The following is a 57,671-nucleotide window of genomic DNA, read 5'->3' on the forward strand; positions in this document are numbered from 1 at the left end:
TTTACGCGGCCCAGCTGTGCGGGATTCAGGAAGTGTTCCAGATCGGCGGCGCGCAGGCGATTGCCGCGATGGCGTTCGGCACCGGCAGCGTGCCGAAAGTGAATAAAATCTTCGGGCCGGGCAATGCCTATGTGACCGAAGCGAAACGCCAGGTAAGCCAGCAACTCGACGGCGCGGCCATCGACATGCCGGCCGGGCCGTCTGAAGTGCTGGTGATTGCCGACAGCGGCGCGACCCCGGCGTTTGTCGCCTCGGATTTGCTGTCACAGGCGGAGCACGGCCCCGATTCCCAGGTGGTGCTGCTGACGCCGGATCGCGCCCTGGCAGAGGCGGTGGCCAAGGCGGTAGAAGAGCAACTCGCGACGCTCTCCCGCAGTGAGATTGCCCGCCAGGCGCTGGCCGAAAGCCGCTTGATTGTGGCGCGTGATCTGGCGCAGTGCGTGGAAATCAGCAACCGTTACGGGCCGGAGCACCTGATCCTGCAAACCCGCGACCCGGATGCGCTGGTTGACAGCATCACCAGCGCCGGGTCGGTGTTCCTCGGCGACTGGTCGCCGGAGTCCGCGGGCGATTACGCCTCCGGCACCAACCACGTGCTGCCGACCTACGGCTACACCGCGACCCACTCCAGCCTCGGGCTGGCGGATTTCCAGAAACGGATGACGGTGCAGAAACTGACCCCGCAGGGGCTGCTGCAACTCGCGCCAACCATTGAAACACTGGCCCAGGCGGAGCAGCTGACCGCCCACAAAAACGCCGTGACCCTGCGCGTGGCCGCCCTCCGGGAGAAACAACAATGACCGATCGTGACGACATCAGCGCGCTGGCCCGCGCCAATGTGCGGGAACTGACGCCTTACCAGTCCGCCCGCCGCCTCGGCGGCAACGGTGATGTCTGGCTGAATGCCAATGAATACCCACAAGCGCCGCATTTTGAGCTGACCGCCCAGACGTTTAACCGCTACCCGGAGTGCCAGCCGAAACAGGTGATCACCCGTTACGCGGCCTATGCCGGGCTGCGGCCGGAGCAGGTGCTGGTGAGCCGCGGGGCGGATGAGGGCATTGAGCTGCTGATCCGCGCCTTCTGCGAGCCGGGCCGGGATGCCGTGCTCTACTGCCCGCCGACGTACGGCATGTATGGCGTCAGCGCTGAAACCTTTGGCGTTGAGCGCCGCACCGTGCCCGCCAGACGCGACTGGCAGCTTGACCTGCCGGCGATTGCGCAGAGCCTCGACGGCGTCAAACTGGTCTATATCTGTAGCCCGAATAACCCGACCGGCAACCTGATTGACCCGGCCACGCTCCGCGAAGTGCTGGAGATGACGCGCGGCCGGGCGATCGTCGCCATCGACGAAGCCTATATTGAGTTCTGCCCACAGGCCAGCGTGACCGGCTGGCTGGCCGAGTACCCGCACCTGGCCGTGCTGCGCACGCTCTCCAAAGCCTTTGCGCTGGCCGGGCTGCGTTGCGGCTTCACGCTGGCGAATGAGGCGTTGATTACGCTGTTGCTGAAAGTGATCGCCCCGTACCCGCTCTCCACCCCGGTGGCGGACATCGCCGCGCAGGCGCTGAGCGGGCAAGGCATCGCGGCAATGCGCGCCCACGTGGCCGGCATACTGGAGAGCCGCGCCTGGCTGGTGCAGGCACTGCAACAGTGCGACGGCGTGGAACAGGTGTTTGCCAGCGAGAGCAACTATGTGCTGGCCCGCTTCACCGATTCCGCCACGGTATTTAAATCCTTATGGGATCAGGGCATTATCCTGCGTGACCAGAACAAACAGCCGGGACTGGCCGGATGCCTGCGCATCACGGTCGGCACCCCGGACGAGTGCCGCCGGGTGATTGACGCCCTGCGCGCGCTGCCGGCCGCGGCCGCCCCCCTTAACAGCCCCAGCAAGGAGCCGATGTGAGCGAGAAGTTTTTGTTTATTGACCGTGACGGTACGATGATTGCCGAGCCGCCGGAGGATTTCCAGGTTGACCGGCTGGATAAGCTGGCGCTGGAGCCGGATGTGATCCCGGCGCTGCTGGCGCTTCAGGCGGCAGGCTACCGGCTGGTGATGATCACCAACCAGGATGGCCTCGGCACCGACAGCTTCCCGCAGGAAGATTTTGATCCGCCGCATAACCTGATGATGCAGATCCTGACCTCACAGGGCATCCATTTCGATGAGACGCTGATCTGCCCGCACCTGCCGTCAGACCACTGCGCCTGCCGCAAGCCGCGCACCGCGCTGGTGGCCGCCTATCTGGAGAGCGGCGTGATGAACACCGCCAACAGTTATGTGATCGGCGATCGCGAGACGGACATGGTGCTGGCGCAGAACATGGGCATCGTCGGGTTGCGCTACCAGCGCGACGCGCTGAACTGGAAAGCGATTGAGCAACAGCTGACCCAGCGCGACCGCCACGCCCAGGTCAAACGCGTGACGCGTGAAACCGCCATCGAGGTGGATGTCTGGCTGGACCGTGAAGGCGACAGCAAGATCAAAACCGGCGTCGGCTTCTTTGACCATATGCTTGACCAGATCGCCACCCACGGCGGTTTCCGCATGAATATTGACGTCAACGGCGATCTCTACATCGACGATCACCACACGGTGGAAGACACCGCGCTGGCGCTCGGCGAGGCGCTGAACAAAGCCCTGGGTGACAAGCGCGGCATCGGCCGTTTCGGCTTCGTCCTGCCGATGGACGAGTGCAAAGCCAGCTGTGCGCTGGACATCTCCGGCCGCCCGCACCTGGAATTCAAGGCGGAGTTCAGCTACCAACGCGTGGGCGACCTCAGCACCGAGATGGTGGAGCACTTCTTCCGCTCGCTCTCGTATGCAATGGCCTGCACCCTGCACCTGAAAACCAAAGGCAAGAACGATCACCACCGTGTGGAGAGCCTGTTCAAAGCCTTTGGCCGTACCCTGCGCCAGGCAATCAAGGTGGACGGCAACACCCTGCCGAGCTCAAAAGGAGTGCTGTGATGAACGTGGTGATTCTGGATACCGGTTGCGCCAACCTCTCTTCGGTGAATTACGCCATCCAGCGGCTGGGCTACCAGCCTGTGGTGAGCCGTGATGCCGACGTGGTGCTGCGCGCAGACAAGCTGTTCCTGCCCGGCGTGGGCACCGCGCAGGCAGCGATGGATCAGCTCGAACAGCGTGACCTGATCGACCTGATCAAAGCCTGCACCCAGCCGGTGCTCGGCATCTGCCTGGGTATGCAGCTGCTGGCCTCCTCCAGTGAGGAGAACGGCGGCGTGCCGACGCTGGGCATTATTGATACGCCGGTCATCAAAATGGAAGATCGCGGCCTGCCGCTGCCGCACATGGGCTGGAACCAGGTGACGGCCAACGCTGACAGCCACCTGTTCCGCGGCATTGCTGATGATGCCTACTTCTATTTTGTCCACGGATACGCCATGCCCGTATGCACCGATACCATCGCTCAGGCCAATTACGGCGAACCTTTCACCGCCGCCGTCGCCAAAGACAACTTCTTCGGCGTGCAGTTTCACCCCGAGCGCTCCGGTGCCGCGGGCGCGCAACTGCTGAAAAACTTTCTGGAGATGTGAGCAGCATGATTATTCCCGCATTGGATCTGATCGACGGCAGCGTCGTCCGGCTGCATCAGGGCGACTATGGCCAGCAGCGCGACTACGGCAACACCCCGCTGCCGCGTTTGCAGGATTATCAGCAACAAGGGGCGCAGGTGCTGCACCTGGTGGATCTTACCGGCGCGAAAGACCCTGCCGCGCGCCAGATCCCGCTGCTGCGCAGCCTGCTGGCCGGGGTCAGCGTGCCGGTACAGGTCGGCGGCGGTATCCGCACTGAGCAGGATGTTGAGGCGCTGCTGGCCGCCGGCGCAGCCCGCGTGGTGGTGGGCTCCACCGCCGTGAAAGAACAAAAAACCGTGCAGGGCTGGTTTGAGCGCTTCGGCGCGGACGCGCTGGTGCTGGCCCTGGATGTGCGCATTGATGCAGCCGGCACCAAACAGGTGGCCGTGAGCGGCTGGCAGGAGAACTCCGACGCCACGCTGGAACAGCTGGTGGAGGCGTACCTGCCGTTTGGCCTGAAACATGTGCTCTGTACCGATATTTCGCGTGACGGCACGCTGGCCGGCTCCAACGTGGCCCTTTACCGCGACGTCAGCCGCCGTTACCCGCAGGTGGCGTTTCAGGCTTCCGGCGGCATCGGCAACCTGGACGACATCGCGGCCCTGCGCGACAGCGGCGTACAGGGTGTGATTGTGGGGCGTGCCCTGCTGGAAGGTAAATTCAACGTGAAAGAGGCGATCGCATGCTGGCAAAACGGATAATTCCCTGTCTCGATGTAAAAGACGGCCAGGTGGTCAAGGGCGTGCAGTTCCGCAACCATGAGATCATCGGTGACATCGTGCCGCTGGCGCAGCGCTACGCACAGGAAGGCGCGGACGAGCTGGTGTTTTATGACATCACCGCCTCGTCAGACGGCCGGGTAGTGGATAAAAGCTGGGTGGCGCGGGTGGCGGAAGTGATCGACATCCCGTTCTGCGTGGCGGGCGGCATCAAAACCGCCGACGACGCGGCGCAGATCCTGTCGTTCGGCGCGGATAAGATTTCGATCAACTCCCCGGCCCTGGCGGACCCGTCGCTGATCACCCGGCTGGCCGACCGCTTCGGTGTGCAGTGCATTGTGATCGGCATCGATACCTGGTTTGACGCCGACACCGGCCTCTACCACGTCAACCAGTACACCGGTGACGAGAGCCGCACCAAAGTCACCACCTGGCAGACGCTGGACTGGGTGAAAGAGGTGCAGGCACGCGGCGCAGGCGAGATTGTACTGAACATGATGAACCAGGACGGCGTGCGCAACGGCTATGATCTGACCCAGCTGAAGCTGGTGCGGGACGCCTGCCATGTGCCGCTGATCGCCTCCGGCGGCGCCGGGACGATGGAACACTTCCTGGCCGCCTTTAAGGTCGCCGGGGTGGACGGCGCGCTGGCGGCCTCGGTGTTCCATAAACAAATTATCAATATCGGCGAGCTGAAAACCTACCTGGCTGAGAACGGCGTGGAGATCCGACTGTGTTAACTGAACAGCAAAAGGCCCAGCTTGACTGGGCAAAAACCGACAACCTGATGCCGGCCATCATCCAGCACGCCGTGTCCGGCGAGGTGCTGATGCTGGGTTACATGTCCCCGGCGGCGCTGGAAGCCACTGAGCTGAGCGGCAACGTGACCTTTTTCTCCCGCACCAAACAGCGGCTGTGGACCAAAGGCGAAAGCTCCGGCCATTTCCTGAAAGTCGTCAGCATCACTGCGGATTGTGACCACGACACCCTGCTGGTGCTGGCCAACCCAATCGGCCCGACCTGCCACCTCGGCACCTCCAGCTGTTTCAGCCCGGCCGCCAGCGACTGGGGCTTCCTCTACCAGCTTGAGCAGCTGCTGGCTGAGCGCAAAACCGCCGACCCGGCCAGCTCCTACACCGCCAGCCTGTATGCCAGCGGCACCAAACGCATCGCCCAGAAAGTCGGGGAAGAAGGCGTGGAGACGGCCCTGGCTGCCACGGTGCATGACCGCAACGAGCTGACCAATGAGGCGTCTGATCTGGTCTATCACCTGCTGGTGCTGTTGCAGGATCAGGATCTCTCCCTGAGCGACGTGATCGCCAACCTGCGCCAGCGCCACCAGTAACCGCTGACGTTGCGCCATAAAAAAAGCCGCCGGGCTGATACCCGGCGGCTTTTTTCTGGATGGCGGTGACGCCGGGGCGGAGATTAGTCCAGCCACTCGGTGTGGAACACGCCGTCTTTGTCGATGCGCTTGTAGGTGTGCGCGCCGAAGTAGTCACGCTGTGCCTGGATCAGGTTCGCCGGCAGTACCGCAGAACGGTAGCTGTCGTAGTAGCTGATGGCCGCAGAGAAGGTCGGGGTCGGGATGCCGTTCTGCACCGCGTAAGCCACAACGTCACGCAGCGCCTGCTGGTATTCGTCAGCGATGTTTTTGAAGTACGGTGCCAGCAGCAGGTTCGCGATAGCAGCGTTTTCTGCGTAGGCATCGGTGATCTTCTGCAGGAACTGGGCGCGGATGATGCAGCCGGCGCGGAAGATCTTGGCGATTTCGCCGTAGTTCAGATCCCAGTTGTTCTCGTCAGACGCGGCTTTGAGCTGAGAGAAGCCCTGCGCGTAAGAGACGATTTTGCCGAGGTAGAGCGCACGGCGCACTTTCTCGATGAACTCAGCTTTGTCACCTTCAACGGTTTTCACCGCCGGGCCGCTCAGCACTTTAGAGGCCGCAACGCGCTGCTCTTTCAGTGAGGAGAGGTAGCGTGCAAACACGGATTCGGTGATCAGGGTCAGCGGCTCGCCCAGATCCAGGGAGCTTTGGCTGGTCCATTTCCCGGTGCCTTTGTTGGCGGCTTCGTCCAGGATCACATCCACCAGGTAGTTACCCTCTTCATCTTTCTTAGTGAAGATATCTTTGGTGATGTCGATCAGGTAGCTGCTCAGTTCGCCTTCGTTCCACTCGCTGAAGGTTTTCGCCAGCTCGTCGTTGCTCAGGTTCAGGGCATTTTTCAGCAGGGAGTAAGCTTCAGCAATCAGCTGCATGTCGCCGTACTCGATGCCGTTGTGCACCATTTTCACATAGTGGCCGGCGCCGTCAGCACCGATGTAAGCCACGCAGGCTTCGCCTTCAGCACGGGCAGCGATCTGCTCGAGGATCGGGGCAACCAGTTCGTACGCTTCTTTCTGACCGCCAGGCATGATGGACGGGCCTTTCAGCGCGCCCTCTTCACCGCCGGAAACGCCGGTGCCGATGAAGTTGAAGCCTTGCTCAGAGAGTTCGCGGTTACGGCGGATGGTGTCTTTATAGAAGGTGTTGCCGCCATCGATCAGGATGTCACCCTTATCCAGGTGCGGGGTCAGGGAGGCGATGGTTTTGTCGGTTGCTTCGCCGGCCTTCACCATCAGCAGGATGCGACGCGGTTTTTCCAGCGACTCAACAAACTCTTCAACCGTGTAGTGAGGCACCAGGTTTTTGCCTGGGTTCTCCGCGATGACTTCATCGGTCTTATCGCCTGAACGGTTAAAAATGGAAACGGAATAACCACGGCTTTCGATGTTAAGCGCGAGGTTACGGCCCATGACCGCCATACCGACAACGCCGATCTGTTGTTTGGACATTAGCAACTCCTGTCTGAAATATACGATAACCCGATTACTGCATAACCCTCTGTTATCAGGGGATTTAATGCGCCGGATCTCACAGATGAACACCCGCATTGTACATGAGAAAAGGCGCCCGTGTACCTATCACAGCCATTACATTCTTCTTACAACGCCTGGCTGCCGGCACACGCCCTTCCCTGCCGCCTTACGGGTCTGCCGGATTACTTTACCGGTAACATTGAAAAAATACAGGGCAAAATGCGCGGGCAGACGCTTAATTTTAGTGAACAATGCGCAGATGCCCTGTTAAATCCCCGCCGGCTGCGGTTATTTGGCGTTCGGCAATTCTGCCAGGCAGCGCTGATTAAGACTTTTACGCTGCCGGTCACTGAACCAACCCCACTTATTGAAATAGCGGATAGCGGAGGTGATATGGAACAGCAAGAACCGGACATCCCGGTAAGAACGGCGCTGGGACTCATGGATCACCAGCGCATCCGGGCAGTAACGCACCACGTGCTGCGCCTGGCAAACCCGGCGTGAGAGATCCACATCTTCCAGATAAAGGAAAAAGCGGGTATCGAACCCACCGACATCTGACAGCGCACGCCGGCTCAGCAGCATAAAGCAGCCGGAGAGCGACGGCGCAAAAAACGGCCGGCTGTAATCGGCGTTACGCAGCTCGTATTCCGTATTGATATTGCTGGAAAAACGCGAGATAAACCGGCGGATCAGCAATTGGTAGGGCGAGGGCAGCAATTTGCAGCCATGTTGCAGGCTGCCGTCCGGGTAAACCACTTTCGGGATCGACAACCCGGTCTGGTGGCGTACGCTGAAGGCGTAAAGTTTGTCCACTTCGCCCTGTGCAAAGGCGATATCCGGGTTACAGATCAGAATAAATTCTGCCTGTTGGCGATAACGCGTAATCACGGCATTATGGCCCGCCCCAAAACCCCGGTTGATGGGCAGCGTGATGACGTCCAGCTTCTCATGGGTCAGGGTAGAGAGCCAGCCGCAGTGGGCACCGTTATCCACGATGACCACCTTAGCGATGCTCTCCTCATTGAACAGCGAGGTCAGCGTTTCTTGAACATCCTGATACAGGTGCTTATACAGCACCAGAGAAGCAATTATTTTCACCAAAGACACCAAAATTAAAGTCTGTTGAGCAGCACATACGTGAGCGTAGTCAGCATACCTGCCGGTTGCTGATGGTAAAGGCCGGAGGCCGCAAATAACCGCAGGCGCGCCAGCAAGCCACTGTGGCGGATCTGCCTGAACGCCGCCAGCCGCCGGGCGTTGTCAGGGGTGAGATCATCGGCCACGCGCATCAGCACCTGGTAGTTGCGGTCATTCCAGCCGGCTGCCCTTCCCTTATGCGCGGCAATAAAGTTACGCAGACGCCGGAGGGGTGACATTCCATTGCCAATCTGGTTATTGCTGTGCTGGCGGTAGAGCACGGTGGGGGCCGGGTCGAACCGGATAGCGCCGCCGCAGCCGCTGACAATCTGGTAGAGCGACCAGTCATGCACCACCATCGGCGTCCCTTGTGCCTTTTGCAACAGCCGCCGGGCCTGGTGATTAAAGACCATGGTATTGCCGCTGGCAATGTTCTGGAGCAGCGCATTGCCGAACCCCGGCGCTTTACGGTAGTCCGGCGACAGCCCCGTGGGCGTGCCTTCACTGTCCGTAAGCCGGGTCCGGGAGCAATACAGCGCCGGCACCGCCGGGTCGACCGTTTCCAGCCAGGCCACTGCCCGGCTCAGCTTGTCATCCAGCCAGACATCATCCTGATCAGAAAAAGCATAATACTCCGCCTCAATCGCCGGATGACACACCATCGACATGAAATTGTCACAAAAACCCCGCCGCGGGCCGGACAACAACTGCCCGTTCACGCCCGGCTGCCGGAGAAACTGCTCAATTATTGCCGGGGTGGCATCCGTTGACCCATCATCTGATGCCCACAGCGCCCAGTGCGGGTACGTCTGCGCCCGGAAAGAGTCCAGCTGATCAGCCAGATGCCCGGCACCGTTATAGGTACCGAGCAGAATGGCGACCCGCCCTGTTATTTCTGCGTTATTTTTCTTCATGACAACCCGCATTACACCCACATCTTATATAGCCTGAATAAGAACAAAGGGAGGTAAAAAACCTCCCTTTTTTAACCCTGTTTATTCTGTCGGGGTTCGGGGTGGGAATGCTAAGGCAAAGTGATTATTCATCAGTGTAAAGTTGGGGTTAAACGCCGGATCACACGTCATCGCATGCTGATAAGTCTGTTCCATATAGGCAATTTCGCGTTTGAACCGCTCAATTTTTTCCGGCGCAAGGTCATTGCCCCGCGTCGCTGATTCGTGGTGATACAGCTCAGCAAAAGGTGTCCAAAGATTACGGTAGCCCGCATCACGCACGCGGATACAGAAATCGACATCATTGAAGGCTACGGTCAGGTTTTCCTCTTCCAGGCCGCCCACCGCCGTATAAATCTCCTTCCGGATCAACAAACAGGCGGCTGTCACTGCCGAATAGTTCTGAACCAGCCAGGCCCGGCCAAAGTAACCGGGGTTATCACGGGTAATCCCTAAATGCACATGCCCGGCTACCCCGCCCATCCCCAGAATCACGCCGCCATGTTGCAACGTATCATTCGGATACCATAAACGGGCCCCCACAGCGCCGATCTCAGGGCGCACTGCATGGCTGACCATTTCATCCAGCCAGTCAGGCGTAATCACCTCAATATCATTATTGAGCAGGCAGACCAGCTCACCGCGGGCCACATTTACCGCCTCATTATTCAGGGCGGAATAGTTGAAGGGGCGGTCATCGCGCAATACGGTAATGTTGTCATGCTGATCAAGCGCGGCAAAATAGGCCAGCGCATCTGCATCATCACTGCCGTTATCCACCAGGATGATTTCATAGTTCGGATACGTGGTTTTTTCCGTAATGCTGTCAATGCACTGCTGCACCAACTGCTTGCCGTTGCGGGTCGGGATAATGATAGACACCAGCGGCAACACGTCAGGCAGGGCATATTTCACCCGCATCATCGACATGCCCTCTACCGCTTCATCTACCTCCGCCCGGATGTTGCAGCGCTCAAGATGCTCTTTGACCACACGCATGGCGGCCAGGAAAGCATAAGGTTTTTCGCCCCCGCCGGCAGCGGTACTGCCGGGGATAATCCGCCAGTGGTAAAGCACTTTCGGGATATGGTGCACCGCCTGGTGACCGGCAACCTCTATGCAACGCAAAGCCAGATCGTAATCCTGGCTCCCTTCCACCCCCAGCCGGAACCCGCCGATCTCTTTAATCAGGCTGTGCTTATAGACCCCAAGGTGCGAGAACATATTTTGCGACAGGAACAGATCCGGGTTCCAGTCCGGCTTGAAATAAGGGTGGCAGCGCACGCCCTCAGGGTCAATTTTGTCCTCATCGCTGTAGAACATGGCGGCATCAGGGTGCGCCAGCGCCGCTTTCGCGACGTCAAACAAGGCGTTTTCCGGCAGCAGATCATCATGGTCCAGCAGGGCGATATACTCGCCGCTGGCCAGCGCCAGCGCGCTGTTACTGGCTGCGGAGATATGCCCATTCTGTTCGCGCAGGCAGATTTTGATCCGTGGGTCGCGCGCCGCATAGGACTTCAGGACCTGCTGTACCTCAGCGTTTGGCGAGCAATCATCCGCAATGCAGAGTTCCCAGTGCGGGTAGACCTGGCGCATCACAGACTCAATGGCTTCGCTCAGTAAATCGGCCGGCGGGTTATAGGTCGGCATCACGACGCTGATGACCGGGTGGCGTGCGAACGCCGCAATCTCCTGGCGTGCCTGGTCGCGCTTTGCCTCATCGAAGGTGTCGTAAAGCGCCACCCACTCGACATAGTCGGCACGGCGCTGGGCCGGCGTTTCAATCGCCGCCTGATTCAATTTTCCGCGCGCACGGGACAGAATGCCGCTGACGCCTTCACGACGCAGGGTACGGTAGACCAGCTTGGCGAGCGGTTTCCAGCCCCCCATTTCGCGGGCATAGTGCGGCGCATTTTTTGCCAGGCGGCCAACAGAGTGTGCTTTATGCACGGCAAAATGCGCATATTTGCGTTTATCTGCCGGCAAACGGCGGCTGATGGCCCGTAACGGGGCGGTGGCACGCCAGCTCGCTGAGGCATACACGCCGCTCAGATTGTGGTCAAGGTTGACGGCATGTTGGTTGAGATTGGCCAGATGATGATTCAGATCAGCAGCTTGCTGGCTCAGCTCAGCAATTTGCTGATGCAGCGCGTCAACCTCCTCCTGGGAGTAACCTACCGGGTCAGGCATGATGCTCAGGGCATTCAGCCGCTCATCCAGCGTCATATTCTCTTTGGTCAGAATATGCTGCACCTGAACCAGCAAATTGTTTTCCTGCGTCAGGCGGTCAATATACTGCTGGAAGGTCAATGTCTCTTTTTCGGCGGACGCGCGTAACTGGCCAATGTGCTCAGCCAGCTGCGGCAGATTGATCCGGGTCCGCAGTGTGACCGGGCGCAACTGATCCGCAATCGGCGCGGCAACCTTATTCTGGATACGGGCCATAAAGGCAGCATCCTGCTCCAGATAAGCCCGGCCATCCTCTTCGTCACAATCAAAGCCCAGCGCCTGCATCAACGACAGGGTCAGCTGGAAAACATTGCTGTTGCACTCCGGCGGCAGGCTCTCCAGTGACGTGATACGGAACAGGGAGTGGTAGATCCCGCGGTAGGCGACATACCCCAGCGACACAGAGGCGTCCAGTTCCCATTCCAGGTCAAAATAGACAATCTCGCCGGAAGGCGTGCGGATAGCGTTAAAGGGCAAGGCATCCTGATATTCGGCAGGCAGCGCCAGATCTTTGTCATAACGCCCCGTTGGCTGCCCGGCGCGGGTCAGCAGACTGTCCAGCCAGATGGCCGCCCAGTCACAAACCTGCTCGATGCGCCAGCCTGAGCCATTCACCAACTTCAGCAGATCCTGCCACAGTGAGCTGCCGTGGATAAATGCGTTCTCTTCCGGCTGATTACGGCAAACCGGGCTCAGCCCAGCCGTGTGCTCGACCATCGGGCCGGTGATGACTGACAGGTCACCGGTTTTTGTATGCTCAAAGCGGGTCACTTTGTTAAAGGCCGGGATCCGGCCATCGGAATAGTGGTACGCGGCGGTTTGCGGGTGGATCGGTGCTTCTGGCCGGCGGCTGCTGACCATCAGGAAGGAGTTGGCCAAATCCGGTGCCAGGCCGTTTTCCCAGATGCTTTTGGTCGCCTGTTCCAGTGAGAAGAGGTACTCCGGGATCTGCTGCGGGTCCTGGTGTACGGTTTCAATGGCCAAATGGCTCAGCTGGGCAGCACTCTCCTGCCAGCCAGCCGGTGTCACCACCGTAACCGGCAACTTATAGTCCGGCAGCGGCAGGTACTCTTCTACGCTGTTAAAACCGCTGCGGCCCAACAAGGCGATCAGATCCTGGCGGCCAAGCGTGGACACCCCGTTGTCTGCGTAGGCGTTGTTGATCCCCACCATGGGCTTGCCGAGGTGATCTTCATTGGCACCGGCGAAATATTTCAGGCCCAGTTTGTTTTCAATGGCGACGAAGAGGCGGCCTTCCGGGCTAAGGCGTCGTTCGCAATCCTGCAGCAGATGCTGCTGGCCCTGCGTCCCCAGGAAGACGTTGGCATATTCCAGCACACCGATCAGCAAGACCGCATCGAACTCGCCTAAATCCGGCAGTTGGTCACTGGGCGCGGAAATGACGGTGACGTTCGGCAGGTCACGGGTACGCTGGCGGGCAATCTGCCCACGCCGCGGGCTGCCTTCAACAGAAACGACCTCTGCACAGGACTCGCCGAGGAAGCGGGTGATAGCCCCGCAACCACAGCCGATTTCCAGTACCCGTTTCCCGGCAAACCAGGATTTGAACGGCAGCAACAGATTTGAACGGCGTGAAATAAGATGGTACGTGGAGGGCCAGTCCTTCATCTTCTCACTCAGCTCCAGCGAGTAGACGCTCAGGTCGCGGGCCTGCGTTACCGCGTCCAGCACGTAGTTTTCAACCTCATCCCCGTCGTTATAGGCGAACTCTTGCTGAGTATTCAGGCACCAGACACCGGTTTGTTCATTCAGTGAAAAACCGTGTGTGGAGAGGCGGTGTGGTACATCAATCTGTTTCAAATTTAATTCTCGCATTCAAATCAGCCAAACCGGTGAACGTCCCTACCGGTTGCACAGTGAGATGGATTGAATCATAACGGCGGTCATGTGGAATGATTTCACCGGCCGCAGAGCAACTGGCAATGCCTACGGAGACAAAATAATCGCCTTCATACAGCGTGACCGGCATCACCACGGTCACCAGGGCCTCAGCACCGGCCATGCCTTCATTCAGCAGCTCGATATTCTGGATTTCAGAGTTGGTGTTGTAAATGGTCACCCCCTCTTTGGTTTTTACGGCAAAACCGAAAATAGGCCGGACAACCAGGCTGTTGAAGCGGACGCGAAACACAAAGCGGATATCTTTGCGCGGCGTCAGGCTCACCGGATAGGGCTCGTCATCCTGCTGCAGATGGAAGTCCACCAGCTCAGCAGCGCGATCACCCCAGCGGTATTCCGCCGGGTTATAATTTACCCGCTCCTCATACGCGCCATTCACCAGATTTTTCAGGTTTCCGGCAACGGCAGAGGCCGTTTTTCCCTCTTCCCGTGCGGAGCGCGCCGTTTCGCCGATAACGGCTTCTTCAATCAGCGCCTCCGCCTCTTCACGCGCCCCTTTTTCTGCCTGCGGTTTACCGAACAGGATATCCAGGTAGCGGTTAACCACATCACGCGGCTTGCCTTGTACCTGGACGTTGCCGCCATCCAGCAGCAGTGCCGTGTCACAATGGGTGACAATCTGCTCAGTGGCATGGGAGACAAACAGGATAGAGGTGCCCTGCTCTTTCAGCTTTTTCAGGCGGGCAAAGCACTTGGCCTGGAATTTGGCATCACCGACCGCCAGCGCTTCGTCAACAATCAGAATTTCCGGGTCAATCTGCGCCTGAACGGCAAACGCCAGGCGCACCAGCATCCCGCTGGAATAAGCCCGCACCGGGGAGTCGATAAAGTGGCCGATGTCAGCAAACGACAGGATGTCATCCAGTTTGGCATCGGTCTCCTCTTTGCTTAACCCCAGCAGGGAAGCATTCAGGTACACGTTGTCGCGCCCGCTGAAATCCGTGTTAAACCCGGCGCCCAGCTCCAGCAGTGCCGCCACCCGGCCGTTGACCTTAACGTCACCGGACGTCGGTGTCAGGGTACCGGCAATAATCTGCAACAGGGTCGATTTACCGGAACCGTTACGGCCGACAATCCCCATGGTCTGGCCGCGCGGCAGCGCCAAAGAGACATCCCGCAGTGCCCAGAAATCCTGGTGGTAAACCCGCGGCTGGCGGCCAAGACGGCGATCCAGCTGAGGGACAATGAACTGTTTGAGGCGACGGACCGGGCTTTCATAAACCTGATAGCATTTGCTTATATTTTCAATGCGGATCGCAAAATCTTCAGAGGACATCAGCAAACCCTTTTCTCGTCTTTTGGAACCAGGCATAACCCAGCCACATCACACCCAGGGCAACCAGGGCATAGGTGCCCAGGCCGGCAAAATCAGGCATTTTTCCCCAGATCAATACCGCCCTGGCCTGCTCAATAATAAAGGTCAGCGGATTCAGCAGAATGACGGGCTGCAGCTCTTGCGGCAGGGCAGAAATCGGGAAAAACACCGTGGACAGGTACATGGTCACGATCATCAGCAGTGACACGGTCTGGCCGACGTCCCGGAGAAACACCCCGAGTGACGCGACAAACCACGCCAGCCCCAGCGTCAGGAACAGCAAAGGCAAAAATACCAGCGGCGCAAATATCGCCGTCCAGTGCAGGAAGCCATTAAAGATAAAGAAGGCAATCACCAGCACGATAAGGCTTATCAGGCTGTGGAACAGCACCGAGCAGAGGGTCACGATAGGCAGGATTTCCAGCGGAAACACCACCTTTTTGACATAGTTCGCATTTTGGACAATCAGGAACGGCGCGCGGTTAAGCACCTCGGAAAACAGCCCGTGAATAATCAGGCCGACAAACAGGATGACGGCGAAATCGGTTTTGGACTCTGTGGCACCGCCACCGGCCCAGCGGGCCTTAAAGACCACGGAGAACACCAGTGTGTAGACCGCCAGCATAAATATCGGGTTAATAAAGGACCAGAGCAGCCCCATGACCGAACCTTTGTAACGGCCGATAACATCCCGTTTGGCCATCTGAAAAATGAGGTTCCGGTGCCCCCAGGTGGTGGCTGCCAGCGAGAGCAGCGAGGTGGGCTTACGTGAATGTGGATTCATTACCTTTCTCTTACCTTACGTCCTGAACCCTGCCGGCACATGTTGCCTGCCGCGCAAAACGGGCGGCAGGCAGAGGCTTACAGGGGTATGGTGAACCAGCATTACTGAGCCATGCCGTTACGCATAGCGGGTGATATCACGCAGGGCAGCCTGCCAGTCGCTGGGGGCAATCCCGAACGCCGCCTCAATTTTGCGGCAATCCAGCCGGGAGTTGGCCGGGCGTTGCGCAGGCGTGGGGTATTCTGCCGTGGTAATCGGGTTGATGCGTGGTTTTGCGGCAATGATGCCGGCGGCGACCGCCTGATCCAGCAAGGCACCGGCAAAATCAGACCAGCAGGTATAAGGGGCCCCGCTGTAATGGTAAACGCCCCACGGCGCGTCCGGCTTGCCGGCCACCCGGCGCGCGATGGCCAGCAGCGTGTCAGCGATATCGCCCGCATAGGTGGGGCTGCCCAGCTGGTCACTGACCACGGAGAGCTGGTCACGATCCCGTGCCAGGCGAATCATGGTCTTCACAAAATTATTGCCGTGGGCACCAAACACCCAGGCCGTGCGCAAGATAATATGGCGTGGGCAGGCCGCCGCAACCGCCTCTTCCCCGGCCAGTTTGCTGGCACCGTACACACCGGTCGGCCCGGTCTGGTCATCTTCCTGGTACGTGCCGGCTTTATCGCCGGGGAAAACATAATCCGTGGAGATATGCAGTAATGCCGCGCCGGTGGACGCCGCCGCTGCCGCCAGCGCCGCTGGGCCGTCACGGTTAATGGCGTAGGCCAGTGCCTGCTCGCTCTCTGCGCGGTCAACGGCGGTGTAGGCCGCCGCATTAATGATGACATCGGGGCCAAAGCCCGTCACCTGACGGTGAACCGCTGCGCTGTCAGTAATATCGAGCTGTTGGCGGTCTACCGCCAGAATCTCCCAGTCTGCCGGTGCACGGCTTACCAGCTCCTTGCCGACCTGCCCGGCCCCGCCAACAATCAACAGTTTCATAATCGTTTTTATTACCTTGAATAAAGATCGGTCACTCAGCCTTTATAAGGGAAAAGGCCCCGGGGTTTCCCCGGGGCCTCAGTAAAGGCATTGCGTCTGTTCAGAACAATTCAGAGAACGTTTTGCCCAGCTGGTCTTTCGCGGAAAGCCGCGGCTCAGCCACCGGCCATTCGATGCCGACGTCCGGGTCGTTCCAAATCAGGCAGCCTTCGTTGGCCGGATCATAGTAATCCGTGCACTTGTATTCAAAATCGGCAAACTCTGAAATCACGACAAACCCGTGCGCCAGGCCAGGCGGTACCCACAGCTGGTTTTTGTTCTCTTCAGACAGCGTCACGCCCACCCATTGTTTGAACGAGGGGGAATCCGGCCGGATATCGACCACGACATCAAACACTTCGCCCCGTACCACACGCACCAGTTTACCCTGTGGCCTGGCGGTCTGGAAATGGAGGCCGCGCAATACACCCTGCGAGGAGCGCGAGTGGTTGTCCTGAACAAATTCCAGATCAATATCAAGCATTTCCTGATAGCGATCCCGCTGGAATGTTTCTAAAAAGAAGCCGCGCTGATCGCCAAATACCTTTGGCTCGATCAGTTTTACACCTTTTACCCGGGTCTCAATCACATTCATTTCGTCATTCACTCATATACTGACACGCAAACGTGCTGCCGATATCTCATTCCGCTGGGAAAATATCCTATCAAAACACATCAATTATGCGCCTGATTGCGGGTGTTATTTACCCCAAAATGGTAGCACAATGATCGTTATGCCAGAACCTTCTTAAAGGAAATATCTCGGGTTAAACAGGGTGAAGGTTACACGTTCCGCGTTCTACTTCACAACTCCTTTTCACACGCGTTTGGCCTGACCTGTTTAAGGCGCACGTTCGCCCGCGGGCAGCGTTCTTTTCTGCCCCGTACGCTATTCCCTGCATAATTAGCTTCCTATTAGTTTTAGGGTTTATTTTATTGAGGCGTATTATTGACCAATAAAATCCCTTGCCGATCCGGCTATTCTGTTTTTCTTTGCGATTAATCTGAAAAATAAGAAATACGTCAGTTTCACTTATCTTTAAATCCTCGACCATTCCTGTTGAGCATATCTTGCCAACAGGTATAATTCGTCGGTTTTGTATCAGGGTGTTGCATCCGGCAGCGGGTGCCATCGATACGTCTGAGCGACTCACGGCAGTGACGTGAGAGTAAATATTCCAGATATGAGTCTACGTTTATGAAAATTTTGGTTACGGGTGGAGCAGGGTTCATCGGTTCGGCGGTGGTGCGCCACATCATTAACCACACGGACGACAGCGTTCTGGTGGTGGACAGCCTCACCTATGCAGGGAACCTGGAGTCGCTGGCCGCAGTGGCGGACAATGCACGTTATCATTTCGCGCAGGTGGACATCTGCGACCGCCCTGCCCTCGATACGCTGTTTGCCGATTACCAGCCTGACGTTGTGATGCACCTGGCCGCTGAGAGCCATGTTGACCGCTCTATCGACGGCCCGGCCGCTTTTATCGAAACCAACATCATCGGCACCTACTCCCTGCTGGAAGCGGCCCGTCACTACTGGGGCACCCTGGACGGTGAGCGCAAGGCGGCCTTCCGCCTGCACCATATCTCCACCGATGAGGTGTATGGTGACCTGCACGGCACTGATGACCTGTTTACCGAAACCACCCCGTACGCGCCGAGCAGCCCTTACTCTGCCTCGAAAGCCTCCAGCGACCATCTGGTGCGCGCCTGGCAGCGTACCTACGGCCTGCCGACGCTGGTGACCAACTGCTCGAACAACTATGGCCCTTACCACTTCCCGGAAAAACTGATCCCGCTGATCATCCTGAACGCGCTGGCCGGGAAACCGCTGCCGGTATACGGCAACGGCCAGCAGATCCGTGACTGGCTGTACGTCGAAGACCACGCGCGCGCACTGTATAAGGTGGTCACCGAAGGCGAGATTGGTGAAACCTACAACATCGGCGGCCATAACGAGCGCAAAAACATCGACGTGGTGAAAACCATCTGCGGCATCCTGGATGAGCTGATCGCTGAAAAACCTGCGGGCGTCACCCACTTTGCTGACCTGATCACCTATGTTACCGATCGTCCGGGCCACGATATGCGCTACGCCATTGATGCCAGCAAAATTGAGCGCACCCTGGGCTGGACACCGGAAGAGACGTTTGAAAGCGGTATCCTGAAAACCGTGCAGTGGTATCTGAACAATAAAGAGTGGTGGCAGCGCGTGCAAAACGGTGCTTACGCCGGCGAGCGTCTCGGCCTGCAAAAATAATTACCTGGAAGGTGAGTCAATGAAAGGCATCGTTTTAGCGGGCGGCTCCGGCACCCGCCTTTACCCGATTACACGCGGCATCTCGAAGCAACTGCTTCCTATTTATGATAAGCCGATGATTTACTACCCGATCTCCGTGCTGATGCTGGCCGGTATCCGGGAGATTTTGATCATCAGCACGCCGGATGACCTGCCGGCCTTTAAACGCCTGCTGGGTGACGGTGCGCAGTTTGGCCTGTCCCTCTCGTATGCTGAGCAGCCGTCCCCGGATGGCCTGGCCCAGGCGTTTATCATTGGTGAAGAGTTCATCAACGGTGAACGCTGCGCCCTGGTGCTGGGGGATAACATCTACTTCGGCCAGAGCTTCGGCAAGAAGCTGGAATCCGTTGCCGAGCGCACCCACGGCGCCACGGTGTTCGGCTATCAGGTGATGGACCCGGAGCGCTTTGGCGTGGTGGAGTTCGATGACAACTTCAATGCCCTGTCGATCGAAGAGAAGCCGCTGCACCCGAAATCCCACTGGGCGGTGACCGGGCTCTATTTCTACGACGAGCGTGTGGTGGAGATGGCCAAGCAGGTCAAGCCGTCGCACCGCGGCGAGCTGGAAATCACCACCCTGAATGAAATGTACCTGCAACAGGGTGAGCTGAAAGTGGAACTGCTGGGGCGCGGTTTTGCCTGGCTGGATACCGGCACCCATGACAGCCTGGTTGAGGCGTCACAGTTCATTCACACCATTGAAAAGCGTCAGGGCTTCAAAGTCGCGTGCCTGGAAGAGATTGCGTTCCGCAAGGGCTGGCTGAGTGCTGAGCAGGTAGCGGAGCAGGCGCAGATGCTGGCGAAAACCGCTTATGGGCAATACCTGAAAGACCTGATCGCAGAATAATTGCGGCCAGGCAGAACAAAAAAGCACAGCGCAGGCTGTGCTTTTTTTATGGCATGCGTTTACCGCGCGGCTCAGGAAGCCAGGGTCTGTTTCAGCCAGGCGCTGAATGCTGCGCCCTGGGTCGGGTGGCGCATCCCGTACTCGACAAAGGCTTTCAGGTAGCCGAATTTGTCGCCGCAGTCGTGCGAGCGGCCAACAATCGCATAGGCTTCAACCGGGTGCTCTGCCATCAGCATGGCGATGGCGTCGGTGAGCTGGATCTCATTACCGGCACCGTATGGCGTCACCTGCAACAGCGGCCAGATCTCTTTCGACAGCACATAACGGCCCACCACCGCCAGGTTTGACGGCGCGTTGTCAGCGTCCGGCTTCTCAATAATCGCGTGCATCGGCGTGGAAGCGCCGGCCGCCAGTGCCTTGCCGGCACAATCCACGATGCCGTATTTGGACACGTCCTGCTGCGGCACCGGCTCGACCATGATCTGGCTGGTCTGGCTCTCTTCAAAACGCGCCAGCATCGCGGCCAGGTTGTCCTTCTTCAGGTCGCAGGAGACATCATCCATCAGCACGTCCGGCAGCAGCACGGCGAACGGTGCATCGCCAATCAGCGGGCGGGCGCAGAGGATCGCATGGCCCAGCCCCTTGGAGTGCCCCTGGCGCACGTTCATCACCGTGACGCCTTTCGGGCAGATGGACTGCACTTCGTCCAGCAACTGCCGTTTGACGCGCGACTCCAGCATGCTTTCGAGTTCAAACGAGGTGTCGAAGTGGTTCTCAATGGCATTTTTGGAGGAGTGGGTCACCAGAATAATCTCTTTGATGCCGGCGGCCGCGCACTCATTGACGATGTACTGGATCAGGGGCTTATCCACAATCGGCAGCATCTCTTTCGGGATCGCCTTGGTGGCGGGCAACATACGGGTGCCCAGGCCGGCAACCGGGATAACGGCTTTCATCATGATTTCACTTACCTCTTCGCGGGTAACCAGGGGCAGCGGAAGCCCCGCCCGCACCGCCCTGGCCGGGCTGTGTTGCGTGTACGTCCGCTGACATAACAGTGCGAATAATCCGAATTCGCGCCGCCGCAGTATACACGCTGCCCGCTGCCTGACCAGATCCCGCAGCGAATTATGCCTGGCTAACCCCCTGCCCTGTCTGGAAAAAAAGCGCTGCGATCAAAAAAGGCACCCGCAGGTGCCTTTCGTCAACAGCCGGCAATTACGCCTTATAGCCGTTCGGGTTCTTGCTCTGCCAGTTCCAGGTATCACGCATCATGGTGTCGAGGTCACGCGTGACTTCCCAGTCCAGTTCCTGCTTGGCCAGGCGGGCATCGGCCCAGAAGGCCGGCAGGTCGCCGTCGCGGCGCGGCTTGATGCTGTACGGCACTTTACGGCCGGATGCCTTCTCGAATGCCTGCACCATCTCCAGCACCGAGTAACCCACACCGGCACCGAGATTGTAGGCTTTGTAACCCTGCAGGTTCGGCAGGTGATCCATCGCCTTCAGGTGGCCTTCCGCCAGATCCATCACATGGATGTAGTCACGCACGCCGGTGCCGTCTTTGGTCTCGTAGTCGCCGCCGAAAATCCCCAGCGACTCGAGTTTGCCGATCGCCACCTGGGCGATGTAAGGCAGCAGGTTGTTCGGGATGCCGTTCGGGTCTTCGCCAATCAGGCCGGACTCATGGGCACCCACCGGGTTGAAGTAACGCAGGGCGATGACCTTGAACTTCTCATCCGCTTTGGCGTAATCCTTCAGGATCTGCTCCACCATCAGCTTGGAGGTGCCGTACGGGCTGGTGGTGCCGCCGATCGGGGTGGTCTCCACGTAAGGGACCGGCGCATCGGTGCCGTACACGGTGGCAGAGGAGCTGAAAATAAAGTTGTAGACGCCGGCGCGGCGCATCTCTTCCAGCAGCACCACGGTGCCGCTGACGTTATTCTCGTAATACTCCAGCGGCTTGCGGGTCGATTCCCCAACGGCTTTCAGGCCGGCGAAGTGGATCACCGCGTCAATCTGGTGCTCAGCAAAAATGGTTTGCAGGCAGGCACGGTCAAGGATGTCGCCCTGGTAGAAGGCCGGGGCTTTGCCGGCCAGTTGCTCGACCCGGTGCAGGGACTCCGCAGACGCGTTGGAGAGGTTATCCAGCACTACCACGTCGTCACCGCGTGACAACAGGCTGAGCACCGTATGAGAACCGATAAAACCGGCACCGCCGGTAACGAGAATAGACATAGTCACTCCTGATTGGCACATCGGCCAGACTGACAAAAAGATAGATGGGTAACGTGTTGCAATTTCACTCTTTTTTCATCATACCGCACGTCTCCCCAGACGGACAGCCCCCGGCGGGCGTATTGCCTCCGGGGCTGTCACGGGGGCCGGGCGATCAGCTGCCGAACAGCTGTTTCGCGCGGCGCTGGGCAAAGTTATAGACGCGGAAGGCGAACAGGCTGCGGCCGGCCAGCTTGACCTGCGGGGTGCTGTTGCGCTCCAGCAAATCGTTGAACCGGCGGCTGCTCTCCTCCGACAGCACCACGCCATCCTCTTTCAGGATGCGGTAGATGGCGATGATGTTATTCAGGATACGGGTAGAGAGGTTTTTGATCACCGTGCTGTCCTGCGCCTGGGCTTTCAGCGCTTCCAGGCTGCGGATGCTCTCGATATAGCCGATGACGTTCCGCTCGCTGCGGTTGGTCTGCATGATCGAGCCCATGCGCACCCGGCGGCGGAACAGCACCTCGGTGGAAGAGACCACCTGCTGGGCCACAAAGAACAGGCGCGGCGTGAACTCCTCATCCTCGTGGATGATCGGCATAAACCAGAGGTTGTTGTCGACAATCAGCGAGCGGCGGAACACATACAGCCAGGCGTTCGGGTAAAACGCGCTGCGCTCGGACAGGATATTAAACGCGCTGACGCCGCTTTCATACGCCTGGTTGAGCTGACGATCATACTGCGGCAACAGTTTGGCGGCCTCCGGGTCTTCCGGCACCACATCCCAGAACGACGCCGCAGAGAAGCAGTAGATGTCCAGCGCCGGGTAGGCAGCCAGGTGGCGGTAAAAGCTCTCCACCAGCGTCGGCACCGCGACGTCATCGGAGTCGAAATAGTAGATGTAGTCGCCGGTGGCGTGGCGGTTACCTTCATTACGGGCCTCGCCGAGGCCCCGGTTCTCCGTATGAACAATACGCACAAAAGGAATATGCCCGTACAACTGCTCCAGCATATCGCCGGAGCCGTCCGTGGAGCCGTCATCAACGATCACCACCTCAGACGGCATTACCGTCTGGTTCAGGATCGAATCGACCGCGGTCTCCAGGTAATTTTTGACGTTGTATACCGGGATAATGACGGAAAGTGTCGCAGATGATTTGTCTGTGCTCATAGTTTCACTAACTCACAGCCGGGAACCGACTTGGTCCAGGATTCATAGTAACCGGAGTTCTTGCCATAAGAGTTATCCAGCAGCCGGGTATCCATCTTCAGCAGGCAGCACAGGATATGGCCGTGCATACGTGAGGTGGTCACTGACTGATATGACATGAACAGCTCATTGACCCGTGCCACCAGCTTGTCAGTATAGCGATACCACATGCGGGTGGTCGGGAACAGGTTGCCCGGGATCTTGCGGTTCAGGCGTTCAAAGCGGTGCATCATTACCATGAACTCGCGATCGCGGTCGGTACAGATATCGTGCCAGTCAACACAGTGCGCCGGGTCCGGCGTTTCGCCGAGGCCGCTCAGGTTGGTTTCTTCGATGTCACGGCGGATCATCCACATCCGGTCGTGTTTGATGTTCTCTTTACGCTGTTGCGGGAAAACGTTCCACAGGGAGTGGGCCATATCCGGGCAGAGTACCACGTTGTCGCAGAAGTGGGTCTCCAGGATCTTCTTGCTGTTGGTGTCGCGGCAGAAGATGGTCAGGTTTGGGTGCTGCTTAAAGATGCGGCCGGATGCCTCCAGGTTCGCCTGATCTTTGAAGTGCACGGTCTGCGGCAAGATGATCACCCGGTTATGTTTAAACTTGGTGACTACCGCCTCACGAAGGCGCTGGTGCGCCGGGTAGAGGTCACCGAAGTTGCCGCCACCGTGCAGTACGATGGTGACATCCTGCGGAATGCTCTGGGTTTTTTCCACATACTGCATACTGGTCTGGTCCGAGCGGCGAACCAGCACATCATAGTTGTTCTCTTTAAAAAATTGTTCTGCCCCTTTCAAAATCAGCAAGTCGCCCACGTTCAGATGCAGCGGATAGTCCAGATAAATAATTTTACTGCCGCGCGGTACTACTTTTTCGATAACAGACAAGTCATTTTTCAAAGTTTGCATATGATTCATGGTTAGCATTCCGCCCTAAATAATTTCCGTAATTTCTCGTTTTTAATTAATTGCGCTTTCACTTCCAACACCAGAGGTGCCTGGCTGAACAACAACACCAGGGCAAACGCAGTGACACCCAGCACTATCTGAATAAATAACACCGACCCCACAGACAGGTGGGACTGTAACGCAAACCCTGCCGCCCAGCTGACGACAAGGGTAGGAATCGTCATCTTGAACGGCAGCCACAGGCTTTCCACATACTGGCGATAACTTTTGCCCAGTACCGGCCGGATCAGGATGAAATAGCTGAGGTAGGTATTCAGGATCTGCACCAGCAGGAACCCGAGCGCCACCCCGACTGCGCCGCCTGTTTTCGCGCCGATAATCATCGCCGGGATAAACAGGAAGACTTTAAACACGTTGAACTTGAAGCTGATGTCCACACGCGCTTTGGCCATCAGCAGCGAGCCGATGGGGTTACCCACGGAGCGCAGCAGGCCAACAATGCAGAGGATTTGCAGGATCGGGATGATGAAGGCCCACTTCTCACCGAACACAAACAGCACGAAGTTGTTGGACACCACCATCAGCCCCAGCAGTGCCGGGAAGTTAATCACCCCGACCAGCGAGATGAGCTTGTAGAAGTTGTCACGCAGCTTGGTGATGTCATCCTGGATTTTGGAGAAGGCCGGGAACAGCACGCGGGTGACGATCGGGTTCAGGCGCGTCGGCGGCATGACCGCGACGTTATACGCCAGGTTGTACCCGCCGGTGACCACCGGGCCCAGCGTACGCGCCAGGATGGCGGTCGAAACGTTGGTATTGATGAAGTTCACCAGGCTGTCGGCGGTAAGGTACGCACCGAATTTGATGTTCTCCTTCACCGCCGGGAATGAGAACCTGAAGCTTGGGCGGTAGATTTTGCGGCCGTGGTAGGCGAACAGCGCGGTACGCACCACGGCGTTGACCAGGTAACCGATGATCGCCGCCATCGCGAACGGGTAGACATAGGCCACGGCCAGCGTGGTCACGAAGCCGACCAGCACACACAGCGACTCAATCATGCCGATGGTGGAGAACTCCAGCTCTTTCTGCATCAGCGCACGGAACTGCTGCCCATGCGGGATCACCAGGAACGCCAGCGCCAGCACCTTGATCAGCGGCTCCAGCCCCGGCGCGTGCAACAGGTGGGCAATCAGCCCGCTGAACACAAAGGCCAGTGCACTGACGGTGATGCCGATGCAGACGTTCAGCCAGTAGAGCGTGGTGAGCTGCACTTCGGTGATATCTTTTTTCTGGATAATCGAGTTAGAAATGCCGAAATCGGACAGGGTATCCGCCAGCGCGATCACCACCATCGCAATGGTCAGCAGCCCGAACTCCCGGCCGTCAATCATGCGCGCCAGAATCGTCATCTGTAAGAAGCTCAGCCCGATGACGATAAAGGTCGACATGGCGGACCACTTGGCCCCTTTCACTGTTTTTTCGCGTAAGCTCATATTGTTATGTCCACTTGCCAAAAGGTCATGACGTGCTTTTCCTTAACCGGCTGCCAGGCGCGTCTCCCGCCCCCCTGGCGCCTTTTCTTTTACTTGTCCTACCCGCCTGCCTGCGCAGACGGGCCACGGCTTACTGCGTGTGCATTGCTTTTCCCGCTATTGCCCTGCCCTGCGCGGCTTACTTCTCGCCGCGCCAGCCGGTTTTGCCGTCCACATTGATGTAGCGGAACGGCTGGCCGGCCTTGATCTCGCCCAGCACATCGGTGGTGGTCCCCGCCGGGAACGGCACATGCTGCGGGTGCGCCCAGTTGCTCACCTTCTGCGCCCGCACACCGCGGGTAATGAATTCTGCGCTGCCCTGGTAGCCGAAGCCGGCGCAGGAGAGGTCGTAGAATTCGGTGCTGCTGCCCGACGCCAGATTAATGGTGTTAATGTATCCACCGTAGAATCTGGCGCGCGACCCGTTGGCCCCGTTCAGGGTATCGATACGGCAATCGCGGAATACCGTGACGGAAAACGCCGGTTTCGGCTTGCCCAGCCCCTTGATCGTCTTGATATGACAGTTGGAGAAGCTGATGTCGCCCTGATATTCCGCTGTAAAATCAATCAATCCGATATCTACTGAGCTCATGGTCACATTTTTCGCGTTAAAGCGTAATTCGAATTCCTCTGAAATTACGCAGTTGGTGAACTGAAGATCGGAAGAGGCGACCACGCGTTTGGCGCGCAGGTCAGAAATCGTCAGTTTGGTGGCCGGGTCGGAGAAGTACCAGGCGTCACACGCCACCACGTCGAAGGTCGAAAGATGGCCGAAATTGGTGCACAGGATGCCGTTGCGGGCGTTCAGGGTGTTGACTGCGCCATAATCCGCATTCAGGTTGACGGAGAGCTGGTGGCTGGTGACCGGCGTGCCGTCCGGCGCGGTTTTGGTGGTGGCGGCATCCATCACGGCGTGGTTGATGATGGAGTTACCGAGCAGGATAAACGCGTTGCGGTATTTGACATTGGACTGGAGCTTGCTGCCGTCGTCATTGGTCAGGATGTAGGTACGCTCAGCGTGGATGTTGTCAATCACATCGCGCAGCACATCGATGTAGAGCGAATAGTGGTAGGCCTGCTCACTCTGGATGCTGACGATATGCGAGGCGTTATGGGTGTCGCCGTTGCTGCCGAGTTTGATCTGCGGCGTGCTGATATTGCCGCACAGCTCCGCCGACAGGCGCTGGGTGGTGGAGTCCCACACGGAATCCTGGTAGATGCCGATGCCGTTAAAGTTTTCGGCGCGCACGTGGCCGATGTTCAGCCAGCTCCCTTTCATATAGATGCCGTTCAGCTTGCGGCTGCGGCTGCGGGAGTAGACGCTCAGGATGCCTTCCAGGGAGATGCTGCCGCAGCGGCCCTGCCCGGCTTTCTGTTTCGGGTCACCGAGCTGGATCGCCCAGTCACCGCGGAACTTCTCCGTGTCCACGATGAATTTGCCGGTGCTGTCACTGACGATTTTCGACACGTTGCTCAAATCCAGCGTGCCGCTGATAAGCCACGGGCCGTTGGTGAAATCCACCACTTTGCCGCGGCAGGCATTGATGTAGCGGCGCATCGTCTCGGTGACATCCACTTTGCCGCCGGGCACGCAGCCGAAATGGCTCGGCAACAGCTGGTCGGTGATGCGTTTCCAGCGCCGGCCCTCTTTGGTAACGATCACCCGGCCGCCGTCGTCCGGTGTTTCTTTGTCCGCGGCGTCATACCAGAATTCGCCGCCGCCAAGCGCCCCGTTGGCAATGTCTGACCAGCCCGGATGGTAGCTGGCCACGTCAATTTTCTGGCCGATAATGGTCGGCTCAATGTTCCGCAGATCGCGGATGTTGGAACAGCGCCCAATGGACTTCAGGCCGTCACTGGCGCGCATCATGCGGCGCAGATCTTTCCCGGTCATCTCGTTGTCAGGCGGTAAGGTGGTGATGGGGGCCGCCGCAGGGGCAGCCTGGGTTTTTTCGAGCGAGAGCAATGCGACCAGAGGTGTCCCCACCAGCACTTTTGTCAGTGCCGACCGGCGGGAAGTATTAATGGTATTTTTAGTTTTATCGGTCAAATTTTTAAGCAGTCGCATCAGAACCTCATAACAAAAGCGGAAAACAGCGCGCAAAAAAACGCAGACCAGCGGGCCACAATGGGCAGCCGGACCAGCCTGTGATTGATTACCGTCTGTGGGTCAATACCGTCTGTGGGTCAATAAAGGGAAGTGCTAACGATGGACCGGGTCACGGCCCCCTGAAAAGGGAGCCGCGCCCGGTAACCTGATCTAACAGAATCGCAGAGTGCGCGGGGAGCGCCTCAGGCAGTGGCCTGCTTTTTAAATTCCGCCAGCCACTGTTTGAACTCCTCGCCCTGCTTGTCGTGACGCAGGCCGTAGCTGACATAAGCCTGCATGTAGCCCAGCTTTTCACCACAGTTGTAGGCGGTGCCTTTCAGCGCCAGCGCATTGACCGGGCTGTGATCCTTCAGGGCATCAATCGCGTCGGTCAGCTGGATCCGGCCCCAGGCACCCGGCTCGGTTTTTTCCAGGAACGGCCAGATATCCGCAGAGAGCACGTAGCGCCCCACCGCCGCCAGGTTGGAGTCGAGGCCGGACGTGTCGTCCGGCTTCTCCACCATCTTGGTGATACGGCTGGTCTCGCCCGGTTGCAGCGCGGTGTTCTCGCAGCTGATCACGGAGTAGTTCGGCAGCTCCTCGGTACCCAGCGGCTGCACCAGCACCTGGCTTTCACCGGTCTCTTCAAAATGCCGCACCATTTCCGCCAGGTTGTCACGTGAGTAACTCGCCTGGGCGTCGTCAATCAGCACGTCAGGCAGCATCACCACGAACGGCGAGCCGCCCACCAGCGGTTTGGCGCACAACACCGCATGGCCCAGCCCCAGCGGCTGGCCCTGGCGGATATGCATGATGGTGACGCCTTTCGGGCAGATGGACTGCACTTCTTCCAGCAGCGAGCGCTTCACGCGCGCTTCCAGCATCGCTTCCAGTTCGAATGAGGTATCGAAATGGTTCTCGACCGCATTCTTGGAGGAATGGGTCACCAGGATGATGTCCTTGATGCCGGCCGCCACGCACTCATTGATGATGTGCTGGATAATCGGTTTATCGACCACCGGCAGCATCTCTTTCGGAATCGCTTTGGTCGCGGGCAGCATACGCATACCCAACCCCGCCACCGGAATAACCGCTTTCAACGTCGTCATAAAAGTCCTCACAGCTCAATGCAATTGAAGAGAATCAGTAAAATCAGGCGTCAAGCTTCTTCAGCCATTCGGCGAACTTCTGGCCTTCGGTGTCATGGCGCACGCCATAGGTCACGAAGGCTTTCATGTAACCGAGTTTGTCGCCACAGTCGTGGGATTTCCCGCTCATGTGGAACGCCTCTACCGGCTCTTGCTTCATCAGCAGGGCAATGGCGTCGGTCAGCTGGATTTCATCACCGGCACCCGGCGGGGTTTTCTCCAGGATTGGCCAGATGTCTTTGGAGAGCACATAACGGCCAACCACAGCCAGGTTGGACGGTGCCTCTTCCTGTTTCGGCTTCTCAACCACCGCGCTCATCACGGTGCTTTCACCCGGCGCGATCTCGACGCCGTTGCAGTCCGCTACGCCATACTTGGAGACATCTTTCTCCGGCACCGGCTCCACCATGATCTGGCTGTGGCCGGTCTCTTCGAAACGTTTCACCATCGCGGCCAGGTTCTCACGGGTCAGGTCGGCGGTGGAGTCGTCCAGCAGCACGTCCGGCAGCAGCACGATGAACGGTGAGTCACCGACCATCGGCTGGGCGCACAGCACCGCGTGGCCCAGGCCTTTGGCCTGGCCCTGGCGCACCTGCATGATGGTGACGTCCGGCGGGCAGATGGCCTGCACTTCTTTCAGCAGCTGGCGCTTCACGCGGGATTCCAGCACTGCTTCCAGTTCGAACGAGGTGTCGAAGTGGTTTTCGATGGCATTTTTGGAGGAGTGACTGACCAGCACGATCTCCTTGATCCCTGCGGCGACGCACTCATTCACGATATACTGGATCAGAGGTTTATCCACTACCGGCAACATCTCCTTTGGGATCGCCTTCGTTGCAGGCAACATACGTGTCCCCAGCCCTGCTACAGGAATTACCGCTTTCAAATTCGCCATAGGTTTTTCTTCCCTTTCGTGTAGGTAGTAACTTGTTTGGTTATACGTTCAACGATCACTAAGAATAGTCGATTTCTTAGTATGCACCATCGCGCTTCAGCACCACGTTCACGGTCTTGAACAGAATCGCGATATCGTTCCAGAGTGACCAGTTTTTGACATACCACGCATCGAAATAGACACGGGTGTCATAATCCACATCATTACGTCCGCTGACCTGCCACAGGCCGGTCATGCCCGGTTTGGCCATCAGGTAGTAGTCCACCTCACCGGCGTAGCGTTCCAGCTCTTTCTCAATAATCGGGCGCGGGCCAACCAGGCTCATGTCACCGCGGAACACGTTCCACAGCTGCGGCAGCTCATCCAGGCTGGTACGGCGGATGAATTTGCCCACCTTGGTGATGCGCGGGTCGTTCTTCAGTTTGAAGTCCTTGTCCCACTCCGCACGCGCTTCGGCATCGTTCTCCAGCAGGTTCTGCAACACTTCCTGCGAGTTGGTCACCATCGACCGGAACTTCAGGCATTTGAATTTCTTGCCGCCAAGCCCTACGCGCTCATGGCCGTAGATTGACGGGCCGCCGTCTTTCGATACCAGGTACATCAGGATAAACAGCACCGGTGCCAGCAACAGCATAATCACCAGCGAGCCAAAGATGTCGAAGGCGCGCTTGATCATCCGTGAGGTGCGTTTCGCCAGGTTGTTGCTGACCCGCAAAATCATCACTTCGTGGCTGAAGATGAACGACATATCCGTGCCGTACAGCGGCACACCGCGCAGTGTCGGGATCACAGAGACCGAACGGCACTGGTGTTTCGCCAGGTTTTTCAGCCAGTAGTCACGCAGCGCGTGCTCATCAAACTCCACGGCCACAATAAACTGGGTGTCTTCGGTGTTGGTGAGCTCCCAGAGGGTTTTCTCATCCTGAATCACCGGTTTGCCCATCATTTCGGTGTCGCTGCACGGGGTAACCGCGTAGAACGCTACCACATCAAAGCCCAGCACTTCTTCGCTCTGCAACGCCACATAGGCTTCGCGGGCGTTTTTCTGGTTACCGATAATCACGGTCTGTTTACGCCAGTATCCCATCTTGTTCAGCAGGCGTTTCACAATCGAACGCGCCAACGGAACCGTGATCAGAATAGTGACCCAGGTCAGCAGCCAGAAGTAACGGGATAATTCCCATTTTGAGAAGCCCACCATCGCCAGGGCGATAATGGCGAAAATCGCCAGGGTACGCAGTGTCTCTTTCAGCTCAAACCAGAACGGTTTCCGGTAGGTGTAATGGCGCAGGCGAACCCAGAACCAGACCACCGCAATCAAGGAGAGCAACAGATGCGCTAAATAGAAAGAAGTCATCTCATAACGCGGAATATAGAGATAAACATCATCCGTGACATGACGTAATATCGCGATCGCGAAAAACAGCGAGAGGTTAAAGAACAGGAAATCGGATATTGCCAGTGACAGCTTAACAAAAAAGCCACTCAAATTTACATTATAAACGCGCATAATTGACTCTTCTTATATATTCATACTTGCCAAGAAGGTATCAAACGGGCAACGCGTGCCTGGATCGTTGCCCGTTTAAGCCAAGTAAAAATTAATCTCGTAATAGTTTTAATATTTCTTCGGTTTTTTCATTCATCAGCGCGGTATTACGGCGTGATTCCACATTCAGGCGCACGACCGGCTCAGTGTTGGAACTGCGCAGGTTGAAGCGCCACTCTGCGTACTCCAGGCTGATGCCGTCGGTCTGGTCGATGTTCAGTGCGTCCGGGGCGAAACGGTCGTAGACGCGCTGGATCGCCTCTTTCGGGTTGGCGATCACGCTGTTGATCTCGCCGGAGGCCGGGTAGGCTTCCATGCGGTCAGAGACCAGTTCGCCCAGCGATTTTTTCTTCAGGCACAGCAGTTCAGCCACCAGCAGCCACGGGATCATGCCGCTGTCGCAGTAGGCGAAGTCGCGGAAGTAGTGGTGCGCGCTCATTTCGCCGCCATAGATGGCGTCTTCTTTGCGCATACGCTCTTTGATGAACGCGTGGCCGGTTTTGGACATCACCGGCTCGCCGCCGGCGGTGGTGACGATGTCAACGGTGTTCCAGCTCAGGCGCGGGTCATGGATGATTTTCGCGCCCTTTTCTTTCTCCAGGAACGCCTGGGCCAGCAGGCCGACGATGTAGTAGCCCTCAATGAAGCGGCCTTTTTCGTCGAACAGGAAGCAGCGGTCAAAGTCACCGTCAAAGGCGATGCCCATGTCAGCATTGTGTTCCAGCACCGCCGCGGTGGTGTCTGCGCGGCACTCCGGCAGCAGCGGGTTAGGGATGCCGTTCGGGAAGTTGCCGTCCGCTTCGTGGTGCACCTTGATGAACTCGACCGGCACGCCCTGCTCTTTGAAGCGCGCTTCGATGGCGTCAACCACGTGGCCGGCCGCGCCGTTACCGGAGTTGACCACCAGCTTCAGCGGCGTGAAGTTTTTCAGGTTCACGTAGCCCAGCAGGTGTTCGGTGTACTCTTTCAGCAGGGAGAGCTGCTTATAGCTGCCGCGTTTGGCCGGGTCAACCGGCGCGAAATCATTGGCTTCTGCCAGGCGCTGCACGTCACGCAGGCCGGTATCACCGCTGATAGGCTTGGCGTTTTCACGCACCAGCTTCATGCCGTTGTAGTTCATCGGGTTGTGGCTGGCAGTCACTTCGATGCCGCCGTCAATGCCCAGGTGGAAGGTGGCGAAGTAGATCTCTTCCGTGCCGCTCAGGCCGATGTCGATCACGTTGGTGCCGGCGTCCTGCAAGCCTTTGGCCAGGGCCAGTTTCAGCCCCTCGCTGGTCAGACGCACATCCCCGCCGACAACAATGGTCTCCGGCTTCAGATATTCCCCATAGGCACGCCCGATCCGGTAAGCAATATCCTCATTAAGTTCTTCACCTAATTGACCGCGAATATCGTAGGCTTTAAAGCATGACAATGAAGTAGGCATATACATTTCCTTGAGCATAATATCCCACACCGGCGTGCCGGAAACGGCACGCACTGGTGAATAATAATCTGGTGGTAAATAAAGAAGTAAAAAGGGTTAATTACACCCGGCCATAATTATCCTGGAAACGGACAATATCATCCTCTTCCAGATACGCGCCCGAGCGCACTTCAATTAAATCCAGCGAAATTTTGCCGGGGTTTTCCAGCGAGTGGGTTTCACCCAGCGGAATATAAATGGATTCATTTTCCGTCAGGATAAATTGCTCCTCGCCTTTGGTGACTTTGGCCGTCCCCGCCACCACCACCCAGTGCTCAGCACGGTGATGGTGCATCTGCAGGGAGAGTTTCTCGCCCGGTTTCACCGTGATGCGTTTCACCTGGTAACGCGCACCGGCGTCGATGGAGTCATATTTGCCCCACGGACGGTAGACTTCGCGGTGGATGTGGTGCTCCTGGCGGCCGGCGGATTTGATCTTCTCAACGATCTTCTTCACATCCTGCACCTGGTTGACGTCGGCAATCAGCACGGCGTCTTTGGTCTGCACCACCACCAGGTTCTGTACGCCCACGGTGGTCACCAGGCTCGACTCGGCGAACACATAGTTGTCCTGCGAGTTGTGGCTGATGACATCGCCCTGATGCACGTTGCCGAGTTCGTCTTTCTCGCTGATCTCCCACAGGGAAGACCAGGAACCGACGTCGCTCCAGCCGGCGTCCATCGGTACCACGATGGCGTCCTGGGTTTTTTCCATGACCGCATAGTCAATGGACTCGTCCGGGCAGCGCAGGAACGCGTCCACGTCCACCCGCACGAAATCGAGGTCCGGGTCGATGGTGCCGACCGCTTCGGCACAGGCACTGCCGATGTCAGCACGGAATTTGTTCAGTTCTTCCAGGTAACGGCTGGCACGGAACAGGAACATGCCGCTGTTCCAGTAGTAGTGGCCGCTCTCCAGGTAGGCCTGCGCGGTTTCCAGATCCGGCTTCTCGCGGAAATCAGCGACGCGGAACGCCACTTCATCCGGCGCATTGACCGGGTTGTCCAGCGCCACGGCTTCGCCGCGCTTGATGTAACCGTAGCCGGTTTCCGGGCCGGTCGGCACGATGCCGAAGGTCACCAGTTTGCCTTCCTGCGCATACGGGATGGCGTCAGTCACGGCTTTCTGGAACGCGGCGGTGTCTTTGATCACATGGTCTGCGGCCAGCACCAGCATCAGCGGGTCTTCGTCCGCGCCTTCCGCCTGGTCGACCGTCAGGGCCGCCAGGGCGATGGCCGGGGCGGTGTTACGGCCGGCCGGCTCAAGGATAATGTTTTTGGTCAGCTTGCCCATTTCGCGCAGCTGTTCTGCCACGATAAAACGGTGCACTTCGTTGCAGATAACCACCGGGTTCTGGCAGCTCAGCCCATCCAGACGCTTCAGCGTGGATTGCAGCATGGTCTCGTTGCCGTTCAGGTTCAGGAACTGCTTCGGATAAAGGATACGGGATAAGGGCCACAAACGGCTGCCGGAGCCGCCTGCCATAATCACTGGATAGAGTTTCGTTGAGCTCATGAGATTTCCCCTTACACCTAGTAAATGATCTGCTTGGATTCGTTGAACGCCTGCCATTTGGCATCGACGTATTGCTGCATCTCCTGACGGAAACGCGCTTCAGAAAACTTGGTGGCATTCAGCCGGCAGTCCGCGGCGGTAATCGCTTCGCGGTTCTGTTCAAAACGTTCCACGGCGGCCACCAGGCTCGGCACGGTCTGCGCGTCAAAGAACAGGCCTGTCGGCCGTGCGACACCCAGCGGGCGCACGGTTTCCAGCGCCCCGCCCTTGCCGAAGGCGATCACCGGCGTGCCGCAGGCCTGCGCTTCCACCGGGGAGATACCGAAATCTTCCTCAGCGGCAAACACAAACGCCTTGGCGCGGCGCATGTAATCCACCAGCGTGGCGTCATCCTGGAAGCCCAGGATTTCGATGTTGGGCTTGGCCAGGCGTTTCACTTTCTCCATCTCGCTGCCGTCGCCAATCACCACCAGTTTTTTGTCCGGCATGGCGGCGAAGGCTTCGACGATCAGGTCCATACGTTTGTACGGCACCATGCGCGAGGCAGTGAAATAGAACTCTTCTTTGTTCTCATTCAGCGTAAAGCGATCAACGTTCACCGGCGGATAGATCACATCCGCCTTGCGGCCGTATACCTTGTGGATACGGCGGGCAATAAACTGCGAGTTGCCGATGAAATGGTCGACACCCTTGGCAGTGCGGTAATCCCACAGGCGCATCTTGTGCAGCAGGTACTTGGCCAGCGAGCCTTTCATGCCCTTGTCCAGCCCGGCACCGCGCAGGTACTGGTGCTGGAGGTCCCAGGCGTAGCGGATCGGCGAGTGCACATAGCTGATGTGCAGCTGGTCCGGGCCGGTCAGCACCCCTTTTGCCACCGCGTGGGAGCTGGAGAGCACCACGTCATGCGCGGAGACATCCAGTTGCTCAATCGCCAGCGGCATCAGCGGCAGGTAGTTCTGGTATTTTTTCTTCACCCGCGGCAGGTTCTGCGCGAAGGTGGTGGTGGCGCGTTTGTTGCCGATCTTCTGGCGGTCTTTGTCAGACAGGAAATCGATCACGGAGTAAAGGTCTGCATCCGGATAGATTTGCACCAGTTCGCTCAGCACCTTCTCGGCACCGGCGTAGGTCACCAGCCAGTCGGTGACAAAGCCTACGCTATAGTTATTTTCCATTGTGTTCCTCGGCAATGACCTCATTCAGGGCTTTCCTGACTTTCTCGGCGGTTTTTTCCCACGAAAACTTCTTCGCCTGAATGAATCCTTTCGCAATCAGTTTTTCCCGCAATGCCTCATTAAAATAGAGCTGATTCATTGCAGTTGAAATATCATCCACATCCAGTGGGTTCACCAAAATAGCCGCATCGCCTGCCACTTCCGGCAGTGAGGTGGTATTCGAGGTAATCACCGGCGTGCCGCAGGCCATCGCTTCAATGACCGGCAGGCCAAACCCTTCATACAGCGAGGCAAATACCAGGCCGCTTGCGCTCTTATAGAGTGAGGGCAGATCTTCCAGGGCAACAAAATGGGTAAAATGTACCCGGTTCGTCACCTTTAATTTTTCCATTAAGGCGGTCAGTTCTTCATTCGGCTTACCGGTAAATACCAGCTTTACCTCCGGCGGTAAATTCGCCTTACTGAAGGCTTCCAGTGTCCGCAGCTCATTCTTATGGGCTTTGCGGTTACTGACACACAAGAAGTATTTGAAGTCGACATTATAAGGTTTTACATCAACATTAAAACTTTCTGATACGCCATTACCGACGTTAATGACCTTATTAGGATTAATACCACTCCACTCCACAATGCGTCGCTTGGAAAATTCTGAAACCGTCAGGATTTTTTTCGCCTTCCTGCACCCGTTCCGGATAATCACTTGATAAAACAAACGCTTGAACTTACTGGAGTTTTCCGGGCGATCCAGGTGGTTCAGGTCATGCACGGTAAACACATAAGGTATTTTCGAAAACAGCGGCGGGATATATCCTGGGAAAAAGATCACATCACCGCGTTTTGACAAGCTGGCCATTGCCGTTTTTATCGTATCCGCCGGGGAAACCGGTTTGCCGGAAAAATTGGCACTTTCAAACTTATTTATCCGATTAATCTCATCCGCGAAAGTACCAATGCCGCCTGAACCGTCCCATCGGTTGTCGAAAATAATCCTACTCATTAGTCATCTCTCTGCGATAGACACTATAAAACCCGAGGTATAACCACGGATACACCATATATAACTGCGCACCGAGTAAAAACGGCAGAACGAACAGGACAAAAAAGACCATGCCCATTTCATTGAATTTGAAATACCGGATGGTGGCGATTAAAAACAGGATTACCCCTATTGCACCATTCTCAATCATCAGGTTGAAAAATCCGCCCAGGCCGGTTAAATCCCAGCCGGGTACCACCGGGAACGGGCCGCGATATTCGGAATTATTACGTACCAGGGAATAGGCCCCGAGGCCGACACCAATATAGGGGTTATCTGCAATGATATTCGGCCCGATATAGGTCGCTGCAATTCGCCCCATCACCAGTGACGGGTCATTGCCGCGCAGCGTCAGCACCTCGTTGAGGTTGCTCAGGTCATTCACATAGTTTTCCGCCACCTTGTACATCACCGCACCGCCGAGCAGCACGCCCACCAGCATCAGGGTGGAGAAGCGGAACATATTTTTCGGGTTGATGAAGCTGCGCAGGAACGGGTAGCGGAAGGTCAGCGCCAGGAAGCCGAACACGGCCGCCCCGACGATACCGGCCTTGGACTGCGACAGCAGCAGCGCCACGGCAAACAGCGCCAGCACCAGTTTGCGCTTCAGGAACATCAGCTCCAGCAGCAGCAGCGTACTGATGTAGAGGCCATACGGGCCGCCTTCCACATAGAAGCCGCGCATACGATGCGTCGGGCCGTAGGAGACCAGTTTGCTGCCTGCGGCCACGTCCACCATAAACAGCGCAAAGATCCCAAGCAGGATGATGGCGTTATAGTTCAGGAACTTACGCACAATATCCGTGTAGGAGAGGCCATTATTGCGGTAGAAGTTAAACGGCAGGCAGGCCACCACCAGGCAGAGCACCAGCTCCACAAAGCGCACCAGCGAAATCACGTACTTGCTTTTCAGGCCGCCGTAGTTGGAGAAATAGACCTCAGTGGTCGCCCCCTTGAACAGCGACAGCAACATCAGCAGCACGAACACCACCAGGAATACCAGCAGTTTGGTTTCGATACGGCGGATAAAGAACGGGAACAGGGAGATCGCCATCAGCTCCCACACTTTGACCGGCCCCAGCGCCACGTCAGTGAGCTGGCAGGCGATAGCGGTAAAGAAAATAATAATGCTGGAAATCGACAGGCCGCGACTGTTTCCCATGGTCATGGCCCGTGAGCTGCTCATCATCATAGACGTTCTTCTTTTATTGTAGTGTTGACGGAATGACCGGCATTCAGGGTCTGTCGGCTCGCCTGCCCTGCCCCGGTATGGCCTGTGGCCTCCGGCCGGCGGGCAGTGATGCCGTGCTGTGTGCTGAGATAGTCAGAAATTTTCGCGGCCAGCGCGGCCGGTTCATCGGCGGCGTCTTCCGGGCCATAAACCGCTGCGGCGGGCAGGTAATCTTTCATGCCGTCCCGGCGCGAGGCGATAATCGGGATATTGCGCTTCTGCGCTTCCAGCATCACCAGCGGCACCCCCTCAAACTGCGACGGGATCACGATGAAATCTGCCTCGGTGGCGTAAGGCCACACCGGGCTGACCCAGCCGAGGAAGCGGAAGCGCACGTTGTCCGGCAGGGTGGCGGCACGCGCTTTCAGCGCCTCAAGGTCCGGGCCGTCACCGGCCACCACCACCTCAAAGGTCACCGGCAGATCGCCGAGACGGGCTAAGGCCTCGGCCAGCACGTCCTGCCCTTTCTGGCGGAAACTGACGCGCCCCGGCATCAGGATGCGCACGGTGCCGGGTTGCGGGGTAAAGGCATAACCGACGCCGCGGATCTCAGCGGCCGGCGGGGCCGGCACAAAGTTCGGCAGCACGCGCACCTGCGCCTTGGGGTTCCAGCGGCGCAGGTCGTCGGCGAAGCAGGCGGAAATGGTGATGTAACGTTGGCAACGTTTATACACCACCGCCCCCAGCGCATCTTTCACCCCGGCCAGTTTCGCCCCCATTTTGCTGAAGCGATGGGCGTAAGGGATATAAGAGATCACTGAAATCTTCTGGCGTGCCGCCATATTGACGAACACTGACCCCAGTTCGATATCGCCCTGAATCAGCACAATGTCGTCCACCCGCGGGGCCAGATCTTTCAGGAAGCGGGCCGCCCTGGCGCGCAGGCCGACATTGAAGAAGGCGTGCAGGATCTCCAGTTTCTGGTGGCGCACCCCATGTTGCTGGTAGGGGATCTGCGCCTGGTCCAGAATCGCCATCAGCTTCGGGTTATCATCCGGCACGAAGCAGGCAAGCTTCAGCCCTTTGCGCTGAAGTTTTTTAATGTGCTCGACAGCCATCAGTTCATGGCCGCCCACAATGGCGGCAGTGAAAACAATGGCAATGTGACGGTTTTTTAGCGTTGGCATACGGCGTCGCGGCTCTGTGAGTTATCGGAAAAAGTGCAGTAACGGGTTACGCGTGAATCGGGCGCTGGCTGACCACTTTGGCCGGTACGCCTGCCACAATGCTGAAGTCCGGCACGTTTTTGGTCACGACCGCGCCGGAGGCAATCACGCAGCCATTGCCGACCCGGACACCCGGCAGGATCACCGCACCGGCCCCAATCCAGACATCATCCCCGATGGTGACAGAGGTTTTCACGTTGTCCCACAAGGCATCTTTCATGTATTCGGTGGTATTTATTTCATGGTTACTGGCGATCATGCTCACATATTGAGAAATAATACATTTCTTCCCGATAATTATTTCCCCGCCTGATGCACGAATATTGTTATATTCGTTGATAGCCGTATCCTCACCCACCACAATACGGCTGCGGACGCCTTTTTTAGCCATCTCATCGGAACAGGTAATTACACTGCCTTTTCCAATGGAGACACCGGGTTTCAGCGTCAGCACATTATCAGGCCCGACAAATACCGAGGCGGAACTGTCAATACGCACCCGGTTGGCGCGCATTTTTGCCCGGAACCCCAGATGGGATAAATATTTCAGCGCATCCTTCACCATCAGAAGAATGAAATAAATAGCACTCATTGTTATTCCTTGCTCAAGCGCGTGTCGGCTACATCAATATTTTGCGGGCCTGGTATTTAATCACGTTAACCACATTACCCGGGTAACAGACCTGCATCAGGTCCTGCATGGAGAGGCGTTCATCCCGCGCCATTTTGTAATTGAACAGCAGGTTCTTGCGGTGTGCCGGTTTCAGCAGCTTGCGGTGTTTGGTCACGAACTGGTTGTAACCAATCTCCAGCTTGTTGCTCTTGGTGATGCGGCCGAACTCATGCTCCAGGTGCTGGATGTAGGTGGCTTCGCAGATGTTGTACCCTTCCCCGTAGCGCGCCCCGAGGCGGACCCAGGTGTCGTAATCCTGCCAGGCTTTGAAGCTCTCATCGAAGCCGCCAATCGCACGCAGATAATCGGTTTTGGTAAAGACCTGGCTGCCGACGATGTTCTGGTATAACAGGGAGTCCAGCCGGATATGGGTAACTTTATTAAAGCCTACTTTCTGGTGCTTCCCGAAATTAAAGATAATGCCTGAGCTCAGGTACGGGTATTTATGGCGCTCGTAGAATTTAACGAACTTCTCGATACGCTCCGGCAGGAATTCATCATCATCATCCAGGCCGGTAATATAGTGGCCGGTGGCGGCATTAATCCCTAAATTACGGGCAGCGCACGCGCCTTTCGGTGTTTCATTTTTCAGGTAGACAATATTGTCATGCAGCGCCTGATAACGCTCGACCAATTGTTGGGTATCGTCTGATGAGCCGTCATCGCAAATCAGGATTTCCACATTTTTATAGGTCTGGTTAATGACCGACTTAATTGCCCGCTCCAGCAGTGACGAGCGGTTGTGCGTCGGAATATACACGGACACGCGTTTTTCATTCATAGTTTTACTCTCTGCTCTTGGTGCGTCTTAATAGAGACTCATCCGTAAGGTCGCTTATCACCCACCATCAGTGCGCGGTGGCGTATCCATTGCAGTACAGCCCGATGAGGTTGCCGGCCAAAGCCGGCAGAGAGAGGGCAGCCGCAGGGGCTGCCCCAGGTGGTGCATTACTGCTTGGCAGACTTGTACTCGTATTCGTAGTAGCCGTAATCACCGTAGTAATTGCTGGCTTTCTTGATCACGGAGTTGAGGATAACGCCCTTGATCTCGATACCGTTCTGCTCGAAACGGTTGATACTCACTTCGATCTCTTTCAGGGTGTTCACGCCATAACGGGCCACCATCAGCGCCGTACCGGCTTTGCGCCCGACAATCGCCGCGTCCGTCACCGCCAGTACCGGCGGGGTGTCGATCAGCACGATGTCATAGTTGGCGCTGGCCCAGGCCAGGAGCTCGTCAAAGCGCTCATGCATCAGCAGCTCAGACGGGTTCGGCGGCACCTTACCGCGGGTAATGATGTCGAAGTTCGCCACCCCGGCGCTCTTCACCGCATTCTGGATGCTGCTCTGGCCGGACAGGATGTCAGACAAGCCGCTGTTGTTCGGCACGCCGAGCAGGTCATGGGTGTAGCCTTTACGCATGTCACCATCGATGATCAGCACGCGTTTCGCGGTTTGCGCCACGACGACCGCCAGGTTGGTACAGACGAACGTCTTACCAATCGACGGGCTGGCACCGGAGATCATCAGGATGTTGTTTTTCGCTTCCAGCATGGCGAAGTGCAGGCTGGTACGCAGGCTGCGCACCGCTTCCACCGCCAGGTCGGTCGGGTTGCCGATCGCCAGCACACCGGCGGCCTGTTCTTTGCGTTTGGCATTTTTCAGGTTGCCGGCAAAGATTTCACGATCCTTCTTCTGCTGCCATTCGGAGAGCGGGATGCTGGCATACACGTTGATCCCGGCTTCTTCCAGCACTGTCGGGCTTTCGATGCCGCGGTACAGCATGATTTTCACCACAATCCAGAAGATGGAGACAATCAGCCCCAGCATAATGGCGATGATGATGATCAGGATTTTCTGCGGCTTCACCACGCCCGGCTGGGTCAGCGCGTTATCCACGATACGCACGTTGCCCACGGTACTGGCTTTGGTGATGCTCAGCTCCTGCTGTTTGTTCAGCAGTTGCATGTAGACTTCCTGGCCGGCCTGCACGTCACGGGTCAGGCGCAGGATCTCCTGTTGGGTCTCCGGCATGGAGCTGACACGTTTGTTCAGGTTGTTTCTTTCGCTCTCCAGGGTCTGGCGTTTTTCCAGCAGGGTGCGGTACGCCGGGTGAGACTTGGTGTACAGCTTGGAGATCTCGGCTTCACGGAAAGTCAGCTCGTTCAGCTGGCCCTCAAGGCCCACCATCTGGTCCAGCAGCGCTTTGGTCTCCAGGGACATGTCCACAGAGTCGTTCTGCTGGCGGTAGCGGTTCAGCTTGTCTTCTGCGGCGTCCAGCTTGCTGCGGACTTCCGGCAGCTGCACACGCAGGAAGTTCAGGCTTTTTTCCGCTTCGGCCGATTTGCGCTCAACGTTCTGCATCAGGTAGTTGTTGGCGACGCTTGCCAGGGTTTTCTGGGTCAGTTCCGGGTCTGCGCCGGTCAGTGACAGGTTCAGCACGCCGGTATCACGGCCTGCATCCTCAATCACCAGCTGGTTCTGGATCTGTTTGATGGCGGAGATTTCCGGGCGTTTGACGATGTCAAAACGGGTGCCCGGTTCCGCTTTCACATCGCTGACCAGCAGGCTGAACTCACCTTCGGTCGCCAGTTTGCCCACTTCGCCTTTCAGCACTTCACCGTCATCGGTGGAGAGCACGAAGTGTTTGCTGTCAACCATCTCCAGTTCCATCGGCTTGTTCATCCAGACGGTCGGCACATTGAAGCGTGACACGGCGATCTGGGCCGGTTTCTGGCCGGTGATGCGCGCCCAGCCACTGCCGAACACCGGGAAGTGATGCTCCTGCACCTGGGTGTCCAGGTTCAGGTCAGCCACGGTTTTCCCCAGCACCATACGGGACTGGATCAGCTGGATTTCCGCATCGGAACCCGGCTTGGCACCCGGCATGATGCTGTCCAGGTTATCCATGATCGCGTTACCGACCGTGGATTCCACCTGTACCATGGCATCCGCTTTATAAATAGGCGTTGCGAACAGGGTATAAATAATGCCGATAACGGCGAACAGGGAGGTAATCCCGATGATCAACCAGCGGTGATCCAGCAGCGTACCAATTAGCCTGCCCAGGTCGATTTCGTCATTGCCGCCCATGTGGCTTGATTGAACTTTATTTTTCTCAGACATCTTATTCCCTGATTAGCTAGTAAGTGCTTTTGCCCATTGCTGAGCCGCATCATCAAGTAAACGGTATACGGACTCGAACGCTTCACGACTCTTCCGGTACGGGTCTGGTATATCGCGCTGACTGGACCAGTGCCCGAAAAGCATCGTTTTGCCCCGTACCTCGGGGGCCAGGTTCGTTACCGCATCAATATGCTTGCGTTCCATGACCAGAATTAAATCAAATTCTCTGCACAGGGAGGCGGTAAGCTGCCGGGCCGTGTGCCCATCAAGGTGCAATCCGTGTTCTTCGGCCACCAGCCTGGCTTGCTCATCGGCAGGTTTCCCTACCAGCGCAGACAATCCGGCAGACTGAATGACCTTATTGTCGGTATAGCGGCGCAATAACCGTTCCCCGGTCGGGGAACGGCAGATATTGCCCACGCACACCACCAAAACAGAATTAAACATCTGACTTACCAATCCTTAATGTCATGCACCGTATCGGTCATGTAACGGACGCTGTTGATGGTTGGCAGCAGCTGGTTGATCAGGCGGTTCCAACGGACAATCGGTGCGGCAGTCACATACACAATGTCATACGGCTGTAGCTGGAACTCCGTCCCGAGCACCATGCTGGAGGCATCAGAGGTATTCAGCTGGTAGATGTTAGCCAGCTTGCTGCCTTCTGCCCCGCGGGTCGGACGGATAACAAAGATGCCGGTCGCGTTGGCCACGGTCTGGTCAACACCCTGGGCATTCCCCAGCGCTTCGGTCAGCGTCATGCCGCTGCGGTCCATTTTCAGGGTGGACTGTCTGACGACTTCACCCATCACGAACACTTTCAGGTCATCATTACGCGGCACGAACAGGATATCGCCCGGGTAAAGCAGACGGTTCTGGCCGAGGTTGCCGTTTTGCATCAGGGCCTGCAGGGAGATACGCTCCTCGCGGCCGTTGTGCGTCAGCACCACGTTGCGCCAGTCCGCGTCAGCCGTCAGGCCGCCGGCGGCGTTGATGGCGTCCAGGATGGTCAGCGGCACGTTGGTGATCGGCTGCTGGCCGGAGGTGGCCACTTCGCCGGACACATACACTTTCTGTGAACGGAATGACGCGATGCTCACATCAACCTGCGGGCTTTCGATGAATTGCGCCAGGCGGCGGGAAATTTCATCGCGGATCTGGGTCACGGTGCGGCCCACTACTTTTACCCGGCCGATGTACGGGTAGAAGATGGTGCCGTCAGAGTGCACCCAGTTGCCGGTGTCGCTGGCGCTGCGGTACGTCCCCGCCGGGGTGGTCAGTTCCGGGTGGTCCCAGACGATGATGTTAAGCACATCGCCCACCCCAATGCGGTATTGATAGTTGGCCAGCTCAGTTTGCAGGCCGAGATTTTGCTGTGCGACCAGTGGGCGAACCCGCATCTGCTCCACCAGCTTCGGTGTAAGCGGATAGACATTGACTAATTTGTCGATGTCGTAATCGGCGTCATCCTGTTTGACGACCATTTTCCCACTGGTAGAAAGATTCTGACCAGGAATGACGGCACAACCACTGATCAGGGTGATCGATACCAAAAGCGGTATCAGTTTTAATTTTCTTTTAGCCATTGAATTATCATCACTGTCGCTGATTTTCTGAAAAGGACGTATTCCGCCGCCCCTGATAAAGTCACTGCTCAACCCTTCAAAGCCCCAAGCGTGTAGTAGACGCAACTGCCCATCGGCATCGCGTAATATGCGTTGAATCCTTTATGAATAGAGGTGTATTGATAACCGTACTATAACGATCTTTATCAAACATTCATCTTCAGAATGCTCTTAGTTAACCGATTTCATATAAACTGCTTATCAATTTCACACGAATTCACTTCTGCTGTTTACCTGCCGGGAAGTTAACCCCTGCGGCCGGTGAGGCATTCCCTGGGTGATTACCCGGTGAAAGCATCATGGCGGAAGTAAAGAGTATTGACGTTAGGAATGCTCTATATATTTTCTCACGCCGCGTAAATATTGCGGTGCTGAACAATTGACCGTTCCTTTATCCGGACACGCTACCGCCCTTGGCTTACAGCTACCAATGTACTGGGGAGAAAACGTTGTTAACCGGGCGCCTTTATCCCGCTCAGGCGAGCGGCGAAGGCGAGGTCACTGGTTATGTACAAATGATAGCCTTGTCACAAAACCAACAATTTATCGTCATCATTAGTGCAATGGGCGGAACGCGATATATAAATTGTGTCTAAGATTCTTATACTATTGAAGAGGTGTTACAAGCCTGTTGTAGCCCTTGAGTATCCTTTTAGGAATAAGACTACCCCCCCTTTTTTTCCGTCCTTTTCTACAGCGATTTTTCCCGCTTCAATGGGCTGATTATTAACCTTTTTTTGCTGCAAAATGCTTGCTTTCGTTTAATTTTCAACTACGCAAGGCCCGCCATAAAAAAAGCACACATTTCAGATTAATCAGATTGCCTTCTTATTAACTTACCGTGCCAATCAGTAATGGCGCCCCTGGTGCGGCTGAAAAATAAGATTATCCTTAGGTATATTTCCATATTAAGCAGGGGAATTACCCTGATTAAACTCACGTAATTGCTTTTATGCATAAACCTTAACCAGTAGCTTGCTACAAATAGGAATACCTAACCATTTAAGGTTGAATTTTAACGTGGCGGCTTACATTATTCGTTGTGCGGTATATTCCGTGGAAAGATTGAGGTGATAACTGTTTATGGAATGGATCGCTGATCCGACAATTTGGGCCGGGCTGGCCACGCTGGTGGTGCTGGAGATCGTGCTCGGCATCGATAACCTGATATTTATTGCCATCCTGGCGGAAAAAGTCCCGCGCAAGCAGCGCGACCGCGCCCGAATTACCGGCCTTATCCTGGCGCTGGTGATGCGTTTACTGTTACTGGCGTCTATTTCCTGGCTCTCCACCCTCACCCAGCCGATGTTTACCTTGCGTGGCCACCCGTTCAGCGGGCGGGATATGATTATGCTGGTGGGCGGGGTGTTTCTTTTATTTAAAGCCACGGTCGAGCTGAATGAACAACTGGAGGGCAAAGACAGCGAAGGTGGCAATAACCGCAAAGCGGCGCGTTTCTGGCCGGTGGTGGCGCAAATTGTGGTGCTGGACGCCGTCTTCTCGCTGGATTCGGTGATCACCGCCGTCGGCATGGTAGACCACCTGCCGGTGATGATGCTGGCGGTCTGTATTGCGATGAGCCTTATGCTGCTGGCCAGCAAGCCGCTGACCCGGTTCGTCAATGCACACCCGACGATTGTGATCCTCTGCCTCAGCTTCCTGCTGATGATCGGCTTCAGCCTGATTGCCGACGGCTTCGGCTATCACATCCCGAAAGGCTACCTCTACGCCGCCATCGGTTTCTCGGTGCTGATTGAGGCGCTGAACCAGCTGGCGCAGTTCAACCGGCGGCGTTTCCTCTCCTCACACCGCTCGCTGCGTGAGCGCACGGCAGAAACCGTGCTGCGGATGCTGGGCGGCCGCCATGAGGATGCCGAGCTCGACACCCATGCCGTCGGCATGGTGGCCGACCACGGCGGTGAAACGCAGGAGGTGTTCAACGAGCAGGAGCGCCGGATGATTGAACGGGTACTCGGCATGGCGCAGCGCACTGTCAGCAGCATCATGACCTCACGCCATGATGTGGAGTGCCTGGAGCTGAATGACCCGCCGGAACTGCTGGCCGAACAGCTGACCCGCAACCAGCACACCCGGCTGGTGGTCACCGAGGACAGCGCGGCCGATGAGCCGCTCGGCGTGGTGCATATTATTGACCTGCTGCGGCAGACGCTGAGCCAGCCGGAGCTGGACATCCGCGCACTGGTGCGCCAGCCGCTGATCTTCCCGGAACAGCTTTCGCTGTTGATGGCGCTGGAGCAGTTCCGCCAGGCACAGACCCACTTTGCGTTTGTGGTAGATGAATTTGGTTCCGTGGAAGGGGTGGTGACACTCACTGATGTGATGGAAACCATCGCCGGTAACCTGCCGGTGGCAGGGGAAGACAACGATCCGCGTCATGACATCCAGCAGCTTGACGAGCGTACCTGGGTCGCTAACGGCTATATTCCGCTGGAGGATCTGGCGCTCTATATTCCGGTACCGGTGGATGAGAAGCGGGAATACCATACGCTGGCAGGGTTGCTGATGGAGTATGCGCAGGCGATCCCCCAACAGGGGGCCACCCAGCAGATTGGGGATTACCTGTTTGAGGCACTGGAAGTGAACAGCCACCGCATCACCAAAGTGAAAATCGTCGCGCCGCCGCAGCCGGTAGAAGAGGATTACGAAGTGTAATGGCCGGGCGGGGCCGCTGTTCAGGCCCCGCCCGGTAACGTGACAGGCCGCCGGGTTTACGGCAGTTTTGCCATCGCCGGCAGCGGTTTTACCATCCCAGGGTACTGGAACAGCGCCCGCCCTACCCCACGGTTAATCAGCCGCCAGATCCCAAGCGACAGGCATACCGAGAGCGCCACCCCGACAAACGGGAACGCCAGCAGCCATGCGGCGGAGAACGACCAGCTGTCAAAGGCACGGTAGTGCACCAGCGCCCCGACCACACAGACCGCAATAATTTCCGTGACGATTTTATGGATGACATAGACCTGGAGGGTGTTTTTCCCCAGCCAGTTCAGGCTGTTGGGCGTCATCCGGGCGTTCACTTCCCGGCAAATCACCACACACAGCACAATGGCGATGGCGCAATGGAAAATGCTTTTGTTCATGCCGAAGCGGGCATGGAGCAGCGCCAGCGGCAGCGCCACCAGCAACACGGCCAGCACATGGCGGCGATGTTGCAGGAACTCCACCACCTGACGGCCATAGAAACAGCCGACGCAGAAATAGAGGGCATTTTGCGCCACGCTGTTCGGCCCCCAGCCCGGCAGTAACCCGCGCGCCGCGACGTAGTTTGCCGCCACACAGAGCAGGAGAAGCGCCAGCACATTGTTCTTAAACAGCTTGCAGGCCACAAAATAGATCGCCAGCGCGTAGAGATACCAGGTGTTGGCCATCGCCGTCACGCTGTACATCACGAACTGGTTGAGGGAATCCGCGTAGGAGGTGCCCACCATATTCTTCACGCCCCACTGGTCAAACGACAGGTAGTGGTTGATGAAAGAGACCAGCGCCCATTGGATCAGGCACCACAGCAGGTAGACATAGAGCAGGTTAACCACGCGTTTGGTAAACACGTCACGCCAGGTTTTCTGGATCACCGCGCCGGCGGCGAGCAAGCCGGAGATAAAGAAGAATGACGGCATCCGCAGCGGCGTCAGGTGGGCATTGAGCGTCAGCCACCACTGGCCGAGCACGCTCTCTTCGCCAATGACGCTCATGGAAGGAATAAAGCTGGTCAGCATCAGATGGTGTAAGACCACCAGCAAAATACAGGCCCCTTTCAGGGTATTAATCCACTGGATCTCGCGATCGTTCCCACTCATAACGTACCCCCCGGTATCACCGCCGCGCCGGATTGGCCCAATGCCGTGAAAAGATAAAAGCGCCAGATGACAGGCAAAAGAAAACTCAAAAATAATATTGGCGGGGCCGGAAAAATGTCGAGTGAAATAGCGGTGTGGTGCAGTGAGATTATAAATTTTTCACTTTAGAAAGCAGAGTAGTCCGAATCTTTACAGAACGGCGGGCAGCTCACTGTTCTCACCGGCTGCCCGCCGGCGTGCAGGTTAATGCAGAGGAATCAACAGTTCTGTGGCGATGATGATCACGGCCAGCCCGGTCAGCACCGGCACAGAAGTCCGTTTCACCACTTCAAAAGGTGAAATTTTAGCCATGCCGGCCACGGCTACCACCACACCGGATACCGGGGACAATGTCCGGCCCAGATTGGAGGCCTGAAGCATCGGCACCGCCAGATACGCCGGGCGGATGCCCATCTGCGTCGCCAGTTGCGGGATCAGCGCCACAAACGCATAAAACGGCGCATTGCCTGAGCCGGTGGTCATTGCCGCCAGCATGGTGATCACCACCAGCACCAGCATCATCACCAGCGCGCCGCCGCCGAACGCTTGCGCCAGGCCAATCAGTGCGCTGATAAAGCCCACCGTGCCCAGCCCGTGGGCAAACACCCCGGCGGCCACCAGCAGGATAACCACATTGGCAAAGGCGTCCGCCATGCCGCGGTAGGCGGTCTCCAGCCCCCGGAACACCGCTTGCGCCTGCCGGTGGCGGATAAACTCAATCACCGCCGTCAGCGCCATGCACATCACCAGCACGGTAATAATGTGCAGTTCCGGCCCCCAGCGGCCATCAAACAGCAGCACGCCCAGAATCGGCGTAAACGGCAGAATGGCGTAAATGCGCGGCGCATCGGTGGTGATGTCACCCGGCGTCAGCTGCTCCTGCGCCGCCGGTGACCGGCGGTCGAGCCAGCGCTGCCAGAAAAAGTGCGCCACCGCCATGCTGATAATGGCAGCGACTGACACCGGCAGCGTGGTGCTGAAGGCAAACTGCACCAGCGGCATCTGTGCCGCTTTGGCCGCCACCACCACATCACCGGACGTCGGTGACAGGATAATCGCCGCCGGGGAGGCGCAAATGGCCGCCGCGGCACCGCGGCTGATACCGACATTGACCATCAGCGGGAACAGCGTCGCCATCAGCAGCACCCCCAGCCCGGTGGCCGAAGAGACCGCCAGCGACATCAGGCAGGCCATAAAGTAGGCGGCAATCATCAACAGATAGGGCGAGTTGATTTTCTGCAACGGCCGTGAGGCCAGTTTCACCACGATGTCATTGGCCCCGATGTGGGTCATATAGGCGGCAAACCCGCACAGCACCATAATCATCATGCCCAGATCGCCGCCCCGGCTCATCAGCAGGCTTTTGATGTACTCGGCGATGTCCGCAGCCTGCCAGCCGGTGGCGGCGGTGCCTTCCGGCAGCACGGCTTTGCCCATCAGCGCGCTGATGATTAACAGCAGCACGCCGCCGGTCAGCAGCACCCCACTGGCCGAATACCCTTTCATAATATAACGGCCCACGCCCACCGTGACCGCCAGCCCGACTATCAGCTCCAGCATATTATTTCCCCTACCCTGTGTGGCCTGCGCCGGCCCACTGCGGCGTGCAGGCGAAAGAAAGAAAAAAGTAAAAAGAAAGCAGGCGCGACTGTGCCGAAAGTCAGCCGGAAAGGTACTGATTTTCGTCAACCTTTATCAGGGAAGCGGGAAATTAGCGGGAGAAAAGGCCATCGGGCAGAAAGAAGCCCCTGTGGTGACGGCAGGGGCCGTCACCACAGGGGCCGGGAAAGCCGGGGCGCCGCCGCGCCCCGGAGGAGGTCAATGCGGGTTGAGGAGATCAGTTGTGGTTGAGCAGGTCAGTTCTGGTTAAGCAGTTTATTCAGCGGCTTGTTCTCCTGATTGCCGCTGTTTTTTTCTGCCCAGTTTTTCAGCGCGCGCCGGGCTTCCTGTTGCAGCTGCTTACGCAACACCTGATCCACCTGCAACTGGTAATTCAGTTGCTGCCACGGGCCATAGATGCGCAGCGGCACCGCGGTACGGCTCAGGGTGTCAATCAGGCTGCTGTTATCGCCCCGCCAGCCGCCGGTCACCTGGGTGGCCAGCGTCACGTCACACTGCTCATCGGTCAGGCTCAGGGTGCCGCCGCCGTTCAGCGTCAGCATCGGGGAGGTCGCCTGAAGCTGCGTCAGGGTCAGCACGCCGTTTTTCAGCACACCGTGGGAGTGCAGCTGATCGACTTCGGTATAGCGCTCATAGCGCTCCTGCCCTTGAACGCCCCCGTTGTTGCGGGCCACCGCCTGCTGGATCAGTTGCTGCACGTTCAGGCCATGCAGCCGCGCCGGCTGCATCGACATCTCTGCCTGCCCTTGCCAGCGCTGGTTCACATCCTCGGTGGTCAGCCCTTCGCCGGATACCGTGCCGGTCAGGGAGAAGCGGCCGGTCAACGCTTCCGGCAGGCCATACGCCCGCAGCACCGGCCCCAGCTCAACCTGATGCAGTACCGGTGACAGGCTCATGCGCAGCCGGTCGCCGGTGGCGTCCAGGGTGCCCGGCAGGGAAAAGTCCCCCTGCCCCAGTTTGCCGCTCAGCGCGGCCAGCGTCACGTTGCCGCGCTGGTTGTCCGCCTGCACAGCAAACTGGGCCACCTGCAAGCCGCGGTAGGTCAGGTTGGCAGCCTTCAGCGACAGCTGGGCGGTAAAGCCGGTCAGGCCCGCCAGTTCGTTCTGGTGGGCCAGCACATTTTGCGAGATAACCGGCGCAAAGGTGGTGGTCTGGCCCTGCTGCCGGGCTTCGCCGTTGGCCGGTTTCCAGCCGGTCAGGCCGTCCAGGTTCAGCCGGTCAGCCTGCAGGTTGGCGCGGTAGTGCGGCACGTCGCCCAGTTGCGCGGCCAGTTCACCGTGCACCTGGCTGTCATTGGCAGAGAGCACCAGCTGGCTGAGGGTAAGGGACGCGGGGTCTTGCTGCCAGGCCGCCTGCAAGGTGCCCTGGCCTTTAATCCCCCCGGCGGGCAGATCCACCCCCTCCAGCCGGTAATCCAGCTGGTCGATTTTACCGGTCACCGCCTGCGGGAAGCGTGACATGTCCGCCTGCCCGGAGAGGGAGAACGTCAGATCGCGCTGGTCGCGGTTGATGCGGCTGGAGAGGCTGATCGCCGCCTGGCGGTGATCATGCTGGGAGAGCGAGAGGTTGATGTCCCGGACGTTGATCGGATTTTCATTGCCCTGCTGCCAGATGAGCAGGCTGTCCGCCACTTTCAGTTCGTCAATGTCATACTTCCAGTGCACCGGCTCGGCCGGTTCCGGCCGGCCGCCGGGGGCCAGCGGGGCATCAGGCTGCGGGCGGGCGGCGCTTTCCGGCGTCAGGCGGATCACGCCGTTTTTCAGCATCACCTGCTTCACGGCCAGCTGGTGGGAAAGCAGCGGCCAGAGCTTCACATCGAGGCGCATATTGTCTGCACTGACCACCGGGGCCTGCGCGCCGGGGGCGGTCAGCGTCATCGGCCCGGCGATAATGCTCAGCTGCGGCCACACATGCCAGCGCAAATCGCCGCTCAGTGCCAGCTGATAGCCGCTTTTCTGCTCCACCTGCCGCACCATGTAATGACGGAAATCGTTCGGATTAACCAGCAATACCAGGGCGGTCATCCCCGCCACCAGCACCAGCAGCAAAATAGCCAACGTTGTCAGTAATCTTCTCATGCCTTCCTCATTGTGAAGCCGCGCCCCGCTCTGGGATCAATCCTTGTCAATCCGGCTGGCCACGGCGCCCTGCTGGTCGCGGTACTTGGCATCCTCGCGGCGGTTGTAAGGTCTGGCTGCCGGGCCGGAAAGCGGTTCAAAACTCAGTGCGCCAATCATCATGCCGGGGCGCAATGCCAGGGGTAATTTACCCGAATTATAGAACTCTAGTACAATCCGCCCCTGCCAGCCCGGGTCGATCCGGTGTGCGGTCACGTGCACCATCAGCCCCAGGCGCGCCAGCGAGGAGCGGCCATCCAGCCAGCCCACCAGGTCCGCCGGCAGCGTCACTGACTCCAGCGTCACCGCCAGCGCCAGCTCGCCGGGGTGCAGGAAGAACGCCTCCCCTTCCGGCAGCACGATCTCATCACTCATCACGCGATCCAGCGCGGCGCTCACTTCATCCTTCGGGCCGCTCAGGTCAATATAGGGGGCCGTGTGGCCGCGGAACACGCGGAACTGGTTGCCCAGCCGCACATCCACGGTGGCGCCGCTGATGCGCTCTACCGGCGGGCGTGGGGTGATGGCCAGCCGGCCATCGTTCAGCCAGGCTTCAATGTCTCGGTCGCAGAGTCTCATGGGTTACTTCCTTCAGGCGTGGGCACGCTATTCAAAAAACTGGCTGATTTTGGCTTTCAGGATGTCAATGGCGATGCGGTTTTTGCCGCCGCGCGGCACGATGATGTCCGCATACTGTTTGGACGGCTCAATAAATTGCAGGAACATCGGGCGCACGGTTTTCTTATATTGCTGCATCACGGAATCCATCGAACGGCCGCGTTCATTCACGTCACGCTTCATACGGCGCATCAGGCAGATGTCCAGCGGCGTATCCACGAAGATGGAGAAGTTCATCTCCTGACGCAGGCGGATGTCGGTGAGCAGCAGGATGCCCTCAACGATGATCACTTTTTTCGGCTTCAGGTGCACGGTTTCCGGCTTGCGGGTGTATTCCACGTAGCTGTAGAGCGGCAGCTCAATCGGCTTGCCGGCCTTCAGCATCTGCAGGTGCTGGAACAGGAGGTTGTGGTCCATTGCACCTGGGTGGTCGTAGTTAATCTGCACACGTTCTTCCATCGTGAGATGGCTTTGGTCTTTGTAATAACTGTCCTCAGGGATAACGCCGATGTGCTCATCGCCGACCTGCTCACGCAGTTCGCGATAGAGGGTGCTGGCGATAAGGCTTTTACCTGAGGCGGAAGCGCCGGCGATACCGATAATGACGCATTGGTGGGGCTTGTCAGTCATAACTTTTAAAGACCTGATTCATAGTGGGAAAGGGCACGCCCCAGCCGGGGCGGTGATCGCGGCAATTATAGGGAGTTAAGGGATCGGTTGCCAGCACTTAGGCGGCGCGCCTCTTTAGCCTGCGGCAAGGATCGCAGCCCGCGGCTGCAACGGATGGCGGGCAGTTACATTTTTAAGAACATTCATACTACTTATTAATGAGCGCATTACGTTAACATAACCCGATACCGCCGACTCCGGCACGTTCTCTGCACCGGGCAGATCCCTGCCGTGAGAATTTTATCTTTAGGGTGAGCACACCGCATGAACTGGCATTGGTTAACCTATTTCGGCGACAGCATGTTGCTGCTGCCCTGCGCGGCCCTGATCCTGCTGATGTTGCTGGCCAACCCGGAAACCCGCCGCGCCACCTGGCAGTGGATGCTGCTGTTCGGCATTGCGGGCGGGCTGGTTTGCCTCTCCAAGCTGGCGTTTATGGGCTGGGGCATCGGCAGCCGCCGGTTTGATTTCACCGGCTTCAGCGGCCACTCGGCGCTCTCCGCCAGCATCTGGCCGGTGCTGATGTGGATGCTGACCGGCCGGATGCCGCGCCTGGTGCGCATTGGCGCCATCACCACCGGGTATGTGCTGGCGTTCTTTGTCGGCTATTCGCGGCTGGTCATCCACGTGCACTCCCCGGCAGAAGTAGTGGCCGGGCTGGTGCTGGGCTTTACCATCAGCACCACGTTCCTGATGCTGCAAACCTCCGCCACCGTGCCGCGCCTCTCGTATGGGCAGCTGGCGATGGCGCTGGTGGTGCCGCTGTTTTTAATCAACACCGGCAAAGTGGCCCCGACGCAGGGGCTTTTAGAGCGCATCGCGGTGGCGATTTCACCGGCCACCCGCGCCTTTACCCGGGCGGATCTGCACCACCTCAGCATTCTGACGCCGCCCGCCGCCGGGCAAATGACGCTCAAATAAGCGCCTCAGACAGCAAAAAGCCCGCCGGAGCGGGCTTTTTTATGCGCTGAGGTTACAGCGCGCGGAAAGAGATTTCGGTGGGGATCGGCTCACCTTTCCAGTACAGCGCCGCCGCCACCCGCCCGGCAAGCTGGCGGTAGAGCGTGGCGAGCTCGCCCTGCGGGTCGGCAATCACCGTGGGTTCGCCGCGGTCAAGATCCTCACGCAGCGCGATATGCAGCGGCATCTGGCCGAGCAGCTCGCAGTGGTATTTCTCCACCAGTTTCTCTGCGCCGCCGGTGCCGAAAATCGGCTCATGGTGGCCGCAGTTGCTGCAAATATGCATGCTCATGTTCTCAATCACGCCCAGCACCGGCACATTGACCTTTTCAAACATCACAATGCCTTTCATCGCGTCCAGCAGCGCGATGTCCTGCGGCGTGGTCACCACCAGCGCGCCGGTCACCGGCACGTTCTGTGCCAGCGTCAGCTGGATGTCGCCGGTGCCCGGCGGCATGTCGAGCACCAGGTAGTCGAGATCCGGCCAGAGGGTGTCCTGCAACAGCTGCATCAGCGCTTTGCTGGCCATCGGCCCGCGCCACACCATCGCGTTTTCATCATCCACCAGATAGCCGATGGAGTTGGTGGCCAGCCCGTGCGCCATGATCGGCGCCATGTGGGTGCCGTCCGGTGAGGTCGGGCGCTCATGCTGGGTGCCGAGCATCGCCGGCACTGACGGGCCGTAGATGTCTGCGTCCAGCACGCCGACTTTCGCCCCTTCCGCCGCCAGTGCCAGCGCCAGGTTCACCGCGGTGCTTGACTTGCCGACCCCGCCCTTGCCGGAACTCACGGCAATAATGTTGCGTACGCCTTTAATCCCGGCGCGATCGCCGACGCGCTTTAACGTCGCAATATCCTGTTTCAGCGTCCACTCTACCGCCCGTGCGCCGGTGGCCTGCATCAGCGGCGCACTGGCCTGCTCCTGTAGGTCAAGGAACGCGCTCTGCCAGGCGAACGGCATCTGCAACTCGATATGCAGCACGCCATCCAGCACCGTGCAGTGGTGCAGCGCCTTCAGCGCGGCCAGGTTCTGCTGCAATGTCGGGTGGGTAAAGGCGGCCAGTTCGCCGGTCACCAGGGCGCGCAGCGCCGCGGGGGTATTCTGCTCAGGGGATTTAGGGTTCATCCCGGCTCCTTAAACAATAACCAACGGAAAATAGTGCAAGCATATCAGATCCGCGTGCCCGCTGCCGCGCGCCGCTGCAAGAAACCCACCTAGCGGCCTGCGCCGCGATCGGGTAACATCGAAGGCCCTTTTTCCTCATACAGAAAGCAATTTCCCACTATGGCTCAAGTCGCGAAAAAATTATTGGTGACGTGCGCACTTCCGTACGCCAACGGCTCTATCCATCTCGGCCACATGCTCGAGCACATCCAGGCAGATATCTGGGTGCGTTTCCAGCGGATGCGCGGCCACGAGGTCCATTTCATCTGTGCGGACGACGCGCACGGCACCCCGATCATGCTGAAAGCCCAGCAGCTGGGCATCGCCCCGGAGCAGATGATTGCCGAGATGAGCCAGGAGCACCAACAGGATTTCGCCGGCTTTGACATCAGCTATGACAACTACCATTCGACCCATAGCGACGAAAACCGCGAGCTCTCCTCGCTGATCTACACCCGGCTGAAAGAGAACGGTTTCATCAAAAACCGTACCATCTCCCAGCTTTACGACCCGGAAAAAGGCATGTTCCTGCCGGATCGTTTCGTCAAAGGCACCTGCCCGAAATGCAAATCGCCGGACCAGTACGGCGACAACTGCGAAGTCTGCGGCGCGACCTACAGCCCAACGGAACTGATTGACCCGAAATCCGCGGTCTCCGGGGCGACGCCGGAAATGCGCGACTCCGAGCACTTCTTCTTTGACCTGCCTTCCTTCAGCGCCATGCTGCAGGCCTGGACCCGCTCCGGCGCGTTGCAGGAGCAGGTGGCAAACAAGATGCAGGAGTGGTTTGAGTCGGGCCTGCAACAGTGGGACATCTCGCGTGATGCACCCTACTTCGGCTTTGAAATCCCGGATGCGCCGGGCAAATACTTCTACGTCTGGCTGGATGCGCCGATTGGCTACATGGGCTCTTTCAAGAACCTGTGCGACAAGCGCGGCGACCTGGATTTCGACGAGTTCTGGAAAAAAGACTCTGAGGCCGAGCTGTACCACTTCATCGGCAAGGACATTGTCTACTTCCACAGCCTGTTCTGGCCGGCGATGCTGGAAGGCAGCGGTTTCCGCAAGCCGACCAACCTGTTCGTGCACGGTTATGTCACGGTCAACGGCGCGAAGATGTCCAAATCACGCGGCACCTTCATCAAGGCGGACACCTACCTGAAGCACCTGGACGCTGACTGCCTGCGCTACTACTACGCCGCCAAGCTCTCGTCGCGCATTGATGACATCGACCTGAACCTGGAAGATTTCGTCCAGCGCGTCAACGCGGACATCGTCAACAAAGTGGTGAACCTCGCCTCGCGCAATGCCGGGTTCATCAACAAACGCTTTGACGGCAAACTGGCGGACACGCTGGCCGATGAGGCGCTGTATGCCACCTTCACCGCCGCGGCGGAAAGCATCGCCGAGGCTTATGCCGCCCGCGAGTTCAGCAAGGCGATCCGTGAAATCATGGCGCTGGCGGATCTCGCCAACCGCTATGTGGATGAGCAGGCCCCGTGGGTGGTGGCGAAGCAGGAAGGGCGTGACGCTGACCTGCAGGCGATCTGCTCGATGGGCATCAACCTGTTCCGGGTACTGATGACCTACCTGAAACCGGTGCTGCCGGCCCTGAGCATGCGCGCAGAGGCGTTCCTCAACACCCCGCTGACCTGGGAAGGCATCGCGTCCCCGCTGCTCGGCCACCCGGTGATGCCGTTCAAAGCACTGTTTAACCGTATTGATCTCGACAAGGTACAGAACATGGTCGACGCCTCCAAAGAAGACATGGCCGCCGCTGCGGCACCGGTCACCGGCCCGCTGGCCGATGACCCAATCCAGGAAACCATCACCTTTGATGATTTCGCCAAAGTGGATATGCGCATCGCGCTGATTGAGCAGGCGGATGTGGTGGAAGGTTCCGATAAGCTCTTGAAACTGCAACTGGATCTGGGCGGCGAGAAGCGCCAGATCTTCTCCGGCATCCGCTCCGCCTACCCGGACCCGAAAGCGCTGGAAGGCCGCCTGACCATCATGGTGGCGAACCTCGCGCCGCGCAAAATGCGCTTCGGCATCTCCGAAGGCATGGTAATGGCCGCAGGGCCGGGCGGGAAAGAGATTTTCCTGCTCAGCCCGGACAGCGGTGCCCAGCCGGGCATGCAGGTGAAGTAATCCCTGCTCGCTGAACGTTGATAAGCGCGGCCCCGGTGGCCGCGCTTTTTTTATGCCTGCATCCTGCCCCCGCCCTGCCCCGCCTGCCCTGCCTGCCCGCACATCAATAGTTTGTGGGTATGAATCATCAGAAAAAACGGTATTGGTTGCCTGAGGGGGTTTCCCGTTATAAAGCCGGGCAGCGGCCTGTTACCGCCCGGCGATCCCTCGCCTTGTCCCTTGTCTGATAAGGAGTTCCTATGTCCTCTGCTTCTGAG

The 57,671-nt window shown here is 57.9% G+C and carries 47 protein-coding genes (2 of these 47 running past the window's edge); 13 read left to right on the forward strand and 34 right to left on the reverse strand.

The features are described from left to right. The 7 genes in view from hisD to hisIE are tightly spaced (at most 5 nt apart) and all read left to right on the forward strand, a layout consistent with a single transcriptional unit that may run on beyond the window. Positions 1-800, forward strand: the 3' portion of a protein-coding gene (gene hisD / locus JK232_RS01230; RefSeq protein ID WP_212588665.1) for a histidinol dehydrogenase. The gene continues 511 nt to the left of window position 1, outside the view; the window shows 800 of its 1,311 coding nt (coding positions 512-1,311); its start codon lies beyond the left edge, outside the window; it ends in the stop codon at positions 798-800. Next, positions 797-1,909: a histidinol-phosphate transaminase gene (gene hisC / locus JK232_RS01235; protein ID WP_101828587.1), complete on the forward strand. Its 1,113-nt coding sequence runs from the start codon at positions 797-799 to the stop codon at positions 1,907-1,909. The genes hisD and hisC overlap by 4 nt, the downstream gene beginning before the upstream one ends. Further along, positions 1,906-2,973 (forward strand): bifunctional histidinol-phosphatase/imidazoleglycerol-phosphate dehydratase HisB, encoded by a 1,068-nt coding sequence (hisB, locus tag JK232_RS01240; RefSeq protein ID WP_101828586.1) that lies wholly within the window; start codon positions 1,906-1,908, stop codon positions 2,971-2,973. Before hisC ends, hisB begins: the two co-directional genes overlap by 4 nt. Continuing rightward, positions 2,973-3,563 (forward strand): imidazole glycerol phosphate synthase subunit HisH, encoded by a 591-nt coding sequence (hisH, locus tag JK232_RS01245; RefSeq protein ID WP_101828585.1) that lies wholly within the window; start codon positions 2,973-2,975, stop codon positions 3,561-3,563. The genes hisB and hisH overlap by 1 nt, the downstream gene beginning before the upstream one ends. A 5-nt stretch (positions 3,564-3,568) precedes the next feature. Then, positions 3,569-4,306, forward strand: a complete 738-nt coding sequence (hisA, locus tag JK232_RS01250; RefSeq protein ID WP_072928450.1) for a 1-(5-phosphoribosyl)-5-[(5-phosphoribosylamino)methylideneamino]imidazole-4-carboxamide isomerase — start codon at positions 3,569-3,571, stop codon at positions 4,304-4,306. Further along, positions 4,288-5,064 carry an imidazole glycerol phosphate synthase subunit HisF gene (gene hisF / locus JK232_RS01255; protein WP_072928449.1) on the forward strand — a complete coding sequence of 259 codons (777 nt, stop codon included), beginning with the start codon at positions 4,288-4,290 and terminating at the stop codon, positions 5,062-5,064. The genes hisA and hisF overlap by 19 nt, the downstream gene beginning before the upstream one ends. Further along, on the forward strand, positions 5,058-5,669 hold the full coding sequence (gene hisIE / locus JK232_RS01260; RefSeq protein WP_072928448.1) for a bifunctional phosphoribosyl-AMP cyclohydrolase/phosphoribosyl-ATP diphosphatase HisIE: 612 nt from the start codon (positions 5,058-5,060) through the stop codon (positions 5,667-5,669). Before hisF ends, hisIE begins: the two co-directional genes overlap by 7 nt. Positions 5,670-5,752: 83 nt before the next feature. On the opposite strand, the gene gndA is transcribed toward hisIE, so the two are convergent. The 8 genes from gndA to rfbC form a co-directional block, all read right to left on the reverse strand. Beyond that, on the reverse strand, positions 5,753-7,159 hold the full coding sequence (gndA, locus tag JK232_RS01265) for an NADP-dependent phosphogluconate dehydrogenase (protein ID WP_072928447.1): 1,407 nt from the start codon (positions 7,157-7,159) through the stop codon (positions 5,753-5,755). Between the two features lie 312 nt (positions 7,160-7,471). Next, positions 7,472-8,284: a glycosyltransferase family 2 protein gene (locus JK232_RS01270; protein ID WP_072928595.1), complete on the reverse strand. Its 813-nt coding sequence runs from the start codon at positions 8,282-8,284 to the stop codon at positions 7,472-7,474. Positions 8,285-8,298: 14 nt separating this feature from the next. After that, positions 8,299-9,237, reverse strand: coding sequence for a glycosyltransferase family 2 protein (locus JK232_RS01275; RefSeq protein WP_101828584.1), 939 nt, complete (start codon positions 9,235-9,237; stop codon positions 8,299-8,301). An 81-nt stretch (positions 9,238-9,318) separates the two neighbouring features. Beyond that, the gene (locus JK232_RS01280) at positions 9,319-13,326 is read right to left on the reverse strand and encodes a glycosyltransferase (RefSeq protein ID WP_212588666.1); all 4,008 of its coding nucleotides are present in this window, start codon (positions 13,324-13,326) and stop codon (positions 9,319-9,321) included. After that, a complete protein-coding gene (locus JK232_RS01285; RefSeq protein ID WP_212588667.1) occupies positions 13,313-14,701 on the reverse strand; it encodes an ABC transporter ATP-binding protein in 1,389 nt (462 codons plus the stop codon). Before JK232_RS01285 ends, JK232_RS01280 begins: the two co-directional genes overlap by 14 nt. After that, on the reverse strand, positions 14,691-15,524 hold the full coding sequence (locus JK232_RS01290; RefSeq protein ID WP_072928444.1) for an ABC transporter permease: 834 nt from the start codon (positions 15,522-15,524) through the stop codon (positions 14,691-14,693). The genes JK232_RS01285 and JK232_RS01290 overlap by 11 nt, the downstream gene beginning before the upstream one ends. 117 nt (positions 15,525-15,641) lie before the next feature. After that, positions 15,642-16,514, reverse strand: a complete 873-nt coding sequence (gene rfbD / locus JK232_RS01295; protein ID WP_072928443.1) for a dTDP-4-dehydrorhamnose reductase — start codon at positions 16,512-16,514, stop codon at positions 15,642-15,644. A gap of 100 nt (positions 16,515-16,614) precedes the next feature. Further along, positions 16,615-17,148 carry a dTDP-4-dehydrorhamnose 3,5-epimerase gene (gene rfbC, locus JK232_RS01300; RefSeq protein WP_072928593.1) on the reverse strand — a complete coding sequence of 178 codons (534 nt, stop codon included), beginning with the start codon at positions 17,146-17,148 and terminating at the stop codon, positions 16,615-16,617. Between the two features lie 603 nt (positions 17,149-17,751). Between rfbC and rffG the strand changes: the two genes are divergently transcribed. Both rffG and rfbA read left to right on the forward strand, forming a co-directional pair. Then, positions 17,752-18,816 (forward strand): dTDP-glucose 4,6-dehydratase, encoded by a 1,065-nt coding sequence (rffG, locus tag JK232_RS01305; RefSeq protein ID WP_101828582.1) that lies wholly within the window; start codon positions 17,752-17,754, stop codon positions 18,814-18,816. 19 nt (positions 18,817-18,835) lie between these two features. Next, on the forward strand, positions 18,836-19,702 hold the full coding sequence (rfbA, locus tag JK232_RS01310; protein WP_072928441.1) for a glucose-1-phosphate thymidylyltransferase RfbA: 867 nt from the start codon (positions 18,836-18,838) through the stop codon (positions 19,700-19,702). 71 nt (positions 19,703-19,773) lie between these two features. Here rfbA and galU (JK232_RS01315) read toward each other — a convergent pair whose 3' ends face one another. From galU (JK232_RS01315) to JK232_RS01410, 20 genes are all read right to left on the reverse strand, one after another. Beyond that, entirely contained in the window at positions 19,774-20,661 is an 888-nt protein-coding gene (gene galU, locus JK232_RS01315; RefSeq protein ID WP_072928592.1) for a UTP--glucose-1-phosphate uridylyltransferase GalU, read from the reverse strand. Positions 20,662-20,920: 259 nt separating this feature from the next. Further along, a complete protein-coding gene (galE, locus tag JK232_RS01320; RefSeq protein ID WP_072928440.1) occupies positions 20,921-21,937 on the reverse strand; it encodes a UDP-glucose 4-epimerase GalE in 1,017 nt (338 codons plus the stop codon). A 154-nt stretch (positions 21,938-22,091) separates the two neighbouring features. Then, positions 22,092-23,090, reverse strand: coding sequence for a glycosyltransferase (locus tag JK232_RS01325; RefSeq protein ID WP_072928439.1), 999 nt, complete (start codon positions 23,088-23,090; stop codon positions 22,092-22,094). Continuing rightward, the gene (locus tag JK232_RS01330) at positions 23,087-24,034 is read right to left on the reverse strand and encodes a polysaccharide pyruvyl transferase family protein (RefSeq protein ID WP_165698490.1); all 948 of its coding nucleotides are present in this window, start codon (positions 24,032-24,034) and stop codon (positions 23,087-23,089) included. The genes JK232_RS01325 and JK232_RS01330 overlap by 4 nt, the downstream gene beginning before the upstream one ends. Positions 24,035-24,045: 11 nt before the next feature. Beyond that, entirely contained in the window at positions 24,046-25,527 is a 1,482-nt protein-coding gene (locus JK232_RS01335) for an MOP flippase family protein (RefSeq protein ID WP_072928437.1), read from the reverse strand. Positions 25,528-25,705: 178 nt separating this feature from the next. Beyond that, positions 25,706-27,634: a hypothetical protein gene (locus JK232_RS01340; RefSeq protein WP_072928436.1), complete on the reverse strand. Its 1,929-nt coding sequence runs from the start codon at positions 27,632-27,634 to the stop codon at positions 25,706-25,708. 224 nt (positions 27,635-27,858) lie between these two features. Further along, entirely contained in the window at positions 27,859-28,764 is a 906-nt protein-coding gene (galU, locus tag JK232_RS01345) for a UTP--glucose-1-phosphate uridylyltransferase GalU (RefSeq protein ID WP_212588668.1), read from the reverse strand. A gap of 43 nt (positions 28,765-28,807) precedes the next feature. Continuing rightward, complete coding sequence (galU, locus tag JK232_RS01350; protein WP_072928434.1) at positions 28,808-29,698, reverse strand: UTP--glucose-1-phosphate uridylyltransferase GalU; 891 nt, start codon at positions 29,696-29,698, stop codon at positions 28,808-28,810. 76 nt (positions 29,699-29,774) lie between these two features. Next, positions 29,775-31,208 carry an undecaprenyl-phosphate galactose phosphotransferase WbaP gene (gene wbaP / locus JK232_RS01355; protein ID WP_072928433.1) on the reverse strand — a complete coding sequence of 478 codons (1,434 nt, stop codon included), beginning with the start codon at positions 31,206-31,208 and terminating at the stop codon, positions 29,775-29,777. A 91-nt stretch (positions 31,209-31,299) separates the two neighbouring features. Then, positions 31,300-32,673, reverse strand: a complete 1,374-nt coding sequence (gene cpsG, locus JK232_RS01360; RefSeq protein WP_101828580.1) for a phosphomannomutase CpsG — start codon at positions 32,671-32,673, stop codon at positions 31,300-31,302. A gap of 100 nt (positions 32,674-32,773) precedes the next feature. Then, complete coding sequence (cpsB, locus tag JK232_RS01365; protein ID WP_072928432.1) at positions 32,774-34,228, reverse strand: mannose-1-phosphate guanyltransferase; 1,455 nt, start codon at positions 34,226-34,228, stop codon at positions 32,774-32,776. Positions 34,229-34,245: 17 nt separating this feature from the next. After that, a complete protein-coding gene (locus JK232_RS01370) occupies positions 34,246-35,400 on the reverse strand; it encodes a glycosyltransferase family 4 protein (protein ID WP_212588669.1) in 1,155 nt (384 codons plus the stop codon). Next, a complete protein-coding gene (locus JK232_RS01375) occupies positions 35,390-36,397 on the reverse strand; it encodes a glycosyltransferase family 4 protein (protein WP_072928430.1) in 1,008 nt (335 codons plus the stop codon). The genes JK232_RS01370 and JK232_RS01375 overlap by 11 nt, the downstream gene beginning before the upstream one ends. Next, positions 36,390-37,628, reverse strand: coding sequence for an O-antigen ligase family protein (locus JK232_RS01380; RefSeq protein ID WP_241506153.1), 1,239 nt, complete (start codon positions 37,626-37,628; stop codon positions 36,390-36,392). Before JK232_RS01380 ends, JK232_RS01375 begins: the two co-directional genes overlap by 8 nt. Next, on the reverse strand, positions 37,625-38,794 hold the full coding sequence (locus tag JK232_RS01385) for a glycosyltransferase family 4 protein (RefSeq protein ID WP_072928429.1): 1,170 nt from the start codon (positions 38,792-38,794) through the stop codon (positions 37,625-37,627). Before JK232_RS01385 ends, JK232_RS01380 begins: the two co-directional genes overlap by 4 nt. A 46-nt stretch (positions 38,795-38,840) precedes the next feature. Then, positions 38,841-39,425 (reverse strand): acyltransferase, encoded by a 585-nt coding sequence (locus JK232_RS22905; protein ID WP_072928428.1) that lies wholly within the window; start codon positions 39,423-39,425, stop codon positions 38,841-38,843. A gap of 28 nt (positions 39,426-39,453) precedes the next feature. Beyond that, positions 39,454-40,287 carry a glycosyltransferase gene (locus JK232_RS01395; RefSeq protein WP_072928427.1) on the reverse strand — a complete coding sequence of 278 codons (834 nt, stop codon included), beginning with the start codon at positions 40,285-40,287 and terminating at the stop codon, positions 39,454-39,456. Positions 40,288-40,454: 167 nt separating this feature from the next. After that, positions 40,455-42,632 (reverse strand): tyrosine-protein kinase Wzc, encoded by a 2,178-nt coding sequence (wzc, locus tag JK232_RS01400; protein WP_072928426.1) that lies wholly within the window; start codon positions 42,630-42,632, stop codon positions 40,455-40,457. A 12-nt stretch (positions 42,633-42,644) separates the two neighbouring features. Beyond that, positions 42,645-43,079 carry an arsenate reductase/protein-tyrosine-phosphatase family protein gene (locus JK232_RS01405; protein ID WP_072928425.1) on the reverse strand — a complete coding sequence of 145 codons (435 nt, stop codon included), beginning with the start codon at positions 43,077-43,079 and terminating at the stop codon, positions 42,645-42,647. A gap of 5 nt (positions 43,080-43,084) precedes the next feature. After that, positions 43,085-44,218: a polysaccharide export protein gene (locus JK232_RS01410; RefSeq protein ID WP_072928424.1), complete on the reverse strand. Its 1,134-nt coding sequence runs from the start codon at positions 44,216-44,218 to the stop codon at positions 43,085-43,087. A gap of 1,122 nt (positions 44,219-45,340) precedes the next feature. On the opposite strand from JK232_RS01410, the gene JK232_RS01415 reads away from it, so the two are divergent. Beyond that, entirely contained in the window at positions 45,341-46,930 is a 1,590-nt protein-coding gene (locus JK232_RS01415) for a TerC family protein (RefSeq protein WP_212588670.1), read from the forward strand. A gap of 56 nt (positions 46,931-46,986) precedes the next feature. Here JK232_RS01415 and JK232_RS01420 read toward each other — a convergent pair whose 3' ends face one another. From JK232_RS01420 to udk, 5 genes are all read right to left on the reverse strand, one after another. Beyond that, complete coding sequence (locus tag JK232_RS01420; RefSeq protein ID WP_072928422.1) at positions 46,987-48,075, reverse strand: acyltransferase family protein; 1,089 nt, start codon at positions 48,073-48,075, stop codon at positions 46,987-46,989. 243 nt (positions 48,076-48,318) lie between these two features. Beyond that, on the reverse strand, positions 48,319-49,674 hold the full coding sequence (gene dcuC, locus JK232_RS01425) for an anaerobic C4-dicarboxylate transporter DcuC (RefSeq protein ID WP_101828579.1): 1,356 nt from the start codon (positions 49,672-49,674) through the stop codon (positions 48,319-48,321). A 296-nt stretch (positions 49,675-49,970) separates the two neighbouring features. Beyond that, on the reverse strand, positions 49,971-51,812 hold the full coding sequence (gene asmA, locus JK232_RS01430) for an outer membrane assembly protein AsmA (RefSeq protein WP_212588671.1): 1,842 nt from the start codon (positions 51,810-51,812) through the stop codon (positions 49,971-49,973). Between the two features lie 36 nt (positions 51,813-51,848). Further along, entirely contained in the window at positions 51,849-52,430 is a 582-nt protein-coding gene (gene dcd / locus JK232_RS01435) for a dCTP deaminase (protein ID WP_072928419.1), read from the reverse strand. A 27-nt stretch (positions 52,431-52,457) separates the two neighbouring features. After that, positions 52,458-53,099: a uridine kinase gene (gene udk / locus JK232_RS01440; protein WP_072928418.1), complete on the reverse strand. Its 642-nt coding sequence runs from the start codon at positions 53,097-53,099 to the stop codon at positions 52,458-52,460. A gap of 303 nt (positions 53,100-53,402) precedes the next feature. Between udk and JK232_RS01445 the strand changes: the two genes are divergently transcribed. Next, positions 53,403-54,059: a phosphatase PAP2 family protein gene (locus JK232_RS01445; RefSeq protein WP_072928417.1), complete on the forward strand. Its 657-nt coding sequence runs from the start codon at positions 53,403-53,405 to the stop codon at positions 54,057-54,059. Positions 54,060-54,111: 52 nt separating this feature from the next. Here the strand turns inward: JK232_RS01445 and apbC are convergent, their stop codons facing one another. After that, positions 54,112-55,224, reverse strand: coding sequence for an iron-sulfur cluster carrier protein ApbC (gene apbC / locus JK232_RS01450; RefSeq protein WP_072928416.1), 1,113 nt, complete (start codon positions 55,222-55,224; stop codon positions 54,112-54,114). A gap of 159 nt (positions 55,225-55,383) precedes the next feature. Between apbC and metG the strand changes: the two genes are divergently transcribed. Continuing rightward, complete coding sequence (gene metG, locus JK232_RS01455) at positions 55,384-57,414, forward strand: methionine--tRNA ligase (RefSeq protein WP_072928415.1); 2,031 nt, start codon at positions 55,384-55,386, stop codon at positions 57,412-57,414. Between the two features lie 239 nt (positions 57,415-57,653). Beyond that, positions 57,654-57,671, forward strand: partial view of a xanthosine phosphorylase gene (xapA, locus tag JK232_RS01460; RefSeq protein ID WP_072928414.1) — the beginning only. Its footprint extends 831 nt past the window's final position; only the first 18 of its 849 coding nucleotides appear in the window; its start codon is at positions 57,654-57,656; the stop codon falls past the right edge of the window.

The sequence above is a fragment of the Nissabacter archeti genome (assembly GCF_018257325.1).
GTDB lineage: Bacteria > Pseudomonadota > Gammaproteobacteria > Enterobacterales > Enterobacteriaceae > Chimaeribacter > Chimaeribacter arupi.

Coding starts and splice junctions, on each gene's coding strand:
- JK232_RS01395 (WP_072928427.1), bottom strand. CDS start 40,287: ATGAATGAAAAACGCGTGTCCGTGTATATTCCGACGCACAACCGCTCG.
- galE (WP_072928440.1), bottom strand. CDS start 21,937: ATGTCTATTCTCGTTACCGGCGGTGCCGGTTTTATCGGTTCTCATACG.
- JK232_RS01410 (WP_072928424.1), bottom strand. CDS start 44,218: ATGGCTAAAAGAAAATTAAAACTGATACCGCTTTTGGTATCGATCACC.
- JK232_RS01420 (WP_072928422.1), bottom strand. CDS start 48,075: ATGAGTGGGAACGATCGCGAGATCCAGTGGATTAATACCCTGAAAGGG.
- dcd (WP_072928419.1), bottom strand. CDS start 52,430: ATGAGACTCTGCGACCGAGACATTGAAGCCTGGCTGAACGATGGCCGG.
- cpsB (WP_072928432.1), bottom strand. CDS start 34,228: ATGAGCTCAACGAAACTCTATCCAGTGATTATGGCAGGCGGCTCCGGC.
- JK232_RS01405 (WP_072928425.1), bottom strand. CDS start 43,079: ATGTTTAATTCTGTTTTGGTGGTGTGCGTGGGCAATATCTGCCGTTCC.
- JK232_RS01290 (WP_072928444.1), bottom strand. CDS start 15,524: ATGAATCCACATTCACGTAAGCCCACCTCGCTGCTCTCGCTGGCAGCC.
- udk (WP_072928418.1), bottom strand. CDS start 53,099: ATGACTGACAAGCCCCACCAATGCGTCATTATCGGTATCGCCGGCGCT.
- gndA (WP_072928447.1), bottom strand. CDS start 7,159: ATGTCCAAACAACAGATCGGCGTTGTCGGTATGGCGGTCATGGGCCGT.
- JK232_RS01340 (WP_072928436.1), bottom strand. CDS start 27,634: ATGCGACTGCTTAAAAATTTGACCGATAAAACTAAAAATACCATTAAT.
- rfbD (WP_072928443.1), bottom strand. CDS start 16,514: ATGAAACTGTTGATTGTTGGCGGGGCCGGGCAGGTCGGCAAGGAGCTG.
- JK232_RS01330 (WP_165698490.1), bottom strand. CDS start 24,034: ATGCAAACTTTGAAAAATGACTTGTCTGTTATCGAAAAAGTAGTACCG.
- hisH (WP_101828585.1), top strand. CDS start 2,973: ATGAACGTGGTGATTCTGGATACCGGTTGCGCCAACCTCTCTTCGGTG.
- JK232_RS22905 (WP_072928428.1), bottom strand. CDS start 39,425: ATGAGTGCTATTTATTTCATTCTTCTGATGGTGAAGGATGCGCTGAAA.
- asmA (WP_212588671.1), bottom strand. CDS start 51,812: ATGAGAAGATTACTGACAACGTTGGCTATTTTGCTGCTGGTGCTGGTG.
- JK232_RS01335 (WP_072928437.1), bottom strand. CDS start 25,527: ATGAGCTTACGCGAAAAAACAGTGAAAGGGGCCAAGTGGTCCGCCATG.
- cpsG (WP_101828580.1), bottom strand. CDS start 32,673: ATGCCTACTTCATTGTCATGCTTTAAAGCCTACGATATTCGCGGTCAA.
- rfbC (WP_072928593.1), bottom strand. CDS start 17,148: ATGAATGTGATTGAGACCCGGGTAAAAGGTGTAAAACTGATCGAGCCA.
- hisC (WP_101828587.1), top strand. CDS start 797: ATGACCGATCGTGACGACATCAGCGCGCTGGCCCGCGCCAATGTGCGG.
- JK232_RS01285 (WP_212588667.1), bottom strand. CDS start 14,701: ATGTCCTCTGAAGATTTTGCGATCCGCATTGAAAATATAAGCAAATGC.
- JK232_RS01325 (WP_072928439.1), bottom strand. CDS start 23,090: ATGAGCACAGACAAATCATCTGCGACACTTTCCGTCATTATCCCGGTA.
- wbaP (WP_072928433.1), bottom strand. CDS start 31,208: ATGCGCGTTTATAATGTAAATTTGAGTGGCTTTTTTGTTAAGCTGTCA.
- galU (WP_072928434.1), bottom strand. CDS start 29,698: ATGGCGAATTTGAAAGCGGTAATTCCTGTAGCAGGGCTGGGGACACGT.
- JK232_RS01370 (WP_212588669.1), bottom strand. CDS start 35,400: ATGGAAAATAACTATAGCGTAGGCTTTGTCACCGACTGGCTGGTGACC.
- wzc (WP_072928426.1), bottom strand. CDS start 42,632: ATGTCTGAGAAAAATAAAGTTCAATCAAGCCACATGGGCGGCAATGAC.
- hisF (WP_072928449.1), top strand. CDS start 4,288: ATGCTGGCAAAACGGATAATTCCCTGTCTCGATGTAAAAGACGGCCAG.
- JK232_RS01375 (WP_072928430.1), bottom strand. CDS start 36,397: ATGAGTAGGATTATTTTCGACAACCGATGGGACGGTTCAGGCGGCATT.
- metG (WP_072928415.1), top strand. CDS start 55,384: ATGGCTCAAGTCGCGAAAAAATTATTGGTGACGTGCGCACTTCCGTAC.
- rfbA (WP_072928441.1), top strand. CDS start 18,836: ATGAAAGGCATCGTTTTAGCGGGCGGCTCCGGCACCCGCCTTTACCCG.
- apbC (WP_072928416.1), bottom strand. CDS start 55,224: ATGAACCCTAAATCCCCTGAGCAGAATACCCCCGCGGCGCTGCGCGCC.
- galU (WP_212588668.1), bottom strand. CDS start 28,764: ATGACGACGTTGAAAGCGGTTATTCCGGTGGCGGGGTTGGGTATGCGT.
- JK232_RS01275 (WP_101828584.1), bottom strand. CDS start 9,237: ATGAAGAAAAATAACGCAGAAATAACAGGGCGGGTCGCCATTCTGCTC.
- dcuC (WP_101828579.1), bottom strand. CDS start 49,674: ATGCTGGAGCTGATAGTCGGGCTGGCGGTCACGGTGGGCGTGGGCCGT.
- galU (WP_072928592.1), bottom strand. CDS start 20,661: ATGATGAAAGCCGTTATCCCGGTTGCCGGCCTGGGCACCCGTATGTTG.
- JK232_RS01445 (WP_072928417.1), top strand. CDS start 53,403: ATGAACTGGCATTGGTTAACCTATTTCGGCGACAGCATGTTGCTGCTG.
- JK232_RS01415 (WP_212588670.1), top strand. CDS start 45,341: ATGGAATGGATCGCTGATCCGACAATTTGGGCCGGGCTGGCCACGCTG.
- hisA (WP_072928450.1), top strand. CDS start 3,569: ATGATTATTCCCGCATTGGATCTGATCGACGGCAGCGTCGTCCGGCTG.
- JK232_RS01380 (WP_241506153.1), bottom strand. CDS start 37,628: ATGATGATGAGCAGCTCACGGGCCATGACCATGGGAAACAGTCGCGGC.
- JK232_RS01385 (WP_072928429.1), bottom strand. CDS start 38,794: ATGCCAACGCTAAAAAACCGTCACATTGCCATTGTTTTCACTGCCGCC.
- rffG (WP_101828582.1), top strand. CDS start 17,752: ATGAAAATTTTGGTTACGGGTGGAGCAGGGTTCATCGGTTCGGCGGTG.